Annotated in this window: 49 protein-coding genes (2 of these 49 only partly in view); 30 read left to right on the forward strand and 19 right to left on the reverse strand. The window is 63.4% G+C overall.

Translation table 11 applies throughout. The features are described 5' to 3' along the window. The 3 genes from ACFVTG_RS16680 to ACFVTG_RS16690 all read right to left on the reverse strand — a co-directional run. Positions 1-404 carry the start of a carboxyl transferase domain-containing protein gene (locus tag ACFVTG_RS16680; RefSeq protein ID WP_390282037.1) on the reverse strand. 1,207 nt of this gene lie to the left of the window's left edge, so the window shows 404 of its 1,611 coding nt (coding positions 1-404); it begins with the start codon at positions 402-404; the stop codon falls past the left edge of the window. A 332-nt stretch (positions 405-736) separates the two neighbouring features. Then, on the reverse strand, positions 737-2,383 hold the full coding sequence (locus ACFVTG_RS16685; RefSeq protein ID WP_390282039.1) for an AMP-binding protein: 1,647 nt from the start codon (positions 2,381-2,383) through the stop codon (positions 737-739). Then, positions 2,380-2,892 carry a MaoC/PaaZ C-terminal domain-containing protein gene (locus tag ACFVTG_RS16690; RefSeq protein WP_390282040.1) on the reverse strand — a complete coding sequence of 171 codons (513 nt, stop codon included), beginning with the start codon at positions 2,890-2,892 and terminating at the stop codon, positions 2,380-2,382. Before ACFVTG_RS16690 ends, ACFVTG_RS16685 begins: the two co-directional genes overlap by 4 nt. Between ACFVTG_RS16690 and ACFVTG_RS16695 the strand changes: the two genes are divergently transcribed. Continuing rightward, the gene (locus ACFVTG_RS16695; protein ID WP_390282041.1) at positions 2,891-3,088 is read left to right on the forward strand and encodes a hypothetical protein; all 198 of its coding nucleotides are present in this window, start codon (positions 2,891-2,893) and stop codon (positions 3,086-3,088) included. The genes ACFVTG_RS16690 and ACFVTG_RS16695 overlap by 2 nt on opposite strands. On the opposite strand, the gene ACFVTG_RS16700 is transcribed toward ACFVTG_RS16695, so the two are convergent. Together ACFVTG_RS16700 and ACFVTG_RS16705 are read right to left on the reverse strand one after the other, a co-directional pair. Continuing rightward, a complete protein-coding gene (locus tag ACFVTG_RS16700; protein WP_390282042.1) occupies positions 3,085-4,545 on the reverse strand; it encodes an aldehyde dehydrogenase family protein in 1,461 nt (486 codons plus the stop codon). The two genes, ACFVTG_RS16695 and ACFVTG_RS16700, sit on opposite strands and share 4 nt — an antisense overlap. Before the next feature lie 18 nt (positions 4,546-4,563). Further along, the gene (locus ACFVTG_RS16705) at positions 4,564-6,237 is read right to left on the reverse strand and encodes an AMP-binding protein (protein WP_390282043.1); all 1,674 of its coding nucleotides are present in this window, start codon (positions 6,235-6,237) and stop codon (positions 4,564-4,566) included. A 188-nt stretch (positions 6,238-6,425) separates the two neighbouring features. Between ACFVTG_RS16705 and ACFVTG_RS16710 the strand changes: the two genes are divergently transcribed. Further along, the gene (locus tag ACFVTG_RS16710) at positions 6,426-8,645 is read left to right on the forward strand and encodes a helix-turn-helix domain-containing protein (RefSeq protein WP_390282044.1); all 2,220 of its coding nucleotides are present in this window, start codon (positions 6,426-6,428) and stop codon (positions 8,643-8,645) included. Positions 8,646-8,701: 56 nt separating this feature from the next. Here ACFVTG_RS16710 and ACFVTG_RS16715 read toward each other — a convergent pair whose 3' ends face one another. From ACFVTG_RS16715 to ACFVTG_RS16730, 4 genes are all read right to left on the reverse strand, one after another. After that, complete coding sequence (locus tag ACFVTG_RS16715; RefSeq protein WP_390282045.1) at positions 8,702-9,355, reverse strand: DUF5134 domain-containing protein; 654 nt, start codon at positions 9,353-9,355, stop codon at positions 8,702-8,704. A gap of 128 nt (positions 9,356-9,483) precedes the next feature. Further along, positions 9,484-11,424 carry a primary-amine oxidase gene (locus ACFVTG_RS16720; RefSeq protein WP_390282046.1) on the reverse strand — a complete coding sequence of 647 codons (1,941 nt, stop codon included), beginning with the start codon at positions 11,422-11,424 and terminating at the stop codon, positions 9,484-9,486. Continuing rightward, entirely contained in the window at positions 11,421-12,863 is a 1,443-nt protein-coding gene (locus ACFVTG_RS16725; protein WP_390282047.1) for an APC family permease, read from the reverse strand. The genes ACFVTG_RS16720 and ACFVTG_RS16725 overlap by 4 nt, the downstream gene beginning before the upstream one ends. Positions 12,864-13,675: 812 nt before the next feature. Continuing rightward, complete coding sequence (locus ACFVTG_RS16730) at positions 13,676-14,017, reverse strand: hypothetical protein (protein WP_390282048.1); 342 nt, start codon at positions 14,015-14,017, stop codon at positions 13,676-13,678. A gap of 550 nt (positions 14,018-14,567) precedes the next feature. Here ACFVTG_RS16730 and ACFVTG_RS16735 point away from each other — a divergent pair. The 3 genes from ACFVTG_RS16735 to ACFVTG_RS16745 are packed head-to-tail and all read left to right on the forward strand — an operon-like array spanning position 14,568 to position 16,428. After that, positions 14,568-15,521 carry a type IV toxin-antitoxin system AbiEi family antitoxin domain-containing protein gene (locus tag ACFVTG_RS16735; protein ID WP_390282049.1) on the forward strand — a complete coding sequence of 318 codons (954 nt, stop codon included), beginning with the start codon at positions 14,568-14,570 and terminating at the stop codon, positions 15,519-15,521. A gap of 2 nt (positions 15,522-15,523) precedes the next feature. Beyond that, positions 15,524-15,844 carry a nucleotidyl transferase AbiEii/AbiGii toxin family protein gene (locus tag ACFVTG_RS16740; protein ID WP_390282108.1) on the forward strand — a complete coding sequence of 107 codons (321 nt, stop codon included), beginning with the start codon at positions 15,524-15,526 and terminating at the stop codon, positions 15,842-15,844. 8 nt (positions 15,845-15,852) lie between these two features. Continuing rightward, complete coding sequence (locus tag ACFVTG_RS16745) at positions 15,853-16,428, forward strand: nucleotidyl transferase AbiEii/AbiGii toxin family protein (RefSeq protein ID WP_390282110.1); 576 nt, start codon at positions 15,853-15,855, stop codon at positions 16,426-16,428. A 121-nt stretch (positions 16,429-16,549) separates the two neighbouring features. Here the strand turns inward: ACFVTG_RS16745 and ACFVTG_RS16750 are convergent, their stop codons facing one another. Beyond that, positions 16,550-17,533: an aldo/keto reductase gene (locus ACFVTG_RS16750; protein ID WP_390282050.1), complete on the reverse strand. Its 984-nt coding sequence runs from the start codon at positions 17,531-17,533 to the stop codon at positions 16,550-16,552. A gap of 99 nt (positions 17,534-17,632) precedes the next feature. On the opposite strand from ACFVTG_RS16750, the gene ACFVTG_RS16755 reads away from it, so the two are divergent. From ACFVTG_RS16755 to ACFVTG_RS16770, 4 genes are all read left to right on the forward strand, one after another. Beyond that, positions 17,633-18,208 carry a TetR family transcriptional regulator gene (locus tag ACFVTG_RS16755; protein WP_390282051.1) on the forward strand — a complete coding sequence of 192 codons (576 nt, stop codon included), beginning with the start codon at positions 17,633-17,635 and terminating at the stop codon, positions 18,206-18,208. Between the two features lie 196 nt (positions 18,209-18,404). Continuing rightward, positions 18,405-18,872, forward strand: a complete 468-nt coding sequence (locus ACFVTG_RS16760) for a MarR family winged helix-turn-helix transcriptional regulator (protein ID WP_390282052.1) — start codon at positions 18,405-18,407, stop codon at positions 18,870-18,872. 115 nt (positions 18,873-18,987) lie between these two features. After that, on the forward strand, positions 18,988-19,551 hold the full coding sequence (locus tag ACFVTG_RS16765) for an isochorismatase family protein (RefSeq protein ID WP_390282053.1): 564 nt from the start codon (positions 18,988-18,990) through the stop codon (positions 19,549-19,551). A 2-nt stretch (positions 19,552-19,553) separates the two neighbouring features. Then, positions 19,554-20,945, forward strand: a complete 1,392-nt coding sequence (locus ACFVTG_RS16770) for an MFS transporter (protein WP_390282054.1) — start codon at positions 19,554-19,556, stop codon at positions 20,943-20,945. Positions 20,946-21,255: 310 nt separating this feature from the next. Here ACFVTG_RS16770 and mftR read toward each other — a convergent pair whose 3' ends face one another. Further along, positions 21,256-21,846: a mycofactocin system transcriptional regulator gene (mftR, locus tag ACFVTG_RS16775; protein WP_390282055.1), complete on the reverse strand. Its 591-nt coding sequence runs from the start codon at positions 21,844-21,846 to the stop codon at positions 21,256-21,258. 119 nt (positions 21,847-21,965) lie between these two features. On the opposite strand from mftR, the gene mftA reads away from it, so the two are divergent. The 13 genes from mftA to ACFVTG_RS16840 all read left to right on the forward strand — a co-directional run bounded on the left by mftA (position 21,966) and on the right by ACFVTG_RS16840 (position 35,486). Continuing rightward, a complete protein-coding gene (gene mftA, locus ACFVTG_RS16780) occupies positions 21,966-22,076 on the forward strand; it encodes a mycofactocin precursor MftA (RefSeq protein ID WP_390282056.1) in 111 nt (36 codons plus the stop codon). A 21-nt stretch (positions 22,077-22,097) separates the two neighbouring features. Beyond that, positions 22,098-22,388: a mycofactocin biosynthesis chaperone MftB gene (gene mftB / locus ACFVTG_RS16785; protein WP_390282057.1), complete on the forward strand. Its 291-nt coding sequence runs from the start codon at positions 22,098-22,100 to the stop codon at positions 22,386-22,388. Then, complete coding sequence (mftC, locus tag ACFVTG_RS16790; RefSeq protein ID WP_390282058.1) at positions 22,385-23,617, forward strand: mycofactocin radical SAM maturase; 1,233 nt, start codon at positions 22,385-22,387, stop codon at positions 23,615-23,617. The genes mftB and mftC overlap by 4 nt, the downstream gene beginning before the upstream one ends. Positions 23,618-23,643: 26 nt before the next feature. After that, entirely contained in the window at positions 23,644-24,846 is a 1,203-nt protein-coding gene (gene mftD, locus ACFVTG_RS16795) for a pre-mycofactocin synthase MftD (protein WP_390282059.1), read from the forward strand. Further along, positions 24,843-25,610, forward strand: coding sequence for a mycofactocin biosynthesis peptidyl-dipeptidase MftE (gene mftE / locus ACFVTG_RS16800; protein WP_390282060.1), 768 nt, complete (start codon positions 24,843-24,845; stop codon positions 25,608-25,610). The genes mftD and mftE overlap by 4 nt, the downstream gene beginning before the upstream one ends. Continuing rightward, on the forward strand, positions 25,607-27,019 hold the full coding sequence (mftF, locus tag ACFVTG_RS16805) for a mycofactocin biosynthesis glycosyltransferase MftF (RefSeq protein WP_390282061.1): 1,413 nt from the start codon (positions 25,607-25,609) through the stop codon (positions 27,017-27,019). The genes mftE and mftF overlap by 4 nt, the downstream gene beginning before the upstream one ends. Positions 27,020-27,130: 111 nt before the next feature. Beyond that, positions 27,131-28,807, forward strand: a complete 1,677-nt coding sequence (locus ACFVTG_RS16810) for a GMC family oxidoreductase (protein ID WP_390282062.1) — start codon at positions 27,131-27,133, stop codon at positions 28,805-28,807. Between the two features lie 140 nt (positions 28,808-28,947). Beyond that, the gene (locus tag ACFVTG_RS16815; protein WP_390282063.1) at positions 28,948-29,451 is read left to right on the forward strand and encodes a cytosine permease; all 504 of its coding nucleotides are present in this window, start codon (positions 28,948-28,950) and stop codon (positions 29,449-29,451) included. A 144-nt stretch (positions 29,452-29,595) separates the two neighbouring features. Continuing rightward, positions 29,596-29,796: a hypothetical protein gene (locus tag ACFVTG_RS16820; RefSeq protein ID WP_390282064.1), complete on the forward strand. Its 201-nt coding sequence runs from the start codon at positions 29,596-29,598 to the stop codon at positions 29,794-29,796. A gap of 1,375 nt (positions 29,797-31,171) precedes the next feature. Continuing rightward, positions 31,172-31,945: a creatininase family protein gene (locus ACFVTG_RS16825; RefSeq protein WP_390282065.1), complete on the forward strand. Its 774-nt coding sequence runs from the start codon at positions 31,172-31,174 to the stop codon at positions 31,943-31,945. Positions 31,946-31,960: 15 nt separating this feature from the next. Further along, a complete protein-coding gene (locus ACFVTG_RS16830; protein WP_390282067.1) occupies positions 31,961-33,340 on the forward strand; it encodes a hypothetical protein in 1,380 nt (459 codons plus the stop codon). Between the two features lie 41 nt (positions 33,341-33,381). Further along, positions 33,382-34,017 carry a TetR/AcrR family transcriptional regulator gene (locus ACFVTG_RS16835; protein WP_390282068.1) on the forward strand — a complete coding sequence of 212 codons (636 nt, stop codon included), beginning with the start codon at positions 33,382-33,384 and terminating at the stop codon, positions 34,015-34,017. Further along, a complete protein-coding gene (locus ACFVTG_RS16840; protein ID WP_390282069.1) occupies positions 34,014-35,486 on the forward strand; it encodes a purine-cytosine permease family protein in 1,473 nt (490 codons plus the stop codon). The genes ACFVTG_RS16835 and ACFVTG_RS16840 overlap by 4 nt, the downstream gene beginning before the upstream one ends. Positions 35,487-36,324: 838 nt before the next feature. Here the strand turns inward: ACFVTG_RS16840 and ACFVTG_RS16845 are convergent. The 4 genes from ACFVTG_RS16845 to ACFVTG_RS16860 form a co-directional block, all read right to left on the reverse strand. Continuing rightward, positions 36,325-36,651: a hypothetical protein gene (locus ACFVTG_RS16845; RefSeq protein ID WP_390282070.1), complete on the reverse strand. Its 327-nt coding sequence runs from the start codon at positions 36,649-36,651 to the stop codon at positions 36,325-36,327. A gap of 384 nt (positions 36,652-37,035) precedes the next feature. Next, complete coding sequence (locus tag ACFVTG_RS16850; RefSeq protein ID WP_390282071.1) at positions 37,036-38,454, reverse strand: MFS transporter; 1,419 nt, start codon at positions 38,452-38,454, stop codon at positions 37,036-37,038. Between the two features lie 110 nt (positions 38,455-38,564). Then, positions 38,565-39,749: an NAD(P)/FAD-dependent oxidoreductase gene (locus tag ACFVTG_RS16855; RefSeq protein WP_390282072.1), complete on the reverse strand. Its 1,185-nt coding sequence runs from the start codon at positions 39,747-39,749 to the stop codon at positions 38,565-38,567. Further along, entirely contained in the window at positions 39,743-40,090 is a 348-nt protein-coding gene (locus tag ACFVTG_RS16860; RefSeq protein ID WP_390282073.1) for a 2Fe-2S iron-sulfur cluster-binding protein, read from the reverse strand. The genes ACFVTG_RS16855 and ACFVTG_RS16860 overlap by 7 nt, the downstream gene beginning before the upstream one ends. A 550-nt stretch (positions 40,091-40,640) precedes the next feature. Between ACFVTG_RS16860 and ACFVTG_RS16865 the strand changes: the two genes are divergently transcribed. The 4 genes from ACFVTG_RS16865 to ACFVTG_RS16880 all read left to right on the forward strand — a co-directional run bounded on the left by ACFVTG_RS16865 (position 40,641) and on the right by ACFVTG_RS16880 (position 48,114). Next, positions 40,641-41,087, forward strand: coding sequence for a limonene-1,2-epoxide hydrolase family protein (locus ACFVTG_RS16865; RefSeq protein WP_390282074.1), 447 nt, complete (start codon positions 40,641-40,643; stop codon positions 41,085-41,087). Further along, complete coding sequence (locus ACFVTG_RS16870) at positions 41,084-42,313, forward strand: cytochrome P450 (protein ID WP_390282075.1); 1,230 nt, start codon at positions 41,084-41,086, stop codon at positions 42,311-42,313. Before ACFVTG_RS16865 ends, ACFVTG_RS16870 begins: the two co-directional genes overlap by 4 nt. Positions 42,314-42,445: 132 nt before the next feature. Then, entirely contained in the window at positions 42,446-42,592 is a 147-nt protein-coding gene (locus ACFVTG_RS16875) for a DUF1059 domain-containing protein (RefSeq protein WP_390282076.1), read from the forward strand. A gap of 626 nt (positions 42,593-43,218) precedes the next feature. Continuing rightward, complete coding sequence (locus ACFVTG_RS16880) at positions 43,219-48,114, forward strand: NAD-glutamate dehydrogenase (RefSeq protein WP_390282077.1); 4,896 nt, start codon at positions 43,219-43,221, stop codon at positions 48,112-48,114. A 240-nt stretch (positions 48,115-48,354) separates the two neighbouring features. On the opposite strand, the gene ACFVTG_RS16885 is transcribed toward ACFVTG_RS16880, so the two are convergent. The 3 genes from ACFVTG_RS16885 to ACFVTG_RS16895 form a co-directional block, all read right to left on the reverse strand. Beyond that, entirely contained in the window at positions 48,355-49,569 is a 1,215-nt protein-coding gene (locus tag ACFVTG_RS16885) for a cytochrome P450 (protein ID WP_390282078.1), read from the reverse strand. Beyond that, positions 49,566-49,772 (reverse strand): ferredoxin, encoded by a 207-nt coding sequence (locus ACFVTG_RS16890; RefSeq protein WP_390282079.1) that lies wholly within the window; start codon positions 49,770-49,772, stop codon positions 49,566-49,568. The genes ACFVTG_RS16885 and ACFVTG_RS16890 overlap by 4 nt, the downstream gene beginning before the upstream one ends. A 343-nt stretch (positions 49,773-50,115) precedes the next feature. Further along, positions 50,116-51,231: an NDMA-dependent alcohol dehydrogenase gene (locus ACFVTG_RS16895; RefSeq protein ID WP_390282080.1), complete on the reverse strand. Its 1,116-nt coding sequence runs from the start codon at positions 51,229-51,231 to the stop codon at positions 50,116-50,118. A 357-nt stretch (positions 51,232-51,588) separates the two neighbouring features. Between ACFVTG_RS16895 and ACFVTG_RS16900 the strand changes: the two genes are divergently transcribed. Both ACFVTG_RS16900 and ACFVTG_RS16905 read left to right on the forward strand, forming a co-directional pair. Beyond that, positions 51,589-52,845, forward strand: a complete 1,257-nt coding sequence (locus ACFVTG_RS16900; RefSeq protein ID WP_390282081.1) for an ABC transporter substrate-binding protein — start codon at positions 51,589-51,591, stop codon at positions 52,843-52,845. A 134-nt stretch (positions 52,846-52,979) separates the two neighbouring features. Next, the gene (locus ACFVTG_RS16905) at positions 52,980-54,464 is read left to right on the forward strand and encodes an aldehyde dehydrogenase family protein (protein ID WP_390282082.1); all 1,485 of its coding nucleotides are present in this window, start codon (positions 52,980-52,982) and stop codon (positions 54,462-54,464) included. Positions 54,465-55,215: 751 nt separating this feature from the next. Here the strand turns inward: ACFVTG_RS16905 and ACFVTG_RS16910 are convergent. Then, the gene (locus tag ACFVTG_RS16910; RefSeq protein ID WP_390282084.1) at positions 55,216-55,878 is read right to left on the reverse strand and encodes a GntR family transcriptional regulator; all 663 of its coding nucleotides are present in this window, start codon (positions 55,876-55,878) and stop codon (positions 55,216-55,218) included. A 195-nt stretch (positions 55,879-56,073) separates the two neighbouring features. Here ACFVTG_RS16910 and ACFVTG_RS16915 point away from each other — a divergent pair, with 195 nt between their 5' ends. Both ACFVTG_RS16915 and ACFVTG_RS16920 read left to right on the forward strand, forming a co-directional pair. Further along, positions 56,074-57,276 (forward strand): CaiB/BaiF CoA transferase family protein, encoded by a 1,203-nt coding sequence (locus ACFVTG_RS16915; protein WP_390282085.1) that lies wholly within the window; start codon positions 56,074-56,076, stop codon positions 57,274-57,276. Positions 57,277-57,343: 67 nt separating this feature from the next. Then, on the forward strand, positions 57,344-57,671 hold the 5' portion of the coding sequence (locus ACFVTG_RS16920; protein ID WP_390282086.1) for a cysteine hydrolase family protein. It continues 263 nt past the right edge of the window; 328 of the gene's 591 nt are visible here — the first part of the coding sequence; the start codon lies at positions 57,344-57,346; its stop codon lies off the right edge, out of view.

The following is a 57,671-nucleotide window of genomic DNA, read 5'->3' on the forward strand; positions in this document are numbered from 1 at the left end:
TTCTCCAGCGCGATTTCCTGGGCCCGGAGGTGCTTCTTCACCGTCATCGGGTAATAGGTCCCGCCCTTGACCGTGGCGTCGTTGGACACCACCATCACCTGGCGTCCATGGACCAGACCGATCCCCGCGATGACCCCGGCACCGGGCGAATCATCGTTGTACATCCCGTTGGCCGCCAACGGGGCGATCTCCAGGAACGGGCTCCCCTCGTCCAGCAAATAGTTGATGCGCTCCCGCGGCAACAGCTTCCCGCGCGAGATGTGCCGCTGGCGGGACTTCTCCGGACCGCCAAGGGCAGCCCTCGCGAGTCGCTGCTTCAGCTCATCGACCAGGAACCCCTGCTCTTCGTAATTCTGAGCAAAGTTCGTGTGCGACGCGTCCACGCCGCTGGTCAGCGTATCCATCTGTCCTCTTTCCATTTCTTGCGGGGCCGGCTAGCGAAAGTTCAACTGTTTCAGGAAGCCAGACGAGGCTTCGTTTCTGTCCTGTGGAAGTGTTGTGGGTCGCGGCAAGCCTCTTCGGGCCTCGCACGTAGTCGACGCCGTCCCGTGCAGAGGCATCGACCCGGACGACCCTGCAGGTCCACGACGGCGAGTGACCTCCGGACGTCGGGCAGGTCAAGGCGGGCGTCGGGACAGCACCGGTGGGCGACGGCGGTGCCCCTTTCCGTGCCGGCCAGTCTGGCCATGGACAGGTCCCGGGCCCGCCCGGCTCGACGTTGTCACCCATCGATGGGTCAGGAAGCCGGGTCCGAGAGCCGTCTCAGTTCCCGGCGCATGATCTTCCCTGTTGACGTCATGGGCAGCTCGTTCAAATATGTAATCTGGCGCGGGTACTGGTAGAACGCGAGCCTGAGTTTGACATGGTCCTTCAATTGCATCGTGAGTTCATCCGTGCGCTCGTACCCGTCCGACAAGACGATGAAGGCCTTCACGGCCTCCCCCCTCAGCTCGTCCGGAATGCCGATGACGGCGGCCATGGACACACCCGGATGGGACATTAGGCAGTCTTCGATTTCACTCGGGCCAACGCGGTATCCGGCGGTGGAAATCACATCGTCTGCCCGGCCCTCGTACCAAAGGTCGCCATTGGCATCTGATCTGGCGAGGTCGCCTGTGTGGATCCAGCCGTCGTGGACTTTTTCCGCTGTCTTGTCAGGGTCGTTCCAATAGCCAAGCAGCTGACCCGGGTTGCCGGCTCTGATGCAGATTTCCCCGGCTTCTCCGTCCGGCACAGCGGCCCCCTGGAGGTCGAGCACCGCGACCTCGAATCCTGGAAATGCCCTGCCCATTGACCCTGGCGGGGTAGTGCGGCGGTCCCGGGAGGTGCCGACCGTCAGGTTCATTTCAGTCTGGCCGTAGAACTCGTTGATCGACGCGTGGAAAGTGTCCGTTACCCAGCGCTCAAGCACCTCCCCGAGGGCTTCGCCGCCGGTGGCCAGGATCCGGATGCCTGTGCCGGCCGCCGCCGCGGCATCAACGCCCGAACTACGCATCTGTTTGAGTGCCGTTGGCGGGATGAAGGCACAGGTGATCCGATGGCGCCGCAGCAGATCGATGGCCCGTTCGGGCACGAACCTGTCCGGCGTCGCGACGACGGGACAGCCCAGCGAGAGTGCCGTGAAGAGGACGTCAAACAGGCCGCCGATCCAGGCCCAGTCGGCCGGAGTCCAGAACACGTCCTGTGGCTGCGGAGCGTTTCCGAATGCGGTTCGAACGCCGGGCATGTGCGCCAGGAGAACCTGGTGCCCGTGGAGGGCGCCCTTGGGGTTGCCGGTCGTCCCTGACGTGTAGATGATGATCGCAGGCGATTGCGGACCGGTGAGCACACGCCGGGTGGACTCCGGTTCGGCGTCCAGTTCCGTGTCGTAGCGGTGAAGGCTCCCGCAACCGGTTTCGGGATGCAGTCCATTCTCGCCAACGACCAGGACGTGCTGTATCTCGGGGGTCTTTGCGAGTGCCTCCTTGACCCGGTCGTAGCATTGCTCATCTATGACCAGGACCTTGGCCCCGGAATGCTGCAGGCGGTAGGCCACGGCTCCGGCACCGAATTTGATGGACAGCGGAACCGTGACGAAGCCGCCGCGGAAGCTGCCCAAGTGCGCGGTGAGCACCTCGATTCCCTGGGAAACCATGACGGCGACGCGGTCCCCCTCTTCGAGGCCCCAGCGCTGCAGCAGACCCATGAACTTCCTGCTCAGCGAGCCCAGCTGTCCAAAGGAATAAGTCGAGACGGAGCCTCCGCGGTCGACGATCAGCGCCGGATCATGGGATGGCTGGAGGTCGGTGCAAGCCTCGGCAATATTGAACTGCTCCGGAACGCGCCATCGAAAGGCTTCCGCTTCCAGATCCTGCCACCATGCGTGCGCGGTACTGGTGGTCACGGCGCTGCCTGCTCTTTCGTGACCGGCAGGTCCAGCGCCTCTGACCGCCCTGCGACGAGCAGGGAGAAGTTTCCATCGAGGACGACCACACCATCCTGGTTAATGAGATTGGCCGAGCTTGTCACGACGGCCGAACGGTTGTCCTTGCGCGGGCTCACCGCGGAGATTTCAGAAACCGCGTACACCAGGTCGCCGAAGAAGGTCGGAGCCTTGAACCTCAGGTTGTCGAGGCTGTAGAAGCACTGGAGGTAGCTCGGGTGAAGTTCCACCAGCCCCAGCAACGTAGAGATCATGAGGGCGCCGTGCGCAATCTGTCGCCCGAAGCGTGTCTGCTCGGCATAGCGCGCGTTCGTGTGCAGGGGGTGGTTGTCCCCAGTCAGTTCACCGAAGGACCGCACGTATTCCTCGGTGATGACGCGGGAGCCTGTCCTGGCAATGTCACCGACTTCGATTTCTTCAAAGGGTTTGGAGATCACGTTTCTGTCCTGTTCAAAAGTGATGTGTTTCATGGCTGGTTGCGGGGGCCTGCCCAGCAAGGAGCGGGCAGGCGCCCGCGACCACGGCCCGGCGGTTGGGGCGTCCGGAATGGAAGCGATCATGGGCGCGACGGACGGCGCCGCCCGGGTGCCGATCCGGCCCGTCGTCCTTCCCCGCGGGAGGTTCGCCGCCGGCCGTTCGCCGCGGCCGGCGGTTCTCCTCCGCTAGTTCTTGGCGATATTCAGAACATGGACATCCGTGAACTCGTTGACGCCCTCGGTGCCGAACTCCACGCCTAAACCGGACTGTTTGCGCCCGCCGAACGGCACGTCCGGCTGGAGCGCGAAGTGCTGGTTAACCCAGCTGGTGCCGCATTCGAGGCGATCGGCAACGGCGGCCGCCCGCTCGATGTCGGCGCCCCAGACCGAAGCCCCCAGTCCATAGGCGCTGTTGTTCGCACGAGCGATCGCATCTTCGAGATCGTCGTAGGACATGATCGATCGGATGGGGGCGAACGTCTCCTGGGTGACAAGCGGCGAATCCTCGCCGATGTCCCGCACGACAGTCGGCTCAACGAAGTAACCCGGACGATCCAGCACGTTGCCGCCGGCGATGATCGTCCCCTGCTCCTTGGCCAGCTGCAGGTACCCCTTGGCCGCTTGGAACTGCTTGGCGTTCTGAAGCGGACCGAAGTCCGTGTCGGGTTCGAGGCCGGGACCGATCTTGGCAGCCTTGGCAAGGCGGGCGATCTCGTCGCACAGTTCGTCGTAAATCGACGAATGGGCATAGATGCGCTTGATGTTGATGCACACCTGGCCGCTGTTGGCGAAGGCCCATTTGAACAGCTCCGCCGCGGTCTTCCTCACCTCCGCGTCGTCGAGGACGATCGCCGGGTCGTTGCCGCCGAGCTCCAGCGTGACGCGCTTGAGGGTGCTGGCGGCGCTGGCCAAGACCGCCTTGCCCACGGCAGTCGATCCGGTGAAGGAGATCTTCGCGACATCGGGATGCCCGGTGAGCACCGGCCCGGCCGATCCTCCGTCCCCGATGATGTTGACGACGCCCGCCGGGAACAAGTCGACGAGGAGCTCTCCCAGCAGCATCGCGTTCAGGGGCGTGGTCGGCGATGGCTTGATGACCAGCGTGTTGCCCGTCAGGAGAGCCGGGGCGAGCTTGTACATCCCTTGGAAGAACGGGAAGTTCCACGGGAGGATCGCAAGGACGACGCCCAGCGGCTTGTGGTGGATCTCGATGCGGGCTTGGTCGTCGTCGCGCACCACCTCCGGTCCCGGCCGCAGCGCGGCAAAAGCCCGGGTGAAGGCGATCGCGGCATCGACGTCGCCCCGCGATGCCGCCAGTGGCTTTCCTTGCTCCAGCGTCACCAAGCGGGCGAATTCGTCGGCCCGCTCTTCGATGGCTTCGGCTAGCGCCTCCAGCAATGCTCCCCGTTCCGCAACGGGGAGCCCCGTCCAAGCGGGAAAAGCCTGCTTCGCCGCGCGGACCGCCTCGTTGAGTTGTTCCACGCTCGCCACGGGGCTCGCAGCAAGAATTTCTTCGGTGGCCGGGTTGATCACGTCGAAGGTCTCGGCAGCGTCGACGAGACTTCCGTTGATCAGCATCCGGAACGAGTGGGCCGAAAGGTCATCGGTCGGGGTTGTGGCGGTCGTGGCTTCTAGATTGGCTGACATCGTCGTTGATCCGTTCTTCTAGGGGTTTATTGAAGGATGGTTCTGCTGGGGCACGGCTGCGTTCCGTCCGTCCCGGCCCGCAGCAAGGCGGTCGCGCAGTTCGCGGCGCCGGATCTTGCCCGTGTCTGTCATCGGCAGTGCGGGCACAAACTCGATCCCCGCCGGGGATACACGAGCGGGATAGTTTTCGTTCACCAAGCGGAGGATTTCGGCCTCAACCGCCGGCCCCGGGGCGACGCCGGGGGAAAGGACCGCATAAGCGACGATCGCCGGGTGGCTCGATTCCCCGGGAACACCGACCACGGCAGCCGAACGGACCGCTGGGTGGGAAGCGATACAGGCTTCGATCTCCGACGGACTGATTCGATACCGATCGACTTCGATCACATCGTCGTGGCGGGAGGCATACCAGAAGTATCCGTCGCCGTCCCTGATGGCGAGATCGCCGGTGAGTAGCCACTCCCGGTTCGGCGTGAACTTGTTGCGGGTGGCCTCGGGCTGGCCCCAATACTGCATGAAGACGACCGGGCTCGTGGACCGCACCGCGATCTCGCCCACTTGACCCACCGAGATGGGGAGGCCGTCGCCGTCCAGGATTTCGACTTCGTGGCCCGGGTAGGCGCGTCCCATGGAACCGGCGCGCTTCGCCCAGACCTCGGAGTTTCCCACGATGTAGTTCGCTTCTGTTTGCCCGTAGATCTCGTTGACCGAGGTCCCGAAGGATTGGTTGGCCCACTGCACCAGGTCCGGCGGCAAGTGCTCGCCACCGCTCATCATGGTTCGGAGATTCACCATCGGGGAGTCCACTCCGGCCGCTCGCATCAATTGCAGTTCACGGGGCGGAAGGAAAACGTTCCTGACTTTTTCCGACGCCATGATCCGCACGGCGTCATCGGGGTCGAAGGGACCGCGCGTGGCCACGATCGTGCGCCCGTGGTAAAGGACCGGCAGAAGGGCGTCGAGGAGGCCGCCGATCCAGGCCCAGTCCGCAGGAGTCCAGAAGATGTCATCCGCCCGGGGGAAGCCGTTGTGGGCCATCTCGAACCCCGGAAGATGCCCCAGGAGGACCCTGTGTCCGTGGAGCGCGGCCTTGGGCCGTCCGGTTGTCCCGGACGTATAGAGCAGAGCCGCCGGCGAGTCCGGCGTCGTGTCTGCGGCCTCAAGCAGCGGGGAAGATGAGCGCACCGCCGACCAGAAATCGCGGTCGTCCGATGCCGGCCCGTCAACGACGAGGACGTCGATTCCCTCCAGGGCCGCCACGAGCCCCGCATGACGGGTGTCGGTCACCACGGCGCGCGTGCCGCTGTCCATGACGCGTTGGCAAACTTGCTCATCGTCCAGCAGGTGACTGATCGGAACCGCTACCGCACCGATCTTGTACGTCGCGAGGTGTGCGATCGCGGTTTCAACGCATTGGGGCAGGATGATGGACACCTTGTCACCGATGTAGAGACCGGCCCTCCGCAGCCGGTTGCCCAGCTGGTTGGAGGTGCTCGAGAGTTCCCCAAACGTGAACTCCCGACGGATTCCACGCCCATCAAGGTCCACCACCGCCAGCGTGGCCGGTTCATGACAGTCCGAGCAGGCGACGCCCATGTTGAAACGCTCGGGAAGCGGCCAGGGTTCCGCCGCGGAACGGCCTGACCGGCTCACCGCCCCCGTCCACATATCGCCCCGTCGGAATTGCATCATGGACCCACATTATGATGCGCCTCACACTTAAGGTATGTGGCAAGGCTCCGCCAAATCGGCTATCTTTTAGATTCACACTCCAAGACGAGAGATTGAGTCACATCACCGTCGATGTGGTCGTCGTGTGCTCCATCGGCCCGTCCTGGGCGGGTGATTGCTAGTTTTGCTTCGAAAGAGAGGGGCATCAGGTGACTTCTGCCCGGATGGCCACCGTGCCCCTCGGCGACACGACGCCGTACCAGCTCGCCCAGGTCGTCCATGACGAAGCGGCCCGGTTGTTCGGATCGGATGACGCCGCCCTTTGGATCCACGACCCGGTCCGCAGCCTCATCCACCCATATGGACAGCCCGAGGAAACCCATGCCGTCCCGGTTCCCCTGGATTTCCGGGTCGACGTAGATGGACTCCGCGAGGCTTCCACGTCGGAGGGCTGGGGAAGGATTGCAGCCGCGAGTTTCGGCTCAGAGTTCGTCACCGCCCCCGGCCGTCTCTGGGTGCTGCCCTTCGAATTCCCGGAAAAGTTGCTGGCCGGAATTGTGCTGCTGGGAGCGCGACGTGCGTTCGAACCCCGCAACGTGCCCCCCGAGGATACCCTCTCCTTCACCCGGCAAACCGTCAGCCTCCTGGCCAATCATCTGGAGCTGACCGCGGCCCGCCGGAACCAGGACAGGCTCAATGCCTTGTACAAGACGGCCGGCGAGATGTCGTCCCACCTGGACGTGGATGTCGTGTTGCGGACGATCATCGGCAATGCCTGCAAACTGCTTAGTGCGCCGATCGGCTACATCATGCTGGTTGATCCCGCCGATTCGCACATCTTCATGCGCGCCGCAGAAGGCACCCAGCACCCCGAGTTCCAGCGGTTGCGACTGCAGCTCGGCGCCGGGCTCGGCGGCGTGGTGGCGCAGCACCACAGCTCGTTCTTTACCGAGGACTATTTGAACGACAAACGGATCAACCACCACCCTGTGGTCGACAACGCGGTCCGCCAGGAGGGCATCAGAAGCATCCTCGGATCCCCGATGTCGATGAGGGGCGAATTCGTCGGTGTCCTTTACGTCGCGGACCAACGGGTCAGGCACTTCTCCGACGACGAGATCGCCCTTCTCGAAGGCCTGGCCCTGCATGCCGGGTTGTCCATCGAAAATGCCCGGTTGTACGAACGGGACACCGCCGCGCTGCGTGAACTCCGGAAGAGCTCCGAGATCATCCGGGCGCAGAACGATCTCCTGATGAAGGCGGACGCGGCGCAAAAGAGACTCTCGGCAACGCTGTTGGCAAGCGAAGGCCTTCCGGGGATCGCCGCGGTCGTCCAGGAATTGATCCACGCCCCGACGCTGATCCTCGACAGCCACCACCAGCGGTTGGCCGGTAGCGGAGAACCCCGAAGTGACATCGGCAGAACCATCTGGGAGCGAGGCGTCACCCCAAAGCTGGCGGGTTTCAGCCAGATCAGACGAACGTTGACGGACCTCGGACGAACGACGCGTCCCGAACCACCCAGCATACCAAAGGCCGGCAGCAACGAATGGCAAACAGTCCCCGTCCATGCCGGTCATGAATTTCTCGGCAGCATCTGGGTGTTCCCGAACGAACCGCTGGACGAGACCGACCAGCCGATCCTGGAGCGCGCCGCCATCTCGGTCGCATTGGAGATGCTCCGCGAACGTTCGGTATTCGAAGCGGGCCAACGGCTTCGCCGCAACCTCGTCGACGAGATCCTCAGCGAATCGACCACCGACCAATCCGTCGTCAACCGTTGGGCCGGACAACTCGGTTTCCAGCTCTCGGGGAAGGAACGGTTGTGCGTCGTCAAGTCCTCGTCCGATGTGACCCACGCCCTCGACGCCGCACCATGGTGTCTCTTCAGCACCAAGTACCGCGACAACATCGTCGCCCTTCTCGCCCCGGATGCGGACTTGGTGCCCAAAGTGGGGGGTTTGCTGCATGCGGCGTCCGCTCCTGGGCGGTCGCCGCACGCCGTCATATCCAGCCCGCTGGCGCCTGGCCAGACCTACCGCATGGCCTACCGGCTGTCACAACGCGTCCTCGATCTGTTGGGCAGTGAAAACCAGGCACGGGTCATCGACCTGGACCGAGCCCGAGTCCTTGCCTTGCTGTTCCGGGAGGGAGACCGAGAAACGGCGCGGCACTATGTAGAGGCGTGCCTCGGCGCCGTCATCGCACGCGATCCAGCGGGCGATCTCGACCTCGTCATGACGCTCGACGCGTATTTGGCCTCCGGCCACCGTCCGACCCCCGCGGCCAAGGCGCTGCACGTCCACGTGAACACGGTTTACTACCGCCTCACTCTGCTGACCGAAATCCTTGGGGACATCCGGGACCCTGTCCGGGCACTCGACCTCCAGGTGGCCTGCCTCGTGTACCGGCTGTTGAAGGGGGACTGACAAGGGCACCTGTTGGGCAGCATGGCCGCCTCAGGACCAGGAACAATCCCGGCCCTTCATCCCCCGAAGAACATCGAGGCGAACATCGCCGCCATCGTCACCGTCGCTCCGAGATTCACCAGGCGGCCTCCCACCGGGTGCGGCTGAGGTTGCCGCGCCGCGTTTCCGGGTCGTTGGACTAGATTTCTTGACATGTGCAGGATGAGGCCGGAGAACTGCACTACGGCGACCCCAAGGAACACGGCGGCCAGCGGGGCCGCCATGCCGAGCATCCCGATCGCGGCTCCTGGGGTGTTGCCGGAAGAGTACCCCGAGCCACCATGCGAGTGCCCGGCAGTTGCGGCGAGATCCGCATGACCGATATGTCCGGAGCGTGTCACGCACATCATGGCGATCATGCAGGCCATGGCGCCCATCATGGCGCCGCTACCGAGGTCGCCGAAGGCCCACTTCCCCACCCCACCGTACCGGGCACGGATGCTCGCGTGAATGATGAACCATAACGCCGCCGAGGAAAAGAACACCAATTGCACGAGCGGGGCGACGAACCCATCGGGGAGGACCATTGCCACCATGGCCAGGCTCATGGCGGCATGGAAGCCGTGGCCTATTCCCCCCGGCCAGCCCGAGCGGAAAGCCTGGATCAGGGAATAGGCGCAACAGGGCACCAGAACGGCGACATACATGAACGTGGCGATGTCACGATCCACTTCGAACTCCTGACGCTCCCGCTACGGGCGGGCGCATCGATCGGCGTCGTATCGATGAAGCCGCCAGCGAACAATGTGGAGCGGCCCGGAGCGCTGTCCGCTCGGGCCGCTCCACGGACGGCGACCGGTCAGCCGTGGCAATGACGGCCGGGGTTCCCCGGCACGTCGAGGGCCGGGTTCCGGTCGAAGAAACCAACAGGCTTGAGCTTGAAGCCCGCGTAGTCGACGGGCATGATCGGCCAATCCTCGGGCCGCGGGAAATGCGTCAACCCGAAGGTATGCCACAGGACGATGTCCTGGCCGTCGACGTCCCGGTCGGCGGCAACAAAGCTGGGCAAGCCCGCCCCTCCGGGATGTTGGTTCACAAAGTCGCCCGCGGGATACCGCTCGGCGGGATCGTATTGGGTCACCCAGAGGCTCCTGGTTGCGAAGGTGGCCCGCTTGTGGACCGACGAGGATTCATCGGACAACATGACCGGCTGGTTCTCCGGATGCAGGGCGTAGGCGACGTTCCGTCCCAGCCTGTTCTTCACCTCTGGATTAACGATGTGCCAGACCCGCCCCGTGCTGCCCTCGGCCAAGCGCTGGGCCTCGGATTCCCGCTTCAGGCGTGTTATCGAGCGTGTGAAGGCATTCCCATAGGGGTTCTCCGGGCTCACCGGAAGCCGGACGGCCTCCACCTCGTCGACCGCGTTGACTGGACCATCGACCATCATGTCGAGGCGCGCCGAGAACAGGTGCTGGTGGAACGGCGCGCCCAGGCCGGGAGCCATCTCCGTTGCGTACTTGTCGTCTTCGCCCCGAAAGGCGTTGGCGAAGACGACACCGGTCGCCTTGACTTCCAACTCGATCGTTCCGTCCAGATAGAAGTACCAGTAGAAGCCGTAGTCGTAGTTGCCGATCGTCGTGAAGAAGGAAACAACGAGCCGGCGTTGGCGGCGGGTCTCGGACATGCCGTTGAACATGTCGTTGTGCTTCCACAGGACGCCGTAGTCTTCCTCATGGATACAGATGGCGTTCTTCAGGGTCCGCGGCTCTCCCGCCTCGGTGGGAACCATCGCGTCCAGGTAGTGGATCTCCCCCAGGCAGTCGCAGCCGAGCTGGAGGGAATTGGTATACCTCGAGAAGAGGTACTCGCCGGTGTCGAAATAGTTCTGGTAGAACCGTGTCGGGTTTGGATCGGCGTAGTTCACGACCATCTCCGCAATCGAAGCGCGGTATATGATGGGCCGAAGCCGCTCGCCTTCGGCGAATCCGACCTGGTGGAGGATCAGCCCCTCACGCATGTCGAAGCCGACCCGCAGGTTCCAGTTTTCCCAGTCGATGACGTCGTCGACGACCGTAAAGCTCGGCCCCTCGGGCTGGGTGATCTCGATCGGTTTGAGCGTGGTCCGCTCCAGCCTGGCGTGGGGCTCGTCGTTCCAGACGGACCGCTCGGACGGGACGGGCAGCACCTCGTCGTCGATGATTTGCGTGGCGGCTCCGAGTCGGAGATTCACGTAGGCCACGAGGCCATCGACAGGGTGCCCCCACGGCATGTCGGTCGGATGCTTCTGGGCAAACCCGACGACCCTGACATACCGCTCTCCTCGCTCGTCTTCGAATCCGAACGAGCCGGCTGAGAGCGGGACTGCCCGGACCTGCTCGATGCTCAGGCCCCGCCGCTCCAGAGCTGCGATCCACCGGGGATCCTGTCGGACGATTTCCTCCACGGTCTCGAATTCTTCGTCGAGGATCGGAACGTGGCCGGCGGTGGCCGTATCCAAGATGTCGTTGCGCACGATCGTCCTGCCCGTTATGGAGACGATCAGGTCCCGTTCGGTACCGTCGCTGCGGTCCAGCAGGAAGACCCTGGCCAGCCGCTCAATGCGGTCGCCGGACGTGAAATTCAGCACCGTGTTCTTGTGGGGCTCCTCCAGACCGATGTAGACGAAGCGGGCCGTTGACATCAATAGTCCGGAATCGGCAACGACCTCGCGGACGACGTCGACCTCCTCCGCCGACAGCCTGGACAGCGGATGTATGAGGTCCAGCCTCTGCGTTGTGCCCTCAGCACTTGACGTAGTCACGCGTTATTCCTTTCAGCCGAGCTTTCGATATTAATACTGGGTCGTATCGCCGCCACAACCCACCCCGACGCGAACGACGCGAGAATCAAAAGCCCCACGATGATCCCCAGAGCGAGGTCTCCGACGAGCAAGGGCAGATTGGCGACAGTGATCCACAGGGCCATCAGCAGGCCCAGGAAGCCAAGCCCGGGCGCGACTTTCGTCTTCCAGAGCCGCGGGTCACGGATCTTCGCGAAAAAGACGAGGACGGCCAGGCAGGTCAGGAGCATCAGGGCCAGGATTCCCACTGTGGCAATGCCGACGAGCCAGGTGAAGACCTGCGCCACCGGGTCCAGCCCAAAGGATGCGAAAAGCACGATCAGGAGGACGGCCGAACCCGTTTGGACCATTGACCCGATGTGCGGGGAATTGTGCGTTGCATGGCCCTTCCCGAGAGCTCGCGGCAGCGCACCGCTCTGCCCCAGGGCGAATAGATAGCGGGCGATCACGTTGTGAAACGAAAGGACGCAGGCGAACACACTGCCAATCAAGACCCATTGCAGGATGTCCTTCGCGATCGGCCCCATGACGATGCTGGCCGTATCGGCGAGCATCGACTCCGGCTGCGACTCCGCGCGCGCCACCGCCGCGGCGTCTCCCCAGGCCGAGACCATTGTCCATGCCACGAAGGCGTAGAAGACACCGATCAGCAGGAGTGCCCCATAGGTCGCGCGCGGGATCGTCCTGGCCGGGTCGCGGGCCTCGTCGCGGTAGATCGCCGTGGCCTCGAATCCGATGAAGCCGGAAATCGCGAACATCAGGCCGAGGGCCGGCGAGCCGGAAAAAATCTCAGACGGTGTGAAGGCCGCGGTGGACATTCCCTCCGGCCCTCCGCCCCGGAAGAGAACCAAGACCCCGATGAGCAGGCAGAGCATGACTTCGACGACGAGGAGCACACCCAGCACCTTGCTGGAGAGATCGATGTTCCGGTAGCCCAGGAACCCCACGACTGCCACGGACAGCAACGACCACAGCCACCACGGCAAATCGGGGCCGCCGAGGGTGGCCGTTAAGCCCTGCAACACCGCCCCCATGAACGCATGGACCGCGACCTGCACGGTTGTGTAGACCAGAAGGGCAAGGAATGCTGCGCCAAGACCGCAGCGGCGGCCGATTCCGCGAGTCACATAGGCGTAGAAGGCCCCGGCGCTCGGAACGAACGGTGACATTGCAATGAAGCCGACGGCGAACAACCCCAGGATCAGCGCCCCGACGACGTACATGATCGGGAACGCCGGCCCGTTGCCGACGGTCAGCGCAACGGGGACTGTGGCCCCCACCGTCGTGAGCGGTGCCGCCGCGGCAACCACCATGAAGATCACAGCTCCGGGACCCAGCGAGCCTGTCAGCCTTCGCGCGGTGCTCTTCCCTTCCGTGGGAATACGGGTTTCTTCTAACATGTCATTTCATCCAATCCGGGCTTTGTCATCTTGCACGGCGTCCTCCGGACGCGGCTACGTCGAGTGTTCCTGGACCGTGACCTTGGCCCATGAGTTCTTATCAAGGTCTGGATGGACTGGTCCGGTAGGACCGTCCAGAACCAGCGTCGCTCCGACAAGAATGGACCAGCGCCGTTGCCCGCCCATCGCTCCAACGAGGCGATGAAATGACCATATGGCGTGCGTCACATCCTGACCATGGATCAGGAGTCTAAAAATCTCATCTCGCATTGGACTACAGATCCAAATCCTCCGAAAGGCTCACGGGCAGCGTCCGGATCAGGAGAAACAGAAAATTTTCAGTATCCGCAGGCCTAGCCTGACCAAAATGAACATCCAATAGGAATTCTTTCAAATGGAGATGCGCGCTGCTCCCGACAAGGAAAATGCGACACCGCCCGAAGACGTGGCCACGCCAAAAGAAGACCTTTCCCCACAATCGATCACAACCCCGGCGGATCCTTCCCGGTCACTTGCCAACAAGATCCGCACCCGCCATCTTCAACGAGCCAAGAACGAGGGCACACCGGTCTCGAACCCGTCCGCCTGCAACCGTTGGCCACGGGAGAGCCCGGCGCCTTTCGGCCGACCGGGTTCCTGCCGCCTTCCAGAGGCATTGCTGCGCACGCCCTCCTTCGACATGCTGCCCTGCTCCCAGGCCTTCTTATCGATCGCAACGGCTGGAACACTTCCCGGTTCCGTGCACTTTCAGTCCCCCAGCCTGTCTTGGAAGGGGTGCAGTGCCCGGGCACGGTGCGTCTCCGGAATCGTAGTTACGGTCGCGCAAAAGAGGCCGGGGCCACAGCCGCACCCTCCTCGCTGGGGCGCGGGCAGTTTGGGACGCGATGGCCGGCCGGCACGTCCTCCCCCGACAGCGGCGAGATCACCAGATCACCGTCCTTGTCCAGGCGCACCGGTCCGCCCACGGAGGACAGAACCACCTCGAGCTCCCCGAGCGCCTCGCCCAGTTCGTCCTCGGCCGCGGGCAGCGCGCGGGCGGGGTCGGCGGCCTTGCCCACCAGCTGGCAGAACTCTGCGCGCCACAACCCCCACTTGTCCGGGGTCAGCAGGTAGGCAGCCGGGTCGGAGTAGCGACGCGAGCCCGGCACGAACACGTCGCCGGTGCGCAGCGCGTCGCGCAGGGCAAGCAGCGTTCACAGCTCCCGGTAGTGCTGGTAGGCGCACGTGTTGCGGGACGTGGCCAGACTCTCCAAATTCCGAAGGCCAGCCAGAGTGGGCTTCCCACGGAACTCCTCGGCACAGCCTCAAGTGGCGCGGCCATATCCGGCTCCCCTGTCCGGCGTGTCGAGCCGGATACGCCGGCTATTTCCAAAGGTCTCCGGCAAAGTGGTGCCCACTCTCCGTTGGCGTTTCAGCCCGGCCTAATACTGGCCGACTATGGGTGGCTATAGACCTTTGAACAGGACGAATATGTAGGCTGGGAACAACTATCCGGATCCACGGCTTTGAGTTTCAAGGAAGGTTGCACTTTCCAACCGAGTCCTACGTCAATCGGGTCGCCGGCAAACCGGTCTCGTAGCGCGGCCCCGGGGTCCACTCAATCAATGACGCGGATATCGCAACCGCCGCGACCTGCATTGAGCGCAATCGATACTGCAAAACTCACTTCAGGGTATACTATTGCAGTAACCGTGAGGAGGAATGATGTCTGATGCGCTCGCACTTGCTGACCTTGCTGCCGAACAGTGGGGCCTCGTTACGACATCGCAGGCCCGCGGTCTCGGCATGTCTGCCCAGACTGTAGCTCGACTGACCAATCAGGGGGCGCTTGAGCGCCTGACGCACGGCGTTCACCGGGTGGCGGGAACTCCTCCGTCGCCTCTCGATGAGCTTCGTGCGGCCTGGCTTGCCCTGGACCCGACCCGCCGCCAAAGCGAACGCCTTCGCGACAAGGACCCGATCGCCGTCGCCTACCGCTCTGCAGCGGCAATCCACGAGCTTGGAGATCTCGAGGCAGATCGGTTTGAGTTCATCAGCGGCGCCCGCAAGCAGACCCGGCGCCCGGACATCCGGCTCCACCGCGGCCAGATCGATCCGGGCGAGTGGACGACAGTGGAAGGCCTTCCGGTGACCTCGGTCCTCCGGACCGTGGCCGACCTCGCGGCGGAGCATGTTGACGGCGGGCACCTAGCGACCGTGGTGCGAGATGCGCTCACTCGACGGCAAGTCGATGACCAGCAGCTCGCCACGGCGCTTCGACCCTATGCGCACCACTACGGCGTACGGATGGGCGACGGTGAGGCTCTCCTCTCACGATTCCTCCAGGAGTCCGGTGTCTCCGTGCCGATCGGTCGAGCTGTCGAGCTTGCTGGTGCGATGCCGATGCCCGGTAACGCTCGGGATCTTCAGCGCCTCTCGGAGCAGCTTGCATCGATCCAGAGCGCGATCGCACCCGCTGCGCGACTCACTGAGCAGATCGTCAACTCGCCAGCGATGAAGGCGGTTGCGGATCTCGCGAGGCGGGCTCAGTCGCCGGCCATGCAGCGGCTCGCCAAGCAAAATGCGGAGGTGGCCGAGATGTCCCGGCTTGCCCGCACGATCAGTGAGTCCATCAATTTGTCAGATTTCGAACCCAAGAAGCAGGAGAACAGCGAGTGAGCATGGTCAATGGCTCAACCCACTACTCCAGCGCTAATGCCTTCCGGCGGGCGCTGGAGGACCGGCTCAAGAGCGAGGCAAAGGCCTGCGGGCAGGCCCTCGGAGAGCTGCGTCGGGAGTTTTTGTTCCAGCGGTTCCTCGCACTGATCTTCTGTGCCCCCGACGGTCAATGGGTTCTTAAGGGCGGGGCGAGCCTGCTGATGCGCCTCGCGGAGGCGCGGTTTTCCAAGGATCTGGACCTGCTGCATCTGGGTGAGCTGTCAGCGAGGAGGCAATTGCCGAGCTCCGGGATCTCACGGCTTCACGCGAGGGAGACCACCTGACCTTCGTCATCGAAGACGGGATCTCGTACAGCCGGACCAACCCGGTCGTCGAGATCCGTGTCAATGCCTACATCGGCGCCAAATACGACAGCTTCCCGATCGACTTGGCGCGCGAGCTGCACCTCCTGGCCGTGCCCGAGCGGGTCCGGCCGAAGCCTGTGGTCGATGTCCCTGGCCTGGCCGAGCTCCCCGAGGTCGTGGTGTACCCGCTCACCGATCAGGTGGCCGACAAGGTGTGCGCGATGTACGAGCTCCACGGCCGCCTTCAGAACCCGTCCTCGCGCTACCGCGACCTGGTCGATCTGGCACTCATCACCTTGACCTGCGAGTTCGACGCCGTGCCAGTCACCAGAGCCCTACACTCGGAAAGCAGGCGGCGACGCATGCAGCTCCCCGCGGAGATGGTGCCCCCGGGGCCACAGTGGTCGGCCGGCTACAGGGCCACTGCGCGCAAGACCAAGATAGCCAAGGCGCTCCACAGCATGGACGCCGCCTTGGAACACGTCGGGATCTGCCTCAATCCGCTTCTCAGCGGCTCACGCGAGCGGGGCAAATGGCGGCCTGGGCGCGGCTGGTCCGACTGAGCGTGGAGTCGGCACGCAACCAGCTCCCGCAGATACACGACCGATTAGGACGAACTCTCGGCCGCCAAGACTGATTGACGGCTAGGCGGTGGCCAGTTCCACGGGATCGAGTAGCTAGGTCTCAGCCGTCGAGCGTCCCCATCATCTCGGGCGCGTAGCGGGCGCCGGTAACCACGCCGCGGGGAGCCGCCGCCTCGATGGCAGCAACGTCCTCAACGGTGAGGGCAACTTCGGTCGCAGCGACGTTCTCTTCCAGGTAGCGGCGGCGTTTGGTGCCGGGGATCGCGACCGCTCCCTGATGCTGTACCCAGGCGAGCGCCAGCTGAGAGGGCGTGACGCCCTTCGCGGATGCGATGCGGCGGACCTCGCGGACGACGTCGAGGTTGTGGTCGAAGTTCTCGCCCTGGAAGCGGGGGTCAGTCCGGCGCCAATCGTCCTCGGCGAAATCATCGGGGCTGGTGATGGCACTGGTCAGGAAGCCACGCCCCAGCGGGGAGTAAGCTACCAGGCCGATCCCCAGTTCCCGGAGGGTGTCGAGCACCCCGTTGTGTTCGATGTCTCGCTCGAAGAGCGAGTACTCGGTCTGGACGGCGGTGAGTGGATGCACGGCGTGGGCACGCCGGATAGTCTGGGCGGATGCCTCGCATACACCGATGTGGTGAACCTTGCCCTGGGCTACCAGATCGGCCATCGCGCCGACGGACTCCTCGATGGGCACCCCGGGGTCTATGCGGTGCAGGTAGTACAGGTCGACGTAATCGGTCCCCAGATGCCGCAGGGAACGTTCGAGGGCCCGGCCTATGTACTCCGGCCGGCCATTGAGGCCGAGTACGCTGCCGTCGTCTGTGATTTCGACGCCGGTCTTGGTTGCCAGGACAGCCTCGTCCCGGCGACCCGCCAGCGCCCTGCCGAGGAGCTGCTCGTTGACGAAGGGGCCGTAGCTCTCGGCTGTATCCAGCAAAGTGACGCCCAGCTCGAGCGCACGGTCGATCGTGGCCAGCGACTCGGCCTCGTCAGTCGCACCGTAGAAGGCGCTCATACCCATGCAGCCGAGTCCTTGAGCGCCCACGGTCAGGCCCGGGCGGCCCAGTGTGCAGTGTTCCATGAACTTCCTCTGTCGATAACTAACTGGATAGATACTTACCGTAGGCCGAGGGTGATTCGGGAGTCAATAACTAGATAGTTACTTGCTAGGGTGGCCGACATGCCACGTGATTCCAGCGCCACCCAGGCCAGATTGCTCGACGCCGCCTTTACCGAATTCGCCGCGTACGGCATTGCCGGGGCCCGGGTGGACCGGATCGCCGACGCCGCCGGGGCGAACAAGCGGCTGATCTACGCCTACTTCGGTAACAAGGAGCAGCTGTTCGACGAGGTCCTGCGACGGGCACTGACGGCAGGGGCCGAGTCGGTGCCGTTCGAGGTAGTTGACCTGCCCGGATACGCGGCGGCGATCTTCGACCACCTCGTCGCCCGACCCGACCTCATGCGCCTGCGGCTATGGAAACTCCTGGAACGTCCATCCGCCACCGGACTCGAGCCAGACGCCTTCACGCACAAAACCGCCGAGGTTGCCCAGGCACAGCAGCGCGGCGACCTGGCCCGAGACATGGGACCGGAAGATCTGCTGACCATGGTCCTCGCCGCCGCCCAGGCATGGTTCTGGGCCAGCGAAGGCGCGGACGCGCAGCCCTGGTCGGCGCAGCGACTGGCCGAGCACCGCGCCGCCGTCGTCGAGGCCGCCCGCCGGATCTGCGAACCGAAGCAGGCGCACCCTTAGCGGACCCAGAAATTGTGCGGCCATCCGATTCCGGCACCTTGCCGGGTCGCCTTCCTTGGAGCTTGGACCGTCAACCACCAACAACAGGTGAACGCGATATTCACCCGAGGCGCCGCATGGTTCGCAGCCTTCATCGGCAGATTAAATTGGCAGGTAAACTTGGTAGTTTGCCTGTGCATCTAGTAACGTCGCCAGCATGGATTCCAAAACTGACAACCTCCACGGCATCGGGAATGGCGTCGACGCCAGAGTCACGGAACTGCGGGTCGCGCTGGGGATGGTGTTTCGCAGACTTCGAGAGGAATCATCCGAGGGTCTCACCTGGTCCCAAGGTGCCGTCTTGTCGCGCTTGGACCGCGAAGGGCCGTCGACCGTTACCGGCCTCGCTCGCTCTGAAGGAGTCCGTAGCCAGTCCATGAGCGCGACTGTGGCCGTACTTGAGGAGCTCGGCTTGGTCGTGGGAAGCCGCGACCCGGGCGACCTCCGTCGAACAGTCCTCTGGGTTACCGACGCTGGCAAAGAGACCCTGGCTCGCGAACGGGATGCTCGGGGAGATTGGCTGTCCATTGCGATGAAGACCAACCTGACTGTCGATGAGCAGGCGCAGTTGATCGCCTGCGCGAATTTGCTGCGCCGCCTTGTTGCACCGAACGCTCTCCCTTAGCCATTCTTCAGTTTTTCGGGTTCGGCCGTCCCTGCCGGGACGGCCCATGTCTGCGCACCGGGGACGCCGACCACTTCCGCTTTACTCCCATGCTCGACAATGAAAGCGAACCTCAATGCCTATCACCACACTTGACACCTGCACCGCCCTCATTGCCGTCGATCTACAGGCAGGGATTGTTGCATATCCGATGGCGCATGCTCCTGACGACGTCGTGGGGCGTGCCGCACAGTTGGCTGCAGCTTTTCGGAGACATAACCTGCCAGTGGTGCTGGTCAACGTGGCGGGCAACGCACCCGGGCGTACAGATCAAGGCAGCGGCAACCATGAAGTCGCTGCGGGTTGGTCGGACCTGGTTCCCGAACTGAATCAGCACCCGGATGATCACACAGTCACCAAACTGACCTGGGGAGCGTTCCATAAATCCGCGCTGGATGAGCATCTGCGCGACCTAGGCGTCACTCAGATCGTGTTGACCGGTATCGCGACCAGCATCGGCGTGGAGTCGACCGCCCGCTCGGCCTATGAGCATGGGTTCAACGTGACACTGGCGATCGACGCAATGACCGACATCAGTGGGGTCAACCACCTTCACAGCATCACGAACATCTTCCCGATGCTCGGCGAGACCGGCACTACTGCCGAGATCTTGAAGATGCTGGACAAGACGCGGAGCTAGCTGTGCTTGACACGAGCAACGGCAGGCGGCTCAGGCCCGACAAACCGTTCGGTTGGACTTTCGTAGCACCCCTTCTTTGGGGGGCGGCGATGAACCCCATCAACAGCTCAATCATCGCTACAGCCCTACTCGCGATCGGGCACGCATTCGATGCAAGCGCGGGTCAGACCGCGTTGCTGGTCGCGAGCGTCTACCTGGCCAGCGCCGTTGCGCAGCCGACGATGGGAAAACTTTCCACGCGCTTTGGCGCGCGTCGCATCTTCGTGATCGGAATGGGCATCGTTGTTGTGGCCGGGATCATCGGAACGGTCGCCCCCACATTCGTCTGGCTTGTCGTCTCACGGGCGCTGATCGGCCTTGGAACCTCAGCCGGTTATCCGACTGCGATGGCCCTTATCCGGGAACGGGCGGAGCAGTTCAAGGCCGGGATCCCCGGCGGAGTTCTCGGCAGCATTGCCATCGCGGGGCAGATCACGGTTGCTCTCGGGCTTCCGCTCGGCGGGCTCTTGGTCGGCGCATATGGGTGGCGTGCCATCTTCTTCATCAACGTACCGATCGGCGTCCTCGGCATCATCTTCACCCTCCTATGGGTTCCTGCAGACCGACCGGTTGCGAGGGTGGCCGGCGAATCGCTCGTCACTGCCCTCGATGTGCTCGGCATCGTCCTGTTCGCCGGCGCAATCTTCGCATTGCTCGGATTCCTGTCCAACCTTCGCAACCCGATCTGGTGGCTGGTCCCTGTCGTTATCGTCGTCGCCGCGGCCCTGATCTGGTGGGAGCATCGCGCGCAGCGGCCGTTTATCGATGTCCGCATGCTCCGTCAGAATCATCCGTTGGTGCGCACCTACATACGCAACTGCGCGATGATGATCGCCACGTACTGCGTGCTCTACGGGATGAGCCAGTGGATGGAGGAGAGCCGAGGTCTCAGCCCCGCGACGGTCGGCTTGGTCCTCTTGCCGATGACTGCGGTCGGCGCAGTGGCGTCGGCAATTGTGTCGCGTCGGAATCAGGTTCGCGGACCCTTGGTTTGGAGCGGCGTTAGTGTCGTTGTCGGGGCTGCGGTGCTCGGGTTCGTAGACTCCTCTGTCAGCATTCTCGTGCTGGTTGTCCTCAGCGTGATCTTCGGGCTCACAGGCGGTCTGAGCAGTATCGGCAACCAAGCCGCGCTCTATAATCAAAGTGACGTCAAGGACATCGCCGTCGCGTCGGGGCTGCTGCGGACGTCGAACTACATCGGCGCGATCTTTTCCTCGAGCTTGATCGGTCTAGCCTTCGGGCAGACTGCTACGGACAGCGGACTCCGCATCATCTCGTACGTATTTGGAGGGCTCGGGATTCTCATCCTCTTGATGGCTACACTCGACCGAGCCATCCCACGAAGGGCGCGCTAGGCGACCCATCCACGGTGGGCTTTGGTATTGGCGGACGATCTATCTGGCAGATCTATCTGGCAATGAAGCGCTGAAGACTGCGCGGTGGATTTCCGTTAGGTCTGTCTTTCGCGATGCGCGGCCCGAGGCAGGCATTTCGACAACCTCGGTCGCGGCGATGTTCTCTTCCAGGTAACGGCGGCGCCTGGTTCCGGGGATCGCGGCCGCCCCCTGATGCTGTACCCAGGCGAATGCGTGCTGAGAGGCCGTGACGCCCTTCTCGGACGCAATGCGGCGATTTCGATGCCGGTCTTGGTGGCCAGCACGGGGCTTAGCCAAGATACGAACGAAGCTCGTCCATTGCCGTCCGCAGGATGCTCGTCAGATCGCTACCAGGTTCAGAAAGCCACTGCTCATAAGATGAGACTGCCAAGGCCAGGCTTACGTGGCCGGCAAGGCGCGGTAATAGCGCATCCGGCCTCATTTTCAGCCGGGCTGCCACGTAGTCCTCGATCACGGCCCGCCATGAGGCATACCGGAGAGCGGAGTGTGCCTGGAGTGTTGGCGTGTCCAGAATCAGCCTCATTCGGATGCGGTGTTGGGGCAACGACTGTTCGTCGAAGTCGTTGAATGCCACGACACACCGGTGAACGGCCTCCGAAACCGGTACCTCGAGCGGAACGCTTGCCAGCTGCGCGGCGAAATCGCGCAGGCTTTGGTCGAACTGGCCCCAGGGTATGTCGTTCTTGGAGGGGAAATAGCGGAACAGAGTCCGGCGTCCTACGCCCAAGGCCTCGGCTATTTGCTCCATTGTGGTGTCGTCAAAGCCCTGTTCCTCAAACAGCCTGAAGGCGGCACGCTCGATCGAGCCATGATCCGTTACGGCCCGACGGCCCGGGGAGCGCTTCGTGGCTGTGGTCATCGTAAGAACAAATTTAGCAGTCTTTTCGCCTGCCTCTATCTTTTTGGCGCTGAGTGCCATTATTCTGAGTCGTACTTCTCCGCACCCTTTCCGGAGATCCGTCAGTACAGGAGAAAACCGTGGAAAACGTGAACCCGAACCTTGAAAAAGCTACCTCCGAGGACGCCGACCTCGTCATCGAAGACCTCGTCGAGGACGTGTCCATCGATGGAATGTGCGGCGTCTACTAGACGCCGGGTAGACCCATGAAAATGACAAGCACCGGCACCATGCTCGATGAAGGGTGGGCACTGTCCCCGGCCGTCGCGCTGCGGCCGGAGCCGTTCGGTGCGATGGCGTACCACTTCGGCAACCGGAAACTCACATTCCTCAAGAAACCCGAACTCGTCAGGGTTGTGCGTTCCCTGAATGAATGCACGACCGTCCGGGAAGCGCTGGTGCAGGCCGGAATTCCCGAAGCCCAGTGGCACGCCTACCTCGGCGCGCTGCATAGTCTCGCCGCAACCAACATGATCCGCGCCAGTGAAGGAAGCAAACAATGAGCAAAGGCATCAGCACCCCTCTGGTGCGCCCTACGGGCGGATCCCTGGTGGACCAGTTTGAATTCGGACTCGACGCCCCGATCTGCCTGACCTGGGAGCTGACCTACGCGTGCAACCTGGCCTGCGTCCACTGCCTGTCCTCTTCGGGCAGGCGCGACCCGCGCGAACTGACCACGGAGCAGTGCGAAGCCGTGATTGACGAACTGCAGCGCATGCAGGTCTTTTACGTCAACATCGGCGGCGGAGAACCCACCATTCGACCGGACTTCTGGCATCTGCTTCAGTACGCGGTTGACCACCAGGTTGGCGTGAAGTTTTCCACGAACGGCATCCGCATCGACAAGGAGAAGGCCGCATTCCTGGCCTCCACACCCTACGTCGATGTCCAGATCTCCCTCGACGGCGCAACGGCCGACGTCAACGACTACGTCCGCGGACCCGGGTCCTACGACACCGCAATCCGCGCCCTGGAAAACCTCAAAGACGCCGGCTTCAAGGATGCGAAGATTTCCGTCGTCGTGACCCGGCAAAATGTTGGCCAGCTTGATGAATTCAAACGCATTGCCGATGAGCATGGTGCCACCTTGCGCCTCACCCGTCTTCGCCCCTCCGGCCGCGGGGCCGACGTATGGGACGAGCTACACCCGTTGCCCGAACAGCAGCGCACCATCTACAACTGGCTGATTGCCAACGGGGAAAACGTCCTGACCGGCGATTCTTTCTTCCATCTCGCGCCCTTTGGGGAGAGCCTGCCGGGCCTTAACCTGTGCGGCGCCGGCCGCGTCGTGTGCCTTATCGACCCGGTGGGAGACGTCTACGCCTGTCCCTTCGCCATCCACGAGACCTTCCTCGCGGGCAACGTGCTCAGCGAAGGGGGATTCAAGGAGGTCTGGCAGGAATCGGCGCTGTTCACCGAACTCCGTTCACCACAGACTTCCGGGGCATGCACCAAATGTGCGTTCTTCGACACCTGCCGCGGCGGCTGCATGGCCGCGAAATTCTTCACCGGCCTGCCCCTGGACGGACCCGACCCCGAATGCGTCCAAGGCTACGGCGAAGTGGCCCTGGCCGGAGACCGCAGCAGGCCACAACCCAGTCAAGACCACTCGCGCTCAGCGCTCCCAAAGCGGGCACAGCCCGTCATGGTGCAGATCGGGATGCGACCGGACATATCGGCTCCACCCGTTTCGGCCTGCGCCGCCAGTCCGCTCGCCGGCTTCCAGCCGTAGTCACCAGAACCATTCGAAAGGCAAGCATGTTCAAGAATCCCTGGGCGCAGAACCCCTGGTTCGAATCCGTGGCCGAGGCGCAGCGCCGGGCCAAAAAGCGACTGCCCGCCTCCGTGTACGCGGCCTTGGTCGCGGGGTCTGAGCGTGGGCTGACACTCGACGATAACACCGGCGCTTTCGGCGAACTCGGCTTTGCACCGCACGTCGTCGGCCACCCGGCCGAGCGGAACCTGGCTACAACAGTGATGGGTCAAGCTATCTCTCTCCCGGTCATCATCTCTCCGACGGGGGTACAGGCCGTGCACCCCGATGGTGAAGTCGCGGTTGCCCGTGCGGCCGCCGCTCGTGGCACCGTTGTGGGTCTAAGCTCGTTCGCGTCCAAGCCCATAGAAGAAGTGACCGCAGCGAATCCCCAGACGTTCTACCAGATGTATTGGACCGGAACCAGGGACCAGATGGTCAGTCGAATGGACCGAGCCCGTGCCGCCGGCGCCAAAGGCCTGATCGTCACAACGGATTGGTCCTTCTCCATGGGACGCGACTGGGGCAGCCCGGAGATCCCCGAAAAGGTCAACCTCAAGGCCGCCATCAGGCTCGCCCCCGAAGTGGCCCTCAAGCCCCGCTGGCTGGCATCGTTCGCGCGCGACCTGCCCGACCTGACCGCACCCAATCTCGCCCCGGTGGGCGAGAAAGGGCCCACATTCTTCGGCGCGTACTACGAATGGATGAAAACCCCGCCGCCGACTTGGGACGATATTACATGGATCACCACGGAATGGGGCGGCCCCGTGATGCTGAAGGGCATCTGCCGCGTCGATGATGCACTGCGCGCCGTCGGTGCCGGTGTCACCGCGATTTCCGTCTCCAACCACGGAGGCAACAACCTCGACGGCACCCCGGCACCCATCCGGGTCCTGCCGTCCATTGCCGCCGCCGCGGGCGACCAGATAGAGATCGTCCTCGACGGCGGGATCCGCCGCGGCAGCGATGTCGTCAAAGCGCTGGCCCTTGGGGCCCGGGCAGTGATGATCGGGCGTGCCTACCTGTGGGGGCTTTCCGCGAACGGGCAGGCCGGTGTGGAAAACGTCCTCGACATCCTGCGCGGAGGTATCGACTCTGCCCTGCTTGGCCTTAGCGTCCCTTCGGTGCATGACCTTCGACCCGAGCACCTTATTGTTCCTCCCGGGTTTGTTCGAGAACTGGGTGTTCCTGCGGCAGTTCGTTCGTGACTCTCCGCCAGCACGAGCTTGGTGGCCTCGCCTGGCCTGATGTACGTGAGCGACCCATGGTCATTGTCCCTATCGGGTCTACCGAACAACATGGGCCCCACCTGCCGCTGAACACGGACACTGTCGTCGCGACTGCCGTTTCAGAAGCAGTCGCTACAAGAATCGGCGATCACGTATTGGTGGCTCCCCCAGTGAGTTACGGCTCCAGCGGGGAGCACCAGTCCTTCGCCGGAACTGCATCCATTGGATCTGCTGCGCTGACGTTTCTTGTCATCGAGCTTGTCCGGTCCCTATCCACCTGGGCTGGACGAATCATCTTCATCAACGCCCACGGTGGAAACGTTGCCGGTCTTTCAAAGGCTGTGCGCCAACTGGTCGCCGAGCAACATGACATTGCGTGGCTGCCCTGTGTCGCCGAGGGCAGCGATCTCCACGCCGGACGGATGGAGACTTCGCTGATACTTCACCTCAAACCGGACACGGTCCGCTTGGAACGAAGCACGGCAGGCCACATCGGACCGCTTCCTGACATTCTCCCTCAGCTGAAGGCCGGAGGAGTCAGCGCCGTCTCCCCCTCCGGAGTGCTAGGCGATCCCACCGGCGCAAGCGCTGCCGAAGGTCTGCGTTTGCTGGGGCAAATGGCTGACGACGCTCGGCGCCGCATCTCAGATGGCGTCACGGACAGGAACGGAATGCTCACCCTCAACAGTGCACTGGCCACGCCGCAGACTCACAGCCCTCAAGCACCCGGGGACTGGGCATGAGCACTCCTCAACTAAAACTAGCCAAGGGATTCGCCGTTAAGCTGAATCGGCGGGTCAGGATTGCCGGCGAGGGACGGGAACTTATTGGCGGTTCCCCCACACGCGTGCTTTACCTTTCGAAAACAGCCAGCAAGATGATTGTGAACAGAACAGTCGTCGTCACCGACACCGGAAGTGGCCTGCTGGTTGACCGGCTGCTAGAGGCCGGTATGGCCGACCCGGTGCTAACGTCCCTCCCGGACCTCGACATCTCATCAGTATCGGTGGTTGTTCCGGTGTTCGGACGCCCCCTTGCCTTGGATAGATTGCTGACCAGCATCGGAAGCCAGCACCGTGTAATTGTCGTAGATGACTGCTCTCCCGACCCGGAGGCCATCCGTGCCGTGGCCGAGAAGCACGACGTCCAGCTCGTGCGCCTGGCCGTCAACGGCGGCGTCGCTCGTGCCCGCAATGAAGGGCTCAAGCATGCAACCACCCAGTATGTGGCCTTTGCAGATTCCGACATTGTCATCGCACCAAACACCATCCCGCTACTCCTTAAGCACTTCAATGACCCGCGTGTGGCCCTGGCTGGTCCCCGGGTACTCGGTTTGGATAGCAGTAAAGGAATGAACTGGATTGAGCGATATGAGGAGGCCCGATCGTCGCTCGATCTGGGTCTTTACCCGGCCACGGTCCGTCCGCGTTCTCCGGTTTCCTGGCTTCCGGGGGCTTTTCTTCTCGCCCGAGTCGACGCCCTGGATGGAGGATTCAACCCAGACAACCGCGTCGGAGAGGACGTCGACCTTGTGTGGCGCCTAGTGGAGAATGGGTGGCGGGTGCGGTTTGAACCTGAGGCGAAAGTGTGGCACGAGCACCGGCAGACCGTCATTGACTGGTTGTCACGAAAAGCCTTTTACGGAAGCTCGGCTCACCTCCTTTCGCTCCGGCATTCCGAAGCAATTGCGCCAGCAGTTTTCGCGCCCTGGTCGGTCGCGGTTGTCGCTGTAATCCTCTGCCAGCGCAGGTGGTCGATTCCGGCAGCGGGGGCAATTTCTATCTTCGCCGGCTGGCGCATTTCTAGGAAGCTCGGCAAAAGCGGGCACCCGATCCGGCTAGGGGCCAGCCTGGCGGCACGCGGAGTACTGGCCGCAGAAACACAGACAACAGCACTTTTTGTTCGCCATTGGTGGCCCTTGGCGGTCGCTGGCAGCATCTTCTCCCGCAGGCTGCGGCGAGCCCTCATAGTGTCCGCCATAGCGGATGCAGCATGGGAGTACCGCCGCACACGTCCTCGGCTCGATCCTTTCCGGTTTGCCGTCGCACGGCGTCTGGACGATCTGGCATATGGGGCCGGCGTTTGGTTCGGTGCGCTGAAAGGCAGGTCTTTGCGTTGCCTGCTTCCCGACGTAAGGAGAAACCCCAACTGAGAGGGCTCGAGCCTTGCCTTCCCGGGAACAGCCAAGTTACCCGACAGGCGGGGCAATCACGGACTAGCCGTTGTGCCGGGTGATGGAGATGCACGGATTGGAAACTACGAAATGAAGTATGACGTCATTGTGGTCGGCGCCGGCGCTTCAGGAGTTCCGCTGGCCGCGCGCCTGAGCGAGGACCCTCAACGTTCCGTGCTGCTGTTGGAAGCGGGGCCTGTCCCTGAGAGCAGGGAGGCTTTTCCCCCCGGGCTGCTCAACGCGGGCACGGTGCAAGGGGCGATGCCTGGCCATCCCAACAACTGGTCGTTCATGGGCCACCTGACACCTGACCGGCCCTATTCCATAGCCCGCGGCCGCATCCTCGGTGGCTCAACGGCGATAAGCGGAACCTATTTCATCCGTGCGAGAAAGCACGACTTCGAGAAGTGGTCCTCAGGAGGAAATGACGAGTGGGCCTGGCACAAGGTGCTGCCCTTCTACCGAAAACTTGAGAAGGACCTGCAGTTTGGGCACGGAGAAGAGCATGGTTCCCATGGTCCAATGACCATCTCACGGCCACCGCAAGGTCATCCCGTGACCATTGCCTTTGCGCGCGCCGTCAAAGACTTCGGCTATCCGATGGAGCCGGACAAGAATAGTCAAGATGGCCGCCCAGGCTATGGCCCTATGCCAACTAATAGCGTTGACGGCCAACGGATTAACACCGGCTGCGCCTACATCAATCCGGTACGGGATCGCGACAACCTGACAGTTGAGGGAAACGCCTTGGTGCATCGGGTTCTGTTCGAAGGTACCCGCGCGACAGGCGTCGAAGTTCTTCGCAACGGAGCCTTGACCACGATCAAAGCCCACGAAATTGTTCTTGCCGCCGGCGCAGTCAAGACACCGCACATCCTGCTTCTTTCCGGGCTCGGACCCAAAGCAGAGCTGGAGAGCTTCGGCATTCCAGTCATCAAACATTTGCCTGGCGTGGGAAAAGAGTTCAGCGACCACCCCAACATCGCCATTAGCTGGAGATCCAAGATCCCCCTGGTCGACTACGGCACGACACAATCCATGGCAGACGTTCTCAACTTCACGGCCAGTGGCTCCCATTGCATTGGCGACCTTGAGATACTCCCGCTCCTCAAGCCCATGGGCTACATGCTGACGGGGAACCCACGTAGCGCCGTCGGCGGACCAGATGAGCTTATTCCCTATCGAACTGGCTTCGTGAAAGCCATGCAAGGGGTCTCACCCCGTCGATTCACCCAACAAGTTCTTCACCAGGACGACCTTGCCTTCCTCGTATCCCTGCAAGCTGAAACCTCACGCGGAAAAATTACGCTGGAATCAGGCGATCCGGATATCCAGCCGCGCATAGACTTCAACTATCTGTCCACGAAGAGCGACATAGAACGGATGCGGGAAGCCGTCCGCATTGCTGCCCGGCTACTTCAGTCGTCGGCATTTAGCCAGATATTCGGGAGTTTCACGGAACTCACAGAGAGTACGCTGCAGCACGATGACCGGCTTGACGCCTGGATACGAGCACATCTCGGAACCGCCATCCATCTTTGCGGTACCGCGAAATTTGGTCCACCAGACGACCCAGACACCGTGGTCGATCAATACGGCCGCGTCCACGGAGTAGAGGGCCTCCGAATTGGCGATACATCAATCTTGCCCACCGCACCCACCCGAGGCCCGGCAGCCACAGCCATCCTCATAGGAGAACGTGTCGCTGATTTCATTCGCCGGGAGCAGACGCCCGCTCCACAACCCGCGGGAGCCAGGCAAGCCTGAGACTCCAGCTTGGGTCGAGTGCACGGAGAATGACGCCGCTGAGCTAGGGCTCCTCAGAACATACCCGTTCTCGGTTCAGCAGCTCCACTATTGGTTTCATTTATAGCGCTGCATGCCATAAGTGTGAGGTCGTCATCGGTTTGCGCGGCGACCTGCACTATCTTGCGCTGTTGATCGCCGCATCTTTCAACAATTTCGTCGTCCTTATGCTCTATTTCCTCGTGCCGTGGACAGCGGTCAACCTCGTCGACTTCTACATCGTGCGACGCGGCAAGTACGCCATCTCAGAGATTTTGAACCCCGAAGGCACTTACGGCCGCTGGGCATGGCGGGGCATCAGCGCCTACCTCATCGGATTCGTCGCCATGATCCCCTTCTTTGCGACGACCTTCTACACGGGACCTGTTGCGGATGCCCTCGGCGGCGCCGACCTGTCCTTCGCCCCAATGAAAATCCAAGACACACCCGACCGGGTCACCGTCGCGATCGTCCAACATCCCCCGGCCGTACTGGACCTGAAAGCTTCTCTGGAGCGCGCCGCCCAGCACGTCGCGGACGCTGCCTCTCAGGGGGCGCAACTCGTTACCTTCCCCGAAACATGGCTGTTACCCGGCCTGCGTCTTCGGACTCGCAGCCTGGGATGACGCCGCAGGCCGCCACTGGTGCGCAAAACTCCTGGAACAGAGCCCCCGTGGTCGCACTGGCATCCGCTGGCCCGCTAGGCGCTGCATGCCCAGCAGGAGCAGTTCCACATCGCAGTCTGGCCTGATTCTCCAGAGATGCACCAGATGGCAGCGCGTACCTACGCCTTCGAGGGCCGCTGTTTTGTGGTCAGCGCGGCGCAGTACCTCCACACCGAGGATGTACCCGAAGAGCTGCTGTCGGCGTACCGGGCCGGATCGGCCCGGACGCCCCCGAAGAAGGTCTTCTGTTCGCGGGAGGCTCGGGCATCATCGGTCCCGATGGATCTTGGGTTACCCCACCATTGAACGGGGAAGGAGGCTTCGTTGTAGGCACCATCAATCTAAAAGATTGGGACGCCCGGAACTATGACTTTGACGTGCTTGGCCACTACTCCCGTGCGGACGTTTTTGACTTGTCCGTAAACCGAAGGCGCAGAGAAACCGGTGCAACTTTCTCCGAGCGATAATCCACTGAAAGTTCAGAAGACCCTCAGCCGGGCATCGCCGGCACTGTTATGGCTGCGCGGCACTGGACCGGTGAGTCTTGAGAGCCTTGAAGATTTTGCAGGCATCGAAGTTCCGGCGAACCCGCTGGCTCCATGACGTTCTGATCCATCCACAACAAACGGGCGAAGTGGCCGAATCTCCGGGGGGCTCTCTTTAGTCGGCCGACAACGAGGAGCTGTTAAGGGCGGAGCCTCGTGCTTCATCTCGCATACGGCGGAGGTGTATAAGGCTTTCCTCGACCCGATGTCCGGTTTCCGGACCATCTGGCCCGCTAGGCCTGTTCGGTACCCGAGCTCTCCGGATCCTCAATAGCTTCATGAAGAGCCGGGACGCTGGCGACGGCCATGACGATTGCTCCGATGACCGCAATGAACGATGTCGCGTCTTGGAACGGGACGACTATCAGGGGCTGAGGACGACGGCGTTGGTCATGGCAGCGGCCGCGAAGATGGCCGCCGTGAATCTCAGGTGTTGTCGTGGGCTGAGAGCGGCAGCCAGGGGAAGACCTAGTCCGAGCACGACAGGAGTGTGAGCAGGGTGGCTTTCGTGGCCACCGGTTCCAGGACTCTCAGCCCGTCAGGAGGGGCGGCAGCCCACAGTAGTCCGGCCGATAGGGCCGAGCAGGCCGCCACTGTGATTCCAAGGCACCTCAAAATTGTCCGGTAGTGCTTGGCCAGCAGCTCTGTCATCACGGGATAGCACGTGTTTCGACCCGGCAGCAGTCCACGGATCCGTTCGTGGTGGGTCCGGAGATCGAGTCTTGGATGCTTCTATGTTCGTCAAGTTTTGATTTCCTTTCGTGACCGTATCCACCGAGGCGGCGGGGGCGTTTTTTCAGGTGCTCCTCCCGCAGCCCAGGGTCCTCGCTGGCATCCGCGATTCGAGCCGTTGAACGCCGCGGACCCACTTCGGTTGTCGCGTTGATGAAACACGTCGGTAACACCCGCGGAACACGGCTCGATTACTCTAACGGTAATGCCCTCGACGAGGGCCGCCGTCTAGGGTTCCGCTCGCACGAGGTCAGGACCGAGGGACGCACCGGCATCTGCCGGACACCTGGGGACAAAAGCCCGGCAGGACTTGGGAGCGACTCGCTCCGGAATCGTGGAGAGCAAACCATGCCCCTCGAACACTCAGAGACCCACCCGACGGCGACGGCCGAGGAGCACCCGTCATGAGGTGGGCCGAATCGACAATGGCGCAACTCGCGGCCGCCGACCTCCCCGCACGCATCGGGCTCGTCCCCGTCGGGGCGACCGAGCAGCACGGACCGCACCTGCCGACCGACACCGACACGCGCATTGCGCTCGCGCTCTGCGCCGCCGTGGAGCATCGACGGCCGGCCGAGACAATCGTGCTGCCGCCGATCACCGTCGGCTCCAGTCTCGGACACGGGACGGCCTTCCCTGGCACGCTCTCACTATTCCCGGAGGAGCTCAGCCGCATCCTGGTCCGCTACGCGGAGTGGTCGGCGTTCAGCGGGCTGACTCGCCTCCTGTTCGTCAACGGGCACATGGGCAATGCGACACCGCTGGCCTCGGCCACGGACGTCCTGCGGTTCCGCCGGCCGGACCTGCGTTCCTCGTGGATCGACTGGTGGTGCGCAGACGAACTCGTCGCCGCGCTCGTCGGGGCGGACGGCCAGGACATCCACGCCAACCGCGCCGAGACCTCTGTGGTGCTGCACCTAAACCCGGAGCTGGTTGACACTGAGGCGATGCTCGCCGCAGACGACCCCGACCGCACGGGCGGCCTCGCGTTCCGCTACACCGCCGAGTCCCTGTCCACGAACGGCGTCACCGGCGCCCCGTCGCAGGCCACGCCCGAACTGGGCCACCAGATCTTCAACCTCATCGTCGATGTCATCGACTGCCGCGTCGCCGTCGCCCTCGTCGAGAGCGCGCCCGTGCTGCGGTCCGCCGACATCCCCCGCCCCACCTGGATTTAGGAACTGAACACCACCATGACCATTACCGACATTGCCAGCACCTCCCCGGCCCCCCTCACGGTCGACGAGCTCATCGCCTCCAGAGTGAAATACGCGATGGGCGGATGGGTCGACATCCACGGCCGTTCGAAGGCCAAGATCGTCCCGATCGACTTCTTCTCCGACATGCTCGCCGGCTCCGAGCGGTACACGCCGCGCGGGATCACGGGGTTCGGCTCGATGGAGCCGCAGGAGGATGAGTCCGTGGCGATCCCGGACCCGGCGACCCTGCGGATCCTGCCCTGGGACCGCCGCTTCGCCTGGATGGCCGCCGATCTCCTCCGCGAGGGCCAGGAGCCGTTTGACCAGTGCACTCGCAGCATCCTGAAGGCGCAGTTGCGCCAGGCCAGGGAGCTCGGGCTCGAGTTCAAGCTGGGCGTGGAGATCGAGCTGTTCGTCTTCCGTCCGTCTCAGGAGCGCGGGGCGTACCTGCAGCCGATCACGCCGAGCGGCGGGCTAAAGCCGTCGCCCGCCTACGACACCGAGGCGACGCTCGACGCGGCCGACTTCCTCGACGAACTCGTCAGCGGAATGCAGGAGACCGGCTTCGGCGTCTACAGCTTCGACCAGGAGGGCGGTGACGGCCAGTACGAGTTCGACTTCGGCTACGACGGAGCCTTGGAGATGGCCGACAAAGTCGCCTTCTTCCGGGTGATGGTGCGGCAGATCGCGAAACGCCACGGACTGGTCGCGACGTTCATGCCAAAGCCGTATACGGAGGCGTGGGGCTCTGGCCACCACTACAACATGAGCCTGGAGTCGACCGAGACTGGCCAGAACCTCATGACCGACCCGGATGACCCGCGCGGCCTCGGCTGGAGCCGGCTCGCCTACTCGTTCTCCGCGGGGATCATGCGCCACGCGGACGCGCTCGCCGCGATCGTCACCCCGACGGTCAACTCGTACAAGCGACTGAACCCGCGCCTGGCCGACGGCACCGCATCCTGGGCGCCCGTGTGGTCCGCATACGGCGTACAGAACCGCTCGTGCATGCTGCGCCTACCCGCCAACCGGCCGGCCATCGAGAACCGAGTGGTGGACTCGTCGGCGAACACGTACCTCGCGGCCGCCTTCCTCCTCGCCGCAGGACTCGACGGCATCCGCAACGACCTCGACCCGGGCGATCCGGTCGACGTCGCTCTGCTCGACACCCGCAGAGGGTCGGGAGCCAACAGCGTCCGCCTTCCCCGCAACCTGCTGGAGGCGACAGAGGCATTCGCAGTCAGCCCGCTCGCGGCCGCTGTCTTCCCCGAGCGCTTCGTCCGCGAGTACGTGGACATGAAGTACGCCGAGTGGGAGTCCTTCCACGCCACCGTCACGGAGTGGGAGCGCGACCGCTACCTCTACGCGCTGTGACCCGCTGAACCGCGCATCCTGAACCACTGAACTCCTGAATCATGGACGAGACGACCCCCCAGCGCTCCACCCGTTCCGCCCACCGACGGCTCGCCGTCGTCCGTGCCGCGGCGTCGGTCCTCCGGCGCCGCGGGATCGATGCGCTCACGCATCGGTCGGTCGCCGAGGAGGCCCGGCTTCCGGAAGCCACCGTGCGAGCGTTCTTCAGCTCGCGCGAAAAGCTCCGCAGCGCCGCCCTGCTGTACACGCTCACCGGCTGGGTGAAGCGCGGGGAGGAGTTCATCGTCCGGCTGCCCCTTCCCCTCACGCTCGAACAGGCGGCCGGCGCGATCGTCGAAGTGGCCACCATCCACCCGGCGGAGCAGGCCGAGATGTCCCGAGCGACCATCTCCGGTGTGTACGAGCGCTACATCCAGTCCGGGAGGCATCCCGAGCTGCGACCGCTCATCGCCCGCTACAACGCCGAGCTCGTCGACCTCGTCCGCCGCATCCTCGCCCTCAACGGACGGATCGCCCGCCCGGAGATCGCGCAGGCCGTGCTCGCCGTGGTGGACGGGACCGTCGTCTACCGCCTGGCCGCCGGGGACTCCCCCGTCCCGGCGGCCATCGCGGCACTCCGCCTCACCATCCCCCTCCTCGCGCCCGCAGCGCAGAATTCCGAAAGAGAATCACGATGATCACAGAACAAGGCGACCTGCTCGAACTCAGGAGCGGACCCCGCTCCGACCTGCTCGAACTCAGCAGCGGACCCCGCTCCGAGCTCCTCGAGACCGCCTCCATCGAGTGGATCCCGCTCGGGAAACGCAAAGGCAACGCCTGGAGCATCACCCCGTTTTTCTTCGTGGCGAACTGGAGTTTCTTCACGATCGCCCTCGGCTTCACCGGCCCGTCGCTCGGGCTGTCCTTCGGCTGGACGCTCGTCGCGGGCATCGCCGGCATGGCGTTCGGCACCTTCTTCATGGCGTTCCACGCCACGCAGGGACCACACATGGGCCTGCCCCAGATCATCCAGTCCCGCGCACAGTTCGGCTTCTACGGCGCCGTCATCGCCGTGCTCATGGCCGTCGCCTGCTACATGGGATTCGGCGTCGTCTACACGGTGCTGACCACGGGCGGGCTGCAAAGCATGTTCGACTGGTCGCCCGCCCTGGTCGGCATCACGATCAACGCAGGCGCCGCCGTGCTCGCCGTCCTCGGCCACCACGCCTTGCACCGCGCCAGCCGCATCATCTTCTACATCTCCCTGCCGCTGTTCGCCGTGTTAACCGTCGCCATCATCCTCGGCGGCGCCTCGGTCCCGCAAGCGGCGAACGCTCCGCACGCCAGCGAGCTCGGGTTCAACATCGTCGCCTTCATCGCCCAGTTCGCCGTCTCGGCCGCATACAACATCGCCCTGGCCCCGATCGTCTCGGACTACACCCGCTACCTTCCGCCCACCACACGACCGGGGTTGCTGATCGCGAGCGTCTACACTGGCACGGGACTGTCCGCCATCTGGCTGCTCGGGATCGGGGCATGGCTGGCGGCGACCTTCGGCGCCGACGACGCACTCACCTCCCTGACGCGGGCCGGCGATTCGATCGTCCCCGGGTTTGGTCTGCTGCTTGCTCTCGTCTCCGTGGCGACGCTCGTGGTGTGCCTCGGTTCGTTCTCCTACAGCGTCGCCCTCCAGGTGATGACCGGTGCCGATATGTTCGGCCGGAAGGGCGGCACCAGAACCCGGCTCTGGATCGGTCTGGCTGCCGTCGTGGTCTGGTCCGCGATCGCCATCCCGTTCGGTAACGATGTCGTCGGTGTCGCCGGCGCCGCCCTGTCACTGATGCTGTTCCTGCTTGTGCCGTGGACGGCCGTCAACCTCACCGACTACTTCCTGGTGCGCAAGGGTGAGTACTCTATCGCCGACATCCTCGACAAGGACGGCATCTACGGACACTGGTCCGCCCGCGGGCTCACCGCGTACGGCGCCGGATTCGCCTCCATGATCCCGTTCGCGGTGCTCCCGCTCTACACCGGACCAGTCGCGACCGCGATCGGAGGGATCGACATCTCGTTCCTCGTCGGTCTGATCGTGGCCGCGGCGGTGTATTACTTCTGGCCGGCGCGTAAGCCGACGCTTCCACTTCAAGAGGCGTCACCAGCGAACTAACTACGCGCAGACGGATTGCGGATCCCGTGATCGTCCGCAGTCCGCCTGCGCGTCCTCCACCACTCGTATCGGAACCGACAGCGACGACACGACCGGCAATTACTGCGCGGCGATGCGATCTCACCACGTATGATGGTCCGCTGAACCGTTGTGGCACATCCGGAACTAGCGTTCGTCCACCTCTGGGCATGCATTGTCGCCGAGTGCACGGCACGTTCGTAAGCCGGAAAAGTGCGGCGGCTCCTGGCAATCGGCCTCGGGATCCACGGCGAGCCCGGCATCAGAGCTGCTGGAGATGCAGGCGGTGTTCGCTCTCACCGCTGAGAGTGCGACCGTCCGCGAGCTCGCAAAGGTTACAGGGATCTCAAAGTCCAGGGTTGGCAGGATTCTCAGGGAGAACGCAGGGGCGTCAAGCCCTGAGCGTTTGCTCCGCCGGGAATGGCCCAGGTTCAGTTGGTCGTTGATGCCTGGGATGGCACGCGAACATGGCTCGACTGGGAACGACCCTTGGCGCTGGCAGCCAGACGGGGGTCAACGGCGGGAGGATCATCCTGGAGCCCGGACGCCACCGGCCCCCTCGTGGGACTCCAGCGGGCCGCTCCGGACTGCTTTGTCGTCTCGCCCTGATCGCCGGCGCCCTCCATGCCGGCCACCCTGACATCCCCAGTGCAACATCTGCCCGTTCGGCGGCCATGCGACCGATATTCAACGGCTCTCCGCCCCTGTGCACGCGACATGAGAGATCCGCTCGACCAGGCGGTTACGGAACGGCAAGGGTCTCGGCCGGCAGAGGCCTGAAGTGCGCGGGCACTCGGTGAGGTCTGGTAGAGAGGACGGGTCAGGCCGCCAGACTTACGTTCCTCATGGTCGTAGAGGCATCCCGTGGTGTCAGAATGCTGAGTTTGCAGTCGGTCGGGAACGGATCGATATGCGCGGGCAGGTGATGGGACTGCGAGCAGGCGCGCAGCTGCTCGAGAGCGTCTGGATCGACCCGGGCGCGTGTCACGTCGATTTCCAGGGCCAGACCTTCCATCAGGGCGTTGGCGCGTTTCGCGACCACATAGAGCGCCTGGAGGTTTTGCGTCGTCACGCGGCCTTGGGCCGCGATCTTGGCGCGGGCGCAATCGATGTCCACGCGCACCAGGACGTTGAGCTTGTCTGTCATGGTGCTCCTGCCGTTCGTGGACGGCCGCGACGCTGCGACCGCCCCCGCAAAGCTTAGGCACGAACTGTGACGCACGCAATATCTGTGTGCGCAGCGGTCTGGTCCCCGAGGCTCATATCAGGCCTGAATCCGGGCAAGGACAAAACTCGCCCGCGTGATTGCGGCTGGAACCAGGATCCGAACGTCCGAACGAATCTGTCGCCACCCCTACCCACTTGAAAAGTGTAGAGAAATAGGAAGGGCCCACCGGCACTTCGAGCGCCTCGGGCCACAATGAGTTGAAAGGGCAAGAGTTTTGGATGAACTTGTGGTCCTGAACCCGCGTTGGCGGACCTTCTGACGGCCGCGACCGAGCGAGGCCCGTCGTGCGGGCAACTATAGAGTTCAGCCTACCCGGGCGTCAGTCAGGCTGTCGGTTACCGGCCGACGAGAATTCGTTGTCAGGGTATGGATGAGCAGGGAAAGGAACACCGCCGCGCAAAGGACTGCGCTGATCGCGAGCGTCGCGATGATTCCGGCATCGGTAGGGTGAAGATCCGGTGCGATGTTTGCTGCAAGCACAGCGCCCGAAACAGCAGTGCCGAAGGAGCATCCCACCGTGCGCAGGACCTGATTGAAACTCACGGAACTACCGAGCTCTTCGATGGCCACGCTGCGGGCGATCAGCGCCGGCATAGCGGCATTGCTCGTTCCCATTCCCAGACCGATCACCAACATCCCGAGAAGGATCTCCCAGAGCTCGGCGTGGGCAAACCAGAGTAGCATTCCGGCCGCCAACACCAGGCCCGCGCCGATCGGCAGCAGGGTCGGCAGACCGATCCGGCGCGATAATCGGCGCACCAGACGGTTCGCCGTGAAGCTTCCCATCGACAGCGGGAGCATCACGAAGCCGGCCCAGAACACTGGCAGCGCGATGCCATAGCCGGTGGAAACCGGGGCCTGTGCGACGAGGCTGGAAATCGAAATGCCGATGTACATCGCGGCCCCGAGCCCCATACCCGTGCTGTTTGCCAGCAGCACGTCTCCGTTCCGGAGAACCCGAAGGTTAATCAGCGGATGCGGCGCGCGCAGCTCAGCCCTGATCCAGGCCGCCACGACCGCTGTCGCGAAGACGAAGGTGGCGATGAGCCACGGTGAGCTCCACCCCCAGTTCGGCCCTTCACTTACTCCCAAGAGCAGCGCCCCCAGACCGAGACCGAGCAGGCCCGCACCGGCGTAATCGAACCGTGCCCGCGAGGCCTGTTCATCAGGTCCTGCCGGCACGGTGCGGAAGACCACTATCATGGCCGTCACCACGAACAATGCGGCGAACCAGAAAGCGAAACGGAAGTCGAACAGTTCCGCGATGATGCCGGTCAGGGGGTAACCGATCCCCAAGCCGGTTGATACGGTCACGGAAAGGCTTGAAATAGAAAACCGTACCTTGTCGGCAGGGACGTACCGGCGGGCCAGGGTGATGGTCACTGCAACGATCCCGTAGGTCAAGCCCTGCAGTGCCCGTCCGATAAGGAACACCGTGAAGTTTGGCGCCACCGCGGCAACGATGGACCCGATGAGGATAATCGATAGTGCCCACAGCAGAAGCCGCTTCTTGTGGGGTCCGTCGCCCAGCCGGCCCATGACCGGCGTCGTGATCGCGCCGACCAGGAGGTTGATGGTGAGCATCCACTGCGCCGTAGCCACCGAAACATCCATCTCGCGGGAAATGGTGGGCACCAACAGCATGCCCAGCGAGCTCACGACCGCAGTGGAGAGCGCCGCGTAGACCAAAGCCGGCACCAGGCGTGTGCGTGGTTCAGTCAACGGGCACCTCGGATCCTAGTTTCCGGAGGATGACGATGGCCGACTGGAGTGTCTTCCGCTCATCAGCTCCGGCGGCGGGGTGCACCCGCGCGCCACCAAATCGATTCCCATCAGGCGGCGCCGAACGCAGCCGCGAGTTCCTTGCGCGCTCGCACGTGATCGCGAGGCGAGTTAACGGACTCACATCCGACGAGTGCATTCTCGAGGTAGCAGTAGATGGAAAACTTGCCCTCGTCTTGCGCGAGCTGCTCGTATCGGTCGAAGCCGTCGACAAGGCCAGCGATCTGCAGCTTGTGGCTGAACTGATCTGTCCAGAACCACGGAACCGCGTCATAGCTCCTGTCTTCGTCCGGATGACACATGTGGTCGGCGACGAACTTGGCCTGGTCGGTTGCGTTCTGCACGGACTCAAGGCGGACTGCGGGCCAGGTTCTGGAGAATCGGGTGCCGAAGCGCGCACAGTCCCCGATCGCATAGACGTGCGGATCGGAGGTTTGCAGCGTCGGGCCGACCAGGATCCCGTTGTCGGTCGCTAGGCCAGAACTCGCGGCAAGGCCATCTCGGGGGACTGAGCCGATTCCGATGACGACCACGTCGGCTGCGTGGCGGCTGCCACCTGCCACGACCGCGGTCACACCATTGTCGTCGCCCTCGATGGCTGTAACCGTCGACGACAGACGCAGATCCACGCCGTGTGAGCGGTGCAAGTTCTCGTAGAACCGAGATGTCGGCTCGGTGACTACGCGCGACATCACCCGGTCGTCAGCCTCGAACACCGTAACCTTCTTGCCTGCACCGGCCGCCATGGCTGCCGATTCGAGACCAATGAATCCTCCCCCAATGACAACCACCCGCTCGGCGGCGTCGATGCGCTCACGCAGGGCGGCCGCGTCGTCCGCGATTGCCAGGTGCAGAACACCGGGAAGGTCGACCCCGGGGATCTGCAGTGGGCGTGGTCGAGAACCGGTGGCCAGGACCAAGTCGTCGTAACTGATCGGGTCTCTGTTGGCGATGAGCACTTGGCGGTGTCCCCTGTCGAGCGCCTCAACCGAGACTCCGGTCAGGAGGGTAATTCCGTGCTCGTCGTAAAATGACGCTGGCCGAAACTCAGTGTCGACGAGTTCCTCTTTGCCGTGCAGGAAATCCTTGCTCAGCGGCGGCCGCTGGTACGGCAGCCGTTGCTGCCCGTCAACGATCGTGATGGGTCCCTCGAACCCGCGCGTGCGCAGGAAGAGCCCAACATGAAATCCGCCGTGGCCGGCGCCCACCACGACCACCCCGTGGGGGCTCACCACGTTTGCTCTTTCGGGACGACGAGGGTCACACCGTCGAGCTCCTCCCTTACCGGGATCTGGCAGGACAGCCGACTGTTCGACCGTCTCTCGGCCGCAGCCTCTGCGAGCATCTCGTCTTCGTCCTCGGAAACCTCGGGTAGGAAGTCGAGGAACTTTTCATCGACGTATACGTGGCAGGTGGCACACATCGCTTGTCCGCCGCACTCTCCGAGGATCCCATCGACCCCGTGAGACTGAGCCGCGAGCATGAGCGACTTGCCGACGGCGAAATCGTACGTTTCCGCCGAGCCGTCCGCCTGAACGTAGGTCACTTTTGGCATTGCCGTTCTCTCCTCCAGCATTTTGTATACTTTTTTGCATAATCTATCCCAATAGCCGTGCGATGACAACCGTTGCCGCGCCCGCCTCGACCCCGGTGAGCTGGTGCGTCTCCCCAGCATCGGAGAAGATGAGGGTCCGTTCACCAAGGGTCCGGCCGTCGACCTCGACGGATCCGGACGCCGCCCAGACGATGAAGGTGTCCGCTCCGGGGTGAAGCTAAGAACGTCACACCTGCCTCCCAGGGGCGCATCGAGACACCGAGGTCACCCTGCGTGAAGTGGCCCAAGTCCTTAGCTTCGGCCTTCTCGCCGGCGGGCTGCCAGTCGTATCCGTCAGGCCGCATGAGAATCGGACACCTGACGACAGCCCCCGTTTTCGTCCGCTACTCGTGGGGGACGTGCGGCCTGAGGGCGGAGGGCCCGCGACAAAACTTCGAAACACCTGGAACCCGTGCCCACCATAGATGCAAGTCGCTCCCCCAAAAGCATTGCCTCCACGTATACAGAATGTTATACATAATTCGGAGTTGGCGGCCCATCAGGGCGTCACAACAACAATTGGGAGATGTGCATGACAAACGAGATGACAAACTCGCAGCGGCTCGCCGAGTTCTTCGGCCGCTGGGACAAGGACTTCGAGACCATGGTCGCGGCCTTCCGCGAGATCTTCGCCGAGGACGCCGCCTGGTGGAACGCCGACTCACTCCCGCTAGTGCACGGGTTCGACCAGGCCCTAGAGAAGGTGCTCATCCCATCGCGGGATACCGCGCTTGGTATGGAGTGCATCCAGGTGGTCGACCTGACCATGGCTGAAGCCGGCAATAGCGTGTTCCATGAGCGCATCGACCACATCATCCGGAAAGACCGCAGCATCGCGATCTCCATCCCGATCGCGGGAGTCACCGAGTTCGACGAGAACGGCAAGATCGTCAACTGGCGTGACTACTGCAACCCGATGGGGATGCTGGCGATCATCGCCGGGGACGAAAACGCCGCTGTGGGATCAGATCGTCCATGAGCACGGACCTGGCGCTTCCCGACCTGACTGACCCAGCCACCTTCGTTCCCGGCATACCCCACGCCGCGTTCGATGACGTGCGCCGGCAGCCTGGACTTCACTGGCATCCATCCGAGTTCGGAACCTACAACGGTGGGTTCTGGCTCGTGACCAGATACGCCGACGTGGTTGCGGCCGAAGCCGACGTCGATACATTCAGCTCCGTCCCCGGCGCATTCTTCCCACTCGGGAACCAGGAACTGACCGGACCCATGAGCAAGCACATTCTGTTCATGGACCCGCCCGATCACACCCGTGTCCGCAAGGTAGCCTCGCGCGCCTTCGGCCCGAAGGTAATCGCTCAGTTTGGCGATTGGGTCCGAGGCGTTATCGACGAGGTGCTCGACAAGGCGATTCCGCTCGGAGAGTTCGACTGGGTCGAGCAGGTTGCTCGGCAGATCCCGGCTCGCGTCATCTCGGTGGTCATGGGCGTTCCTGCCGCCGATCAGAAGCTCATCGTGAAATGGGCTGACGACATCTTCCGTGGCCAAGCCGCCTCCGAGGACGGCTCGTTGATGGCCGAGGCGTTTCAGGCTGTAGGTGGATACATGATGGACCTGGGAGCACGAAAGCTGGTCGAGCCAGCCGACGACTTGATCTCCCTGCTGGCACGAGCGCTCGAGGACGGCGAGCTCGATGCAGCCGAATACACCATGTACTGCACTGCACTGATCGTTGCCGGCTATGACACCACAAACACGCTTCTTGCGCAGTCCGCCCGCATCCTGCTCGAGGATCACGCTGCGGCTGAGGTGGTGGCTGATGCGTTTGCGCGTGGCAAGCAGCGAGAAGTCGTCGAGGAGTTGCTTCGGCTTATCACGCCGGCCATGAGTGTCACCCGGACCGCGACCCGCGATTTGGAGTTCGCCGGGCAGCAGATCCGCAAGAACGACGTGTTGATGCTGCACCTGAGTGCGGCCAACAGAGACCCCGAGGTCTTTTCGGATCCCCACACCTTTGATCCCTTCCGGACCGGGATGCCTACCTTGGGCTACGGGCGAGACGGGCTGGCCTTCGGTAGTGGTATCCACCGTTGTGTGGGCTCCATGCTCGCCAAGCTCGAGCTCCGCATCCTGCTGGAAGAGATGAACAAGCGCGGAGTCAAGCTTGAACTCACGGGCGAGCCTAAGCGGGGTTGGAGCGCCATGATCAACCAGCTCACAGCACTTCCGGTGCTGGTTGCCTAGCCGTCGTGATGGCGCCGTGCGAGAAGCTGCCGTGCGCATCGCACTCAAACAACGGCTGCTGATCGGGCGTGCGCAGGAGCGTCGCTCTTAGAGGTGCCCGTCAGATGCGGAGTCGACAGGAAAGTTGAAGGAATGATGAAGACCAGGCTCACTTGCCCATGTGGCGAGCACATCCAAGGCGACGACGAGGACGACTTGGTCGCGAAGGTGCAAGCGCATCTTCAGGAAGTTCACGACCGGACCTACGGTCGCGAGGAAATCCTGTTCATGGCGTTCTGAAGCCCGTAGTCCCGTCGACGCTGCTCCGGCTGCGGGATGACATCGGCGGGGAACCAGAGGGACAGCGCCGGGGCAAGATCGTGCGTCGGCGCCCTCATTCCCGCCTCGGCTCGCCAATGGCGAGCCGAGGCGGGAATCCCTTTGTGGATGGCGACGACGACTCTCTCCAGGCTGCAGGCGGCTCCAGAACAGTTGCGATCAGTTCCTCGGACGCTTGCTCGCCAGGTCGACTACTTCCTTTAAGGCATCGCGCAACGCTTCGACGATTGCCCTCATGCCACCTTCGTCAACGAGGTGCCCTGCTCGCGCCATGACAATCCGGGCCAGTGGTCTCACCTACGGTGACAACTCGAGCCCGGGGTCGTTTCCTTAGCCTCTCCTCAGGGGCAAATGAAGAACTTTCTTTACGTCCTCGAAGAAACCCTGCGGGTGATCTGGTCGATGCCAAGGGCGCACTCAACATCCCCAGACGCTTTTCATCAGGACTCCTTCTGCAGCAATCAACGCGCCGTCGAATTTGATGCCTCTGGACTGCGGGCGTCCGGGTGGCGATCATGAAGTAAGGCGCGAGGATCCGGTCGCCTAGGGCCAGCCTGGGCGGTTCCGCGCGCTGGAGGCGCAAGGGTATGTCACGCGAAACCACGCCGCCGGGCTCCGTCGCAGGCGGTCTGTCGCAGACCGACGAAGGGTTCCTTGCTGCCTATTACGAGCACGTGGCTGCCGAGGACATCCACGACCACAGTGTCGAAACACTCGAGTTCCGCGCCCGGGAGCACCTCGCTCTGGCCGCGGTCCGCCCGCCAGGGACGTCCGGCGTCGCAGTCGTCCATGAGCGGAATGCCACGATGCTGTTCGTGGTGGCCGATGACATGCCGCACATGGTTCGCTCGGTCACCGCCGAGCTGACGCGTGAAGGCGTGTCGATCCGACTCGTCGTCCACCCCACGTTCGAGGTTCTCCGCGATCCCGCAACCCATGAGCTCATCGAGCTCCGTCACGGGCCGCAGCGTGCAGGGTTCGCCGCCGGAAGCGCCGCATTGAACCAGAACGATGCACCGAATACCGCTGCGGCTGGGAGAAGCACCGCGGAGATCTGGATTGCGGTGGAGATCGGCAGGCTACCGGATTCGTCCGGCTCCGGGGATTTCGTAGCGGCAATGCAAAGAGTCCTCGCCGATGTCCGCGCTGTTGCAGAAGACTCCGGTGGGTTACACGCCCAGATGGTTGCCGCGGTCGAGTCGCTGGACGGGTACCCCAGCGGGTGCCTGCCGTCCGCCGAGCAGCTCCGGGACCTCCTCCTGTGGCTGGAGGGCGGAAACTTCGCGCTTCTGGGCTACTTCGAATACGGGCTCACGACGGCGGGAGGCAACGAGGTCCTTCAGCTGAAGCCCGGGTCGGGACTGGGTCTTCTGCGTGCCCACAGGCTGTCCAAGGACGCAAGCGAGCCGGCCTCCCGGGCCAGTGAGGTCCTGACAATTTCCACCGCCGACCTACGGTCCACCGTAGAGCGGCCCTCATATCTGGATGAGATCCGCATGAAGATCTTCGACGAGACCGGCGCCGTGGCGGGAGAACGACGCTTTGTTGGCTTGTTCGCCCCGGGAGCGGCGGGCCAATCGGTGCGGCAGATACCGGTGATCCGCGACAAGATCGCCGCAGTGCGCAGGCGGCTCGGTTTGGTCCCAGCCTCGCATCGGGGCACTGAACTGTTGGCCGCCCTGGAGTCATTTCCCCTCGACGAGCTTTTTCAGGTCGACGTTGAGGAGCTGACCCGGCTCACAGCAGAGATCCTGCGGCTTCAGGAACGCCGGCAAACGCGGCTGTTCCTGCGGGCGGACAGCTACGGTCGGTTTATGTCCGTGCTGGTCTTCCTCCCGCGGCACCGCTACAGCACGGCCGTTCGCCTTCGCCTTGAGCAGGAGCTCAAGCAGGCCTTCAACGCCTCCTCCCTCGAGTTCGACGTCCGGCTGAGCGATTCACCCATGGCCCGAGTCTCCTTCCGGATCCTCCTTCCGGCTGGGCGACGGCCCGATGACGTCGATCCGACCATGCTGGAGAGGAGCCTGATCAGCGCCACGCGGACCTGGGCCGAGGGACTGGATGATGCCCTCCGGGTCCGCTTTCCCGCCGCGCAGGCCGCCTGGCTATCCTCTCTCTGGTCAGCGGCGTTCCCCGCCAGCTACCGGGCGGATGTCGATCTTGAGGACGCAGTAGAGGACATCGAACGATTCGAGAAGTTCGATCTGGACGGCACCGGCGGACGGCCCCTCCACGACCCCCTGATGGCTGTCAGCGAGAGGCTGGAATCCGCACCCACGCCTGCCGGAGGCGCTCCGGCCCGTGACTCACGGATCCGGCTCTACCTCACAAGCCCCCGGAGCCTTACGCAGATCCTGCCGTACTTCCACAACCTCGGACTTGAAGTTCGGAACCAGCGACCCTTCGACATCCTGCGCGGCACGGACAGGCCCCTGTTCCTGTACGACCTGGGCGTGAGGTATCCGCCCGGCGTGGATCCCGCTCGAACCAGTTCCCTGCTCGCGGACGCGTTCGGCGCAGCCATGCGCGGTGACACCGAATCAGACCGCTTCGACGCCCTGGTCCTGCAGGAGAACCTTGAGTGGCGGCAAGTCGCGATCCTCCGCGCTTACGCCAAGTATCTCCAGCAACTGGGAACCACCAACTCGTACGACTTCATCGCGGACACTTTCCTGACCAACGCGAGGGCGGCCCGCGCGCTGCTGGGCTTGTTCCAGGCCAGGTTCCGCCCGGGGCTTGGCATCGCCGAGCGGCTCCGGAATACAGCGGCCGCCCGCGCGGAGGCGGCCGAGGCGATCGACGCCGTCACCTCCTTGGACGCGGACCGCCTGCTGCGGACTTTCCTGAACCTGATCGAGGCCACCACAAGAACCAACTTCTACCGCGACCGGCCGTACCTGAGCTTCAAGCTCCAGCCCTCCCACCTTCCCGGCGCACCGTACCCGCGGCCGAAATTCGAGATCTGGGTCTATTCGCCCCGGGTCGAGGGCGTGCACCTTCGCTTCGGGCTGGCGGCCCGCGGGGGCCTAAGATGGTCGGACCGGCGCGAGGATTTCCGCACGGAAGTTCTCGGGCTCGCCAAGGCCCAGATTGTCAAGAACTCGGTGATCGTCCCGACCGGAGCGAAGGGTGGCTTCTATCCCAAACGGCTCCCCGATCCGGACGCCGACCGCCCCGCATGGCTCGCCGAGGGCATAGCTAGCTACAAGGATTTTCTCCGCGGTCTGCTGGATGTCACGGACAACCTGGCACCGCCCGACGTCGTCGGCCCCTCTGACGACCTTGGTGCCCGGGGCCAGGTGGGACGGGTCGTTCCCCCTCCGAAGGTGGTACGTCATGATGACGACGATTACTACCTCGTGGCGGCGGCCGACAAGGGCACCGCGGCGTTCTCAGACATCGCCAACGAGGTGGCCAAGGAGTACGGCTTCTGGCTGGGCGACGCGTTCGCGTCGGGCGGTTCCGTAGGTTACGACCACAAGCGGATGGGCATCACGGCGCGGGGCGCCTGGGCGTCCGCGAATCAGCATTTCAGCGACCTCGGAATCGACTCCCGGAACGAAGACTTCACCGTGGCCGGCATCGGCGACATGAGCGGGGACGTATTCGGCAACGGCATGCTGCTTTCAAAACATATCCGGCTCGTGGCTGCTTTTGATCACCGGCACATCTTCCTGGACCCCGCCCCCGACGGAGCGTCCTCCCTCGAGGAGCGACGCCGCCTCTTCAAGTGGCCGCGCTCGTCCTGGGCCGACTACAACCCCGCGCTCATCAGCCCCGGCGGCGGCGTTTACCCGCGCGCCGCCAAATCGATTCCCATCAGCCCAGAGGTGCGTTCGACTTTGGGGCTGGCCACGATGGCGACGGCGATGACCCCGCCCGAGCTCATCCGGGCCATTCTCCGGGCACCGGTGGACCTCATCTACAACGGTGGAATCGGAACCTACGTCAAGTCCTTCTCCGAGACCAACACCGAGGTGGGCGACAAAGCCAACGACGGGATCCGGGTCAACGGAAACGAACTCCGGTCAAGGATCATGGTCGAGGGCGGCAACCTCGGCGTGACCCAGCGGGGGCGGGTGGAGGCTGCACTGAACGGAGTCATGCTGAACACGGACGCCATCGACAACTCAGCCGGAGTGGACTGCTCCGACCACGAGGTCAACATCAAGATCTTCATCGACAGCATGATCGCGGCAGGCAAGATGACCGCCGGCGAACGCGCCGACTTCCTGCACTCTCTCAACGACGACGTGGCACGTCTGGTTCTGAAGAACAACCGTGACCAGAACACCCTGCTCCTTAACGACCGCCAGCTCGTCCTGAACTGGAGCCCGGGCTTCGAACGGGCCATGGACTGGTTGGAAAGAGCCGCCGGCCTCGACCGGGTTCTTGAGGCGTTGCCCACCACCGACCAGCTCCATGAACGCCTGCAGGCGGGCAAGGGGCTCACCTCCCCCGAGCTGTCGGTGCTGGCCGCCTACGCCAAGATCGCACTCGCCAAGGAACTGAACGACAGCAACGTCGCCGACGACCCCTGGTTCGACCGGGTCCTCCGCGGCTACTTCCCGCCCCCAATCGTGGACCGCTTCGGCAACGAGCTCCAAACACATCCGCTCCGCCGGCAGATCATCAGCACCGTGCTCGCCAACGACATCATCAACCAGGGCGGGATCACCTTCGCCTTCCGTGCCATCGAGGAAACCGCCGGGAGCGCGGCCGCCCTCGCAAGGGCCTTCGTGGCAGTGCGCGAGGCCTTTGACCTGCAGCGGATCGCAGACAGGATCGCCGGGCTTCCGCCTGCTGTTCCGGCCGCGCATCGCGCGGAATTGGCTGTGTATATACGAAGGATCCTCGACCGGGCGACGCGCTGGTACATGACCCATGACCATCGGGACCAGCCGGTGGACCAGGCCCTGAGCAGGATCATGCCGACAATGGACCTCTTGGGGAATAGAAGCCTCGTTTACCTGCGCGCCGATGATATCGACCTCGCACAGGACCTGCAGGCACGCTGGGAGGCCATCGGGATCCCGCCCGACCTGGCGCGGAGCGGAGTCGGCGTAGCCATGAGCGTCCATTTGTTGGATATCTCCCTGATCGCGGAACAGATCGATGAGCCCATCGAGCAGGTTGCGGACTTGTACTCCACCGTGCTCGAGCGCATCGGTGCCCTCAAATTGTTTCTGAGAATCACCGATCTTCCCCGCGGGAGCCGCTGGGACGCGCTCGCTCGGGCCGCACTGCGCGCCGATGTGTACTCAGTCGGGGCTGACATGGCCATCTCCGTATTGCGGAGCACACCGAGCGGCGATCCAGGGCGCGCCGACTCCCTCGAGCGCGTCATGGAGTGGGAACGCGGACGCCAAGAGCAGCTCGCCCGGATCAAGGACATGTCCGCCGAAGTCACAGGGACCGGTCCTGTGGACATCGCATCAATTTCCGTCCTGCTCAGGCTCCTCAGAACCCTCGTCCGCACTTGACCGGCCCTGATCGCAGGGGGCGGCGACCGTTTGACGGGCTGAAGGGCGAAAGGTCGCACTTTGTAAGCAGATGCATGCACCTCATCGCGAAAAGCGGACTCCTGAACGTCGCAAATCCGACCCTATCCATATTTATCCGAAAACTAAGATGAATTCGGATAGTTCGGACGTCAGTCCAGCAAAACGCCGGAATCCCCGCCAACAAGGGGATTCCGGCGTCTCAGCCTGCGTAGCTTCGATCTAGCGGTCGACGGCCTGGTCCGCCTGGACTGTGTCGAACTCGATCGGCAGGTACTCATGCGACTGCACCACGCCTGTCGCCGTGTGTACTGTTTCACCTTCTGGGATGCGGATTCGGGTGACTCGCTTGTACAGCTCCTGGAAACCGATCTCGATCTGTAGCCGGGCGAAGTGCAGTCCTATGCAGCGATGCGGACCAAGACCGAAGGCCGCGTGTGGATTGCGCTCGCGCTCGAAGTCCAGCTCAGCCGGATGCGCGAACCGCGATGGGTCCCGGTTAGCCGATGCGTAGTGCACCGCCACCCTGTCACCGGGCTGCAGTGGGCATCCGTTCAGCTCCGTCTCCTTGGTCACGGTGCGGGCCATGAAGGCGATCGGCGAGTCCAGCCGCAGGAACTCGTCCAGATCGTCCTTGATCCACTCGGGATCGCGTACCCGCGCCTCGAGCGAGGGGTCGTCGGCGATGTGCCGGGTGATGTTGCCGAGGGCGGCCTTCGTGGTGTCGAGTCCCCCAGTGAACAGGATGGTCGTCGCCCCGACCTGCTCCTGCATCGTCAACGGGCGCCCGTGCACCGTGGCCCGCAGGATGGCGTTCACGATGTCGTCCCGTTTGCTGCCGGACGCCATTCGCTCCTTAAGAAGCTCCTCCGCCAGACTGGCCAGCTCGAAGAAGGCTTCGTTCCGGCCGTAGCTGCTGATCTCAGTGGCGAGGTCGATCGCGCGTTGCAACCGGACCTCATTGTCGTCATCGAGGATCACTCTGGCGAGGTTGCCCGTCGTGAAGGGGACGGCGAACTCGGTCATGAACTCGAACCGGCCACGGGGGACGAGCTTGTCGAGCAGCTCGCTGGCATGCCGGCGAATATCGTCCTCGTAACGGGCGAGGAATGTTCGCATGAGATAGGGGTTCAGCGCCCGCCGGAACTCGATATGGTTCGGTGGGTCCTCGGTCAACGGCGGCATCGGGATCGGCGTGCCGCGCAGGCCCGCCTCCGCTGAGCTGTAGGTCTCCGCGTCTGTCAGCACGGTGCGTAGGTCGTCGTAGCGCGTGACGATGTGGTAGCCGTCATCTGCGTCCGTCTTGACCACGGGACACGACGTGCGCGCGAAGTCGAGCACCTCCCACAGGCGCGAGCTGTGCGAAGGCTCGAACAAGTCGAAGTGCGGTGTGAGCTCCTCGACCGGCATCGTCAACGGGTCCGAAGAACCCATCATGACGAGCTCCTCGCCACGTAACTGATCGCCTGCTCGGGGCAGTTGCCTACGGCCTGAGCCACCACATGCGCGAACTCGGGACCGGGTTCTGGGACGAGGACGACACCGAGCCCGTCGTCGGGGGTCAGGTCGAACAGCTCGGGGCTGATCAGGTTGCACCGTCCGTGCCCCTGACAGCGGTCATAGTCGATCGTCAACGTCATTGTTCACTCCTACAACGGCCAACATGGATGCTCGTGATCCATAGCATTTGGCCACACTTATGTATGCAGTATGCCAGACATATCGAAGGACGTCACGAAGTTTTTAATGCGCCGAACGACCGTCCCGATAAGTGTGCGGACATGCTACTGGCCCGAGTGGCGCCTCGGGGTAGCAGGGTTGAATTTCACCAGGTTTGATGGAGAGTCGGCACCGAGGAATTGCCCCGCTGAGACTCTGAACTCGCTGTTCAGGACCGAAACTGCCCGCACCAAGGGGTTTTCGGAATGGCTGGATGTGATGCGGGCCTTGGCACAAAGTGCCAAGGCCCGCATCACATCCGACTCAGAATTGGATCACGCCGCGGAGGTTAAGACCCTTGTGCATGTCCTCGTAGCCGAGGTTGATGTCCTCGAGTTTGTACGTTCGGGTCACCAGGTCATCCAGCGGGATCTTGCCGGCACGGTACAACGCATGAATCCGGTCGATGTCGGCGGTCGGGCGGGTGAGGCCCATGACCACCCCGATCAGATTCTTCGCCGACATGGCGAATTCGACCAAAGGGATCGACACGGTGCTCTCGGTCATCGGGGCTACGGAGGTCACCACTACGTTGCCGCCCTTGCTCACCAGGCGGGTGATGGGGCCGATCATGTCGCCGTGTAGGACACCGACGGTGATGATTGCGGCCTCCGCCATCCTGTTCCGGGTGAGTGCCGAGACGATACCCATGGCCTCGTCGACGTCGGCCGCGGCGTGCGTCGCGCCTAGCTTCAGCGCTTGTTCCCGCTTGAATGGCACAGGGTCGACGGCGACCACGTGCGCGGCTCCAGAGATCTTTGCACCGATCACGGCACTCATCCCGACCCCGCCGACGCCGACCACGACGGCGGTGTCGCCATCCCGGATGCCCGCGGCGCGGACCGCGGAGCCGTAACCGGTGATAACGGCACAGCTCGTGATGGCGGCGACCGGCCCCGGGATGTCCCGTTCGTAGCGCTGGACTCGGATCTGCTGCACGAGCGTGTAATCCGAGAATGTTCCGAGCTGGCCATAGGCCCCGATCGGCTGGCCGTCTGCGGACGTGAACGCGAAGCTGCCATCAGCGCGGGCGCCGGTCATCACATCCAGATTTGCGTCGCAGATGTAGCTGCGTCCCTCGGCGCAATAGCGGCATTTCCCGCACGAGGGCAGAGGGAGGAGCATGACCGAGTCGCCGACCTGGACCCGGTCGACGCCTTCCCCGACCGCGACAACCACTCCGGCACCTTCGTGGCCACCGACGACTGGCAGCGCGGCCGGGAAGTCTCCCGTGATGTTGTGATCGTCGCTGTGGCATAGGCCTGCATACTCCAGCTTGACGAGCACCTCGCCCTGCCGCGGGTCGGCCAGCGTGCAGTCCACGATTTCCCACGGACGGCCGACTTCCCAGCACACTGCGGCTCGAGTCTGTGTTGGCATCTTCTGTCACCTTTCCTCGTCGGGGTGGCCCGATCGTCTAAGAAAAACAAAAACTTCGTGACGTTGGTCACGATGTCTGTAATAGTGTATGCATAAGTGACGCCATTCACCCACTATGGACCGTGCCATCCGTCCTGACGCGAAGAGTGGACGATGACGTTGGCGACCAACGCGTGCCGCAGTCAGGGCTCGCTTGGTGGCCTGGGAATCTTCGTTGGGCTGTCGACGACAACGATGTCCGGCGGCTACGCGCGGAGTGGGCTCAATGACGGAGCCTCAAACACAGGTGGTACGCATCGCAACATCACACGACGTCGTGCAGTGGAGGCGTCAACACCAACGAAAGGCTCGGTACCAATGAAGGCCATGCTAAAAATGCTGACAGGGGCGGCCACCGCCCTGCTGGCCGCGAGCACGCTCGCGGCGTGTGGCTCGGCTACCGCCTCCGGCAGCGGCGGCGGTAGCGGGACCACAATTACCCTGGGAATCATGACGCCACTTACTGGCCCTGCGGCGTCCTCCTTCGGGCAGAGCACCATCGACGCTGCCAAAGCACGCATCGAACTCGCGAACTCGCAGCACGAGATTCCCGGGGTGACCCTGAAGCTGGTCAGCGAGGACGAGGGAACGACCCCGGAGGCTGGGCTTGCAGCGCTCCAGCGGCTGCATGAGCAAGACCACGCCGACATCGTTCTCGCGGCCGGTGTCTCCTTCTACAACTCGTACCGGTATGCGGCGCAGCAGAAGATCCCCGTGATTGGTGACTGCATTGACGGCCCTGAGTGCGCCGACCCGAATAACAAGACGATCTTTGCGATGTTCGGTAGTTCCGACAATAATTTTCCGAATTATCAGGGTCTCCCGGAGTTCTTCAAGAGCAAAGGCGGAACGACCTACTGCGGGGTCGGCTACAACCTGCCGTCGACCATCGCCAATGGAAAGGCCATGAGCGGTTCGGCGCAGGCGGCGGGGCTGTCTACGCCATTCACAGACTTCAGCTTCGCACCTGGGTCGGCCAACTTCAACGCCATCGCGCTCTCGATCAAAAATGCCAAGTGCGACGTAGTCGGCACTCAGATGCAGGTCGCTGACAGCCTGTCCCTGTTCACTGCACTCAAGGGCGCTGGGGTCACTCTCAAGGCTTCATTCGTCCAGGGCGGCTATGGCCAGGAACTGCTGGACGACCAGGCAGGCCTCGCCGCCGCGCAGGGTCTGTACATGGCAGCCGGGTACACGCCCGCATCGCTCAAGACGCCCGGGACCACGCGGATGATGGACGCGCTCAAGACCTATGCCAACTGGTCAAAGCCGTACCCAGCCGCCGGGCACGAGTGGGGCTGGTTCAGCGCCGATACGGCGGTCACAGGCCTCGTCGCCGCCGCCAAGGCCAACGACACTTCGGCTAGGGGCTTCGTCACCGCACTGCGAAAGGTCACGAACGACACTCATGGCGGCCTGACCTGCCCGGTCAACTACTCGACGTTTGGTGATACGCAGCAGCAGTTTCCCGGCAACTGCACCTACATGGTCAAGGTTACGGGCAGCGACTTTGTGTCAGACACGGGTGAAACCCCCATCCAGATCAAGGCAATCCCGGGCACGAAGAACGGCTGACGCTGGCCCGCTCGCCGGCGTGTCGGCCGGCGAGCGGGTGAGGTCGGACTAGATGGGGCGCGAGTTGCTCAATGATCTTTTACCACCACATAAGGCGAGTTTTGTCGAACGTCACAGGACAATAGGAGGGGCACATGATGAGAAATTTCGAGGTCGCCGCACCGCCGAAAATCGACTTTGTTGACGGAGGAGGCGCCAAGCCGATGCTGATCGGCGGCGAATGGGTGCACGCCAAGTCAGGCCGTACGTTCACAACGGTCAATCCGGCCAACGGAGAGACGATCGCGGAGATCGCCGCTGCGGACTCCGAGGACGTCGATCTGGCTGTGGCGGCAGCTCGCCGCGCGTTCGAGGAATCGACTTGGCGCGACCTTAACCCACACGCGCGCAGCAAAGTACTACTTGACATGGCTGAAGCAATCGAGGCCCATGCAGAGGAATTGGCGCAGCTGGAGTCGCTGGATGGCGGCATTCCGATCGCCATCACTCGTGGCATGGTTGCCAGCACCGCCCTCACGTTCCGCTATTACTCTGGCTGGCCGACCAAGATCCTGGGCACGGTCAATCCTGTCGGCGACTCAGTGCACTGCTACTCCGTGCGCGAGGCGCTGGGCGTTTGCGCTGGAATCGTCCCGTGGAACGGCCCACTTGTGATGGCGTCATGGAAGATTGCACCAGCGCTCGCCACAGGGAACACCGTCATCCTGAAGCCTGCGGAACAGACATCATTGACTGCCCTGCGATTTGCCGAGATTCTGGGTGAGTGCGACCTGCCACCTGGCGTGATGAACGTCGTCACCGGACTCGGTGAGGGGGCCGGGGCTGCGATCGCTGCCCACCCGGACATCGACAAGGTGTCCTTCACAGGCTCGACCATGACAGGGAAGAAGATCCTTGGAGCCTCGGTTGGAAATCTGAAGCGTGTCACTCTGGAACTCGGCGGGAAGTCCCCTCACATTGTCTTGGCCGACGCTGACATCGAATTGGCGGCGCGTAACGCGGCTAGCGGGTTCTGTGTGATGTCCGGTCAAGTCTGCGTGGCCGGAACCCGCATTCTGGTTCAGGACAGCGTGCATGACGAGTTCGCAGAAGCTCTCATCAAGGCGATGTCCGCCTATAAGATCGGTGACCCGTTCGATGACGGCACCACACTTGGTCCCGTCGTGTCCAAGCAGCAGTTTGACCGGGTCACCGGTTATGTGACGACGGGCAAGGATGAGGGTGGCCGGATCGCCGCTGGCGGCGAACCGGTCAACAGCAGTGGCTACTTCGTGGAGCCCACCTTGTTCGAAGGCGTGGACAACCGTATGCGGATCGCGCGGGAAGAGATCTTCGGCCCGGTGGCGGCGCTCATTCCCTTCAGCGACGTCGATGAAGCTGTGCGAATCGCCAACGACACCCCATACGGGCTGGCGGCCGCGATCGCGACGCGCGACGTATCCACTGCCCACACTCTGGCACGGCGCCTCCGCGCCGGAGTCGTGTGGGTCAACACGCACGGCGAGTTGGATTTGACCTTCCCGTTCGGCGGATTCAAGCAGTCAGGCCATGGCCGCGAACTCGGCGCCCAGTCGCTGGATGCGTTCACCGAACTCAAGTCAGTCATGATCCGCCTGTAGGCGCCCGACGACGCGCCGCTCACCCGCAGTTCCGAGTCATACTCTGGACCAAATGACCCGCAAGGTTCTGACCACCGTCCGGCGAGCAGTTGCCGGGCGCGGCCAGGATCTTGCGGTCTTGGCGGTTCAGCGGAAATTTGCCGGCTGAAATGAGGGTCACGCTGCTGTCTGGGCGGCGCCCCCGAGCGAAGTGCGCGATCGGCACTTCTACGGGTTCCGGAATCCGCTACCGGTTAACTGATTTGCGTTTGATGTTCTTGATCCCGGCGCTGTTCGCCTCGACCTTCGCGGTGGCGGCGCGTGGTCATGAGGACTTCGATCTCGGCCCAAGCGCTGAGGAGGGCGCGGAGCTGCTTCTTAGCCTGCCAGCTGCACGGTCGGGTCGTCGGCGGAGAAGGCGTCGTGGAGGCGCTTCCGGTCGGGGTGGTAGAGGGTGTCCCCGGCGCGAAGGAGCAGGGGCCGGTTCGCCGCCCCGGATCGATCGTCCTGCCGCGCCGGCCTCGGTGCTGCTGTGAGAGCCTGTGGCGCGCCTCGGTCACAGCACTGTTTGCCAGCTGGACCAGATGGAAGCAGTCGAGCGAGGCGGCGGTGCGGGGCGGAGACATCCCCACCACAACCAGGACCCGTCCGGTGTCCAGAACCTGCGATCGTGTGTCAACTGCAGGTAGTTTCTGAAGCGGCGAGGGGCACGACGGCGGCGACCGCACCGGCCTTGGCAGACACCTGCCTGCCGAGGCCGGCGACGACCAGGTCAGGAAACGAACATCCCCATCCGAGAATGCCCATGACCCCCGACGCGGTGCGCTTCGCACACCTGCACGAGGCCGTCGACATCATAACTACGCAACGCCTCGATGATTGCCTCGTGCTCAGTGACGATCCGAGACACCACCTCAGGCACACCCCGCCACCAGGCCGCGCTATGCGCCTCCGACAACTGCCAAAGACGGACCACCTCCCGGCGCACCATCTTCAAGGGTGACAACTGGAAAATCAAGAAATGGAAACTACGGTTTAGCTCAACGATCTCGGTCACATCCTGGGCATCCAAGGCAACCTTGAGATTCGTATTGATGCGCTCGAGCTCGACGAGCTGATCGGCGGTAGGCCGGACCACAGTCCGGAGCAGCTCACCCTCGAGCAGCGACCGCATTCCGTGGATTTGAGTGAGATCATCGTCATCGAATCTGGCCACAACATAACCGCGGTTCGCCTCGTACGTGACCATGTCCTCAGCCTCGAGAGTACGCAGCGCCTCACGAAGCGGGCTGCGCGAGACGCCGATCTGCTCGGCCAACTCGACCTGGAGAATCTTCTCACCGGGCAGCAGCACGCGGTCGATGATCAGTCCACGGATCTGAGCGGCGGCCTGGAGGGTCATCTGGGAGGAAAGCCCGGGACGGCTAGCGCTCATCGGATTGCTCCTTCGATCGAACACGCGCGACCCGGTGCGACCCGGCGCGACCACGCGAGGTACAGGGATCCCATGTCGGCTCCTATCATGTCGTCTAAAGTGTCTACAACAATACACGCAAAATATCCCATGTTCCGCTTGGCGATTGCATTTTAACGTCGCCAGCTCAAGATCAACAGCTTCCGGAGGCACAGATTGTCCACATCCCCAGCAACCCCACCCGCCCTGTCCGACGACACCGCCCCGCTCTCCGGGCTACGGGTCGTCGACCTCACGATCTGGATGGCAGGGTCGGTAGCTGCCATGCTGCTCGCGGATCTCGGTGCGGATGTCGTCAAGGTCGAGAGTCCTCGTGGCGATCCAGCGCGAGAACACATCGCGCCAACCGCGGGCGGCGGCGGATCGATTCCCGAAGGGACGAGTCCGTCCTACACGGCCTGCAACAGGAACAAGCGTTCAATCACTCTTGATCTCAAGGACGAAGCTGATCGCCGAACGATGAACGGGCTGGTCGCTGCGGCGGACGTCTTCGTCACCAACCTCGCCGGCCCGGCTCTGAGGAGGCTTGGAATGGATGCCGAAACCCTGACCGTCGCGAATCCGCGGCTCATCTATGCGCGGTCCGCCGGCCTCGGGACGGTGGGGCCGCGCGCCGACGACCTCGCCCAGGACATGACCGGGATGGCCTACGGAGGGATGCTATTTACCGCGTCCCCGGAAGCAGGGGAGCCATTTGCCCCTCCGGGCGCCATGAACGACGTCATGACGGGGACGATGCTCGGTTTCGGCATTATGGCCGCACTGGCCCAACGGGCGCGGACCGGGACCGGAACAGTCGTGTCGGGATCACTCCTGCAGACTTCGCTGTGGAGTCAGATGCTCCTCATCGGCTCCGTCGCGAACACGGAAAATGCCTCGACAAACGGACGGCCACGACGGAACCCACGCAACGCACTCCTCAACCAATACAAGGCGGCAGATGGGAAGTGGATCGCCGTCGCGGCTATCAATGCCGGTGCATGGCAGCCGTTCCTCGACGCCGCGGGACTCACCCATCTCGTCGAGGATGCGCGATTCGCCACCTTCAACGATGCGCTCACCCACGCCCACGAACTCCGCGCCCTGCTCGACGCGCACTTTCTCACGCGGAATGCGGCAGACTGGCTCGACCGCTTCAGGGCGGGACATGTGTGGTGCGGTCCCGTCAACGAGTTGGCCGACGTCATTGTCGACGAACACATCCAGGCCGAAGGCTACCTATCCCGGCTGTCCGACGGCGTGATGACAGCGACGATGCCCTTCACCCTGCGTGACCACACGATTCCCCAGGCAGCGGGACCGGCACTCGGCGCCGACACGCAAGAAGTGCTCCGCGATTGGGGCGTCTCGAGGGGATGACGACTGTTCGCGAGAATTCAATTTTGCATGTATCTTTGTATTCATTCTGACTTTCGAAGGAGAACTCATGCCTATCCTTGAGCTTGACCCGTCCCGAACCGCCCTGGTCGTCATGGACTACCAGCCGAGCAGCCTCGGCCCACTCCCGAACGCTGATGAGCTTGTCGCCCGTACGGGTGAGCTGCTCGACAGAGTGCGGTCAGCCGGGGCGCAGGTCGCACACGTCCGGGTGGGATTCGCAGACTCCGACTACGACGCAGTGCCCAGCCACAGCCCCTTCGCAGCGATCGCCGCCAACGAGAAGATGCGCACAGCAATGCACGCCGACTCCGCGAGCACGGCAATCAACCAGCGGCTCGCTCCGCTCGACGGAGAGATCACGGTGCGCAAGACCC

Source organism: Arthrobacter sp. NPDC058127 (genome assembly GCF_042884555.1).
In the GTDB taxonomy this organism is placed as follows: domain Bacteria; phylum Actinomycetota; class Actinomycetes; order Actinomycetales; family Micrococcaceae; genus Arthrobacter.

What these genes read in the sequence shown, in the direction of transcription:
- mftR (WP_390282055.1), bottom strand. Translation starts at nt 21,846, where the DNA reads ATGACCACAGCCACGAAGCGCTCCCCGGGCCGTCGGGCCGTAACGGAT.
- ACFVTG_RS16755 (WP_390282051.1), top strand. Translation starts at nt 17,633, where the DNA reads ATGCCACGTGATTCCAGCGCCACCCAGGCCAGATTGCTCGACGCCGCC.
- ACFVTG_RS16845 (WP_390282070.1), bottom strand. Translation starts at nt 36,651, where the DNA reads ATGACAGACAAGCTCAACGTCCTGGTGCGCGTGGACATCGATTGCGCC.
- ACFVTG_RS16820 (WP_390282064.1), top strand. Translation starts at nt 29,596, where the DNA reads ATGGCAGCGCGTACCTACGCCTTCGAGGGCCGCTGTTTTGTGGTCAGC.
- ACFVTG_RS16695 (WP_390282041.1), top strand. Translation starts at nt 2,891, where the DNA reads ATGGCTGGTTGCGGGGGCCTGCCCAGCAAGGAGCGGGCAGGCGCCCGC.
- ACFVTG_RS16900 (WP_390282081.1), top strand. Translation starts at nt 51,589, where the DNA reads ATGAAGGCCATGCTAAAAATGCTGACAGGGGCGGCCACCGCCCTGCTG.
- ACFVTG_RS16740 (WP_390282108.1), top strand. Translation starts at nt 15,524, where the DNA reads ATGGTCAATGGCTCAACCCACTACTCCAGCGCTAATGCCTTCCGGCGG.
- ACFVTG_RS16835 (WP_390282068.1), top strand. Translation starts at nt 33,382, where the DNA reads ATGGACGAGACGACCCCCCAGCGCTCCACCCGTTCCGCCCACCGACGG.
- ACFVTG_RS16750 (WP_390282050.1), bottom strand. Translation starts at nt 17,533, where the DNA reads ATGGAACACTGCACACTGGGCCGCCCGGGCCTGACCGTGGGCGCTCAA.
- mftF (WP_390282061.1), top strand. Translation starts at nt 25,607, where the DNA reads ATGAGCACTCCTCAACTAAAACTAGCCAAGGGATTCGCCGTTAAGCTG.
- ACFVTG_RS16910 (WP_390282084.1), bottom strand. Translation starts at nt 55,878, where the DNA reads ATGAGCGCTAGCCGTCCCGGGCTTTCCTCCCAGATGACCCTCCAGGCC.
- ACFVTG_RS16725 (WP_390282047.1), bottom strand. Translation starts at nt 12,863, where the DNA reads ATGTTAGAAGAAACCCGTATTCCCACGGAAGGGAAGAGCACCGCGCGA.
- ACFVTG_RS16880 (WP_390282077.1), top strand. Translation starts at nt 43,219, where the DNA reads ATGTCACGCGAAACCACGCCGCCGGGCTCCGTCGCAGGCGGTCTGTCG.
- ACFVTG_RS16840 (WP_390282069.1), top strand. Translation starts at nt 34,014, where the DNA reads ATGATCACAGAACAAGGCGACCTGCTCGAACTCAGGAGCGGACCCCGC.
- ACFVTG_RS16905 (WP_390282082.1), top strand. Translation starts at nt 52,980, where the DNA reads ATGATGAGAAATTTCGAGGTCGCCGCACCGCCGAAAATCGACTTTGTT.
- ACFVTG_RS16735 (WP_390282049.1), top strand. Translation starts at nt 14,568, where the DNA reads ATGTCTGATGCGCTCGCACTTGCTGACCTTGCTGCCGAACAGTGGGGC.
- ACFVTG_RS16870 (WP_390282075.1), top strand. Translation starts at nt 41,084, where the DNA reads ATGAGCACGGACCTGGCGCTTCCCGACCTGACTGACCCAGCCACCTTC.
- mftC (WP_390282058.1), top strand. Translation starts at nt 22,385, where the DNA reads ATGAGCAAAGGCATCAGCACCCCTCTGGTGCGCCCTACGGGCGGATCC.
- mftD (WP_390282059.1), top strand. Translation starts at nt 23,644, where the DNA reads ATGTTCAAGAATCCCTGGGCGCAGAACCCCTGGTTCGAATCCGTGGCC.
- mftB (WP_390282057.1), top strand. Translation starts at nt 22,098, where the DNA reads ATGACAAGCACCGGCACCATGCTCGATGAAGGGTGGGCACTGTCCCCG.
- ACFVTG_RS16895 (WP_390282080.1), bottom strand. Translation starts at nt 51,231, where the DNA reads ATGCCAACACAGACTCGAGCCGCAGTGTGCTGGGAAGTCGGCCGTCCG.
- ACFVTG_RS16865 (WP_390282074.1), top strand. Translation starts at nt 40,641, where the DNA reads ATGACAAACGAGATGACAAACTCGCAGCGGCTCGCCGAGTTCTTCGGC.
- ACFVTG_RS16885 (WP_390282078.1), bottom strand. Translation starts at nt 49,569, where the DNA reads ATGATGGGTTCTTCGGACCCGTTGACGATGCCGGTCGAGGAGCTCACA.
- ACFVTG_RS16860 (WP_390282073.1), bottom strand. Translation starts at nt 40,090, where the DNA reads ATGCTGGAGGAGAGAACGGCAATGCCAAAAGTGACCTACGTTCAGGCG.
- ACFVTG_RS16875 (WP_390282076.1), top strand. Translation starts at nt 42,446, where the DNA reads ATGATGAAGACCAGGCTCACTTGCCCATGTGGCGAGCACATCCAAGGC.
- ACFVTG_RS16700 (WP_390282042.1), bottom strand. Translation starts at nt 4,545, where the DNA reads ATGTCAGCCAATCTAGAAGCCACGACCGCCACAACCCCGACCGATGAC.
- ACFVTG_RS16765 (WP_390282053.1), top strand. Translation starts at nt 18,988, where the DNA reads ATGCCTATCACCACACTTGACACCTGCACCGCCCTCATTGCCGTCGAT.
- ACFVTG_RS16810 (WP_390282062.1), top strand. Translation starts at nt 27,131, where the DNA reads ATGAAGTATGACGTCATTGTGGTCGGCGCCGGCGCTTCAGGAGTTCCG.
- ACFVTG_RS16825 (WP_390282065.1), top strand. Translation starts at nt 31,172, where the DNA reads ATGAGGTGGGCCGAATCGACAATGGCGCAACTCGCGGCCGCCGACCTC.
- ACFVTG_RS16760 (WP_390282052.1), top strand. Translation starts at nt 18,405, where the DNA reads ATGGATTCCAAAACTGACAACCTCCACGGCATCGGGAATGGCGTCGAC.
- ACFVTG_RS16690 (WP_390282040.1), bottom strand. Translation starts at nt 2,892, where the DNA reads ATGAAACACATCACTTTTGAACAGGACAGAAACGTGATCTCCAAACCC.
- ACFVTG_RS16830 (WP_390282067.1), top strand. Translation starts at nt 31,961, where the DNA reads ATGACCATTACCGACATTGCCAGCACCTCCCCGGCCCCCCTCACGGTC.
- ACFVTG_RS16890 (WP_390282079.1), bottom strand. Translation starts at nt 49,772, where the DNA reads ATGACGTTGACGATCGACTATGACCGCTGTCAGGGGCACGGACGGTGC.
- ACFVTG_RS16705 (WP_390282043.1), bottom strand. Translation starts at nt 6,237, where the DNA reads ATGATGCAATTCCGACGGGGCGATATGTGGACGGGGGCGGTGAGCCGG.